Source organism: Sphingomonas sp. LC-1 (assembly GCF_025371035.1).
GTDB lineage: Bacteria > Pseudomonadota > Alphaproteobacteria > Sphingomonadales > Sphingomonadaceae > Sphingomonas > Sphingomonas sanguinis_E.
This window is the reverse complement of the sequence record NZ_JANZXB010000008.1, coordinates 55,643-113,313: the sequence shown is the minus strand read 5'-3', so window position 1 is coordinate 113,313 and position 57,671 is coordinate 55,643. Positions and strand designations below refer to the sequence as shown.

45 protein-coding genes, 1 tRNA gene and 1 pseudogene (2 of these 47 running past the window's edge) are annotated in these 57,671 nt (G+C 65.0%); 25 read left to right on the top strand and 22 right to left on the bottom strand.

Annotated features, from left to right (window positions below; translation table 11 throughout):
* Window positions 1–162: the 3' portion of a response regulator transcription factor gene (locus tag NZL82_RS12670; RefSeq protein WP_261270115.1), read on the top strand. It extends 522 nt beyond the left edge of the window; only the last 162 of its 684 coding nucleotides appear in the window; the start codon falls outside the window, past its left edge; it ends in the stop codon at window positions 160–162.
* A gap of 172 nt (window positions 163–334) precedes the next feature.
* Here NZL82_RS12670 and map read toward each other — a convergent pair whose 3' ends face one another.
* The 6 genes from map to NZL82_RS12640 all read right to left on the bottom strand — a co-directional run bounded on the left by map (window position 335) and on the right by NZL82_RS12640 (window position 6,248).
* The gene (gene map, locus NZL82_RS12665) at window positions 335–1,099 is read right to left on the bottom strand and encodes a type I methionyl aminopeptidase (RefSeq protein ID WP_261270114.1); all 765 of its coding nucleotides are present in this window, start codon (window positions 1,097–1,099) and stop codon (window positions 335–337) included.
* A 1-nt stretch (window position 1,100) separates the two neighbouring features.
* On the bottom strand, window positions 1,101–1,307 hold the full coding sequence (locus NZL82_RS12660; RefSeq protein ID WP_261270113.1) for a ParD-like family protein: 207 nt from the start codon (window positions 1,305–1,307) through the stop codon (window positions 1,101–1,103).
* 43 nt (window positions 1,308–1,350) lie between these two features.
* Window positions 1,351–1,716, bottom strand: coding sequence for a YbaN family protein (locus NZL82_RS12655; RefSeq protein WP_261270198.1), 366 nt, complete (start codon window positions 1,714–1,716; stop codon window positions 1,351–1,353).
* Between the two features lie 52 nt (window positions 1,717–1,768).
* A complete protein-coding gene (locus tag NZL82_RS12650; RefSeq protein WP_261270112.1) occupies window positions 1,769–3,877 on the bottom strand; it encodes a S9 family peptidase in 2,109 nt (702 codons plus the stop codon).
* A gap of 62 nt (window positions 3,878–3,939) precedes the next feature.
* A complete protein-coding gene (gene nhaA / locus NZL82_RS12645; RefSeq protein WP_261270111.1) occupies window positions 3,940–5,112 on the bottom strand; it encodes a Na+/H+ antiporter NhaA in 1,173 nt (390 codons plus the stop codon).
* 119 nt (window positions 5,113–5,231) lie between these two features.
* The gene (locus NZL82_RS12640) at window positions 5,232–6,248 is read right to left on the bottom strand and encodes an alpha/beta fold hydrolase (RefSeq protein ID WP_261270110.1); all 1,017 of its coding nucleotides are present in this window, start codon (window positions 6,246–6,248) and stop codon (window positions 5,232–5,234) included.
* Window positions 6,249–6,363: 115 nt separating this feature from the next.
* On the opposite strand from NZL82_RS12640, the gene NZL82_RS12635 reads away from it, so the two are divergent.
* Window positions 6,364–7,266 (top strand): LysR family transcriptional regulator, encoded by a 903-nt coding sequence (locus tag NZL82_RS12635; protein ID WP_261270109.1) that lies wholly within the window; start codon window positions 6,364–6,366, stop codon window positions 7,264–7,266.
* On the opposite strand, the gene NZL82_RS12630 is transcribed toward NZL82_RS12635, so the two are convergent.
* Window positions 7,237–8,505, bottom strand: a complete 1,269-nt coding sequence (locus tag NZL82_RS12630; protein ID WP_261270108.1) for a cation:dicarboxylate symporter family transporter — start codon at window positions 8,503–8,505, stop codon at window positions 7,237–7,239. The two genes, NZL82_RS12635 and NZL82_RS12630, sit on opposite strands and share 30 nt — an antisense overlap.
* Window positions 8,506–8,695: 190 nt before the next feature.
* Here NZL82_RS12630 and NZL82_RS12625 point away from each other — a divergent pair, with 190 nt between their 5' ends.
* From NZL82_RS12625 to NZL82_RS12565, 13 genes are all read left to right on the top strand, one after another.
* Entirely contained in the window at window positions 8,696–9,490 is a 795-nt protein-coding gene (locus tag NZL82_RS12625; protein ID WP_261270107.1) for a substrate-binding domain-containing protein, read from the top strand.
* Entirely contained in the window at window positions 9,487–10,812 is a 1,326-nt protein-coding gene (locus NZL82_RS12620) for an MFS transporter (protein WP_261270106.1), read from the top strand. The genes NZL82_RS12625 and NZL82_RS12620 overlap by 4 nt, the downstream gene beginning before the upstream one ends.
* A 99-nt stretch (window positions 10,813–10,911) precedes the next feature.
* Complete coding sequence (locus NZL82_RS12615; RefSeq protein WP_261270105.1) at window positions 10,912–12,411, top strand: OprO/OprP family phosphate-selective porin; 1,500 nt, start codon at window positions 10,912–10,914, stop codon at window positions 12,409–12,411.
* 60 nt (window positions 12,412–12,471) lie between these two features.
* The gene (locus tag NZL82_RS12610; RefSeq protein WP_261270104.1) at window positions 12,472–13,953 is read left to right on the top strand and encodes an MFS transporter; all 1,482 of its coding nucleotides are present in this window, start codon (window positions 12,472–12,474) and stop codon (window positions 13,951–13,953) included.
* A gap of 76 nt (window positions 13,954–14,029) precedes the next feature.
* Complete coding sequence (locus NZL82_RS12605; RefSeq protein WP_261270103.1) at window positions 14,030–14,803, top strand: SDR family oxidoreductase; 774 nt, start codon at window positions 14,030–14,032, stop codon at window positions 14,801–14,803.
* Window positions 14,800–15,762 (top strand): glycosidase, encoded by a 963-nt coding sequence (locus NZL82_RS12600; RefSeq protein ID WP_405051373.1) that lies wholly within the window; start codon window positions 14,800–14,802, stop codon window positions 15,760–15,762. Before NZL82_RS12605 ends, NZL82_RS12600 begins: the two co-directional genes overlap by 4 nt.
* Window positions 15,763–16,097: 335 nt before the next feature.
* Window positions 16,098–17,780, top strand: a complete 1,683-nt coding sequence (locus NZL82_RS12595) for an alpha-L-fucosidase (protein ID WP_261270102.1) — start codon at window positions 16,098–16,100, stop codon at window positions 17,778–17,780.
* Between the two features lie 274 nt (window positions 17,781–18,054).
* The gene (locus NZL82_RS12590) at window positions 18,055–19,170 is read left to right on the top strand and encodes an ROK family transcriptional regulator (protein ID WP_261270101.1); all 1,116 of its coding nucleotides are present in this window, start codon (window positions 18,055–18,057) and stop codon (window positions 19,168–19,170) included.
* A gap of 190 nt (window positions 19,171–19,360) precedes the next feature.
* Window positions 19,361–20,323 (top strand): ROK family protein, encoded by a 963-nt coding sequence (locus NZL82_RS12585; protein ID WP_261270100.1) that lies wholly within the window; start codon window positions 19,361–19,363, stop codon window positions 20,321–20,323.
* A complete protein-coding gene (locus NZL82_RS12580) occupies window positions 20,316–21,692 on the top strand; it encodes a sugar porter family MFS transporter (protein ID WP_261270099.1) in 1,377 nt (458 codons plus the stop codon). Before NZL82_RS12585 ends, NZL82_RS12580 begins: the two co-directional genes overlap by 8 nt.
* Window positions 21,689–23,188, top strand: coding sequence for a glycoside hydrolase family 32 protein (locus NZL82_RS12575; protein ID WP_261270098.1), 1,500 nt, complete (start codon window positions 21,689–21,691; stop codon window positions 23,186–23,188). The genes NZL82_RS12580 and NZL82_RS12575 overlap by 4 nt, the downstream gene beginning before the upstream one ends.
* A 107-nt stretch (window positions 23,189–23,295) precedes the next feature.
* A complete protein-coding gene (locus tag NZL82_RS12570) occupies window positions 23,296–26,100 on the top strand; it encodes a TonB-dependent receptor (protein ID WP_261270097.1) in 2,805 nt (934 codons plus the stop codon).
* Between the two features lie 126 nt (window positions 26,101–26,226).
* Window positions 26,227–27,855 carry a glycoside hydrolase family 32 protein gene (locus NZL82_RS12565; protein ID WP_261270096.1) on the top strand — a complete coding sequence of 543 codons (1,629 nt, stop codon included), beginning with the start codon at window positions 26,227–26,229 and terminating at the stop codon, window positions 27,853–27,855.
* 70 nt (window positions 27,856–27,925) lie between these two features.
* Here NZL82_RS12565 and NZL82_RS12560 read toward each other — a convergent pair whose 3' ends face one another.
* Entirely contained in the window at window positions 27,926–28,225 is a 300-nt protein-coding gene (locus NZL82_RS12560; RefSeq protein ID WP_261270095.1) for a putative quinol monooxygenase, read from the bottom strand.
* Between the two features lie 461 nt (window positions 28,226–28,686).
* On the opposite strand from NZL82_RS12560, the gene NZL82_RS12555 reads away from it, so the two are divergent.
* Window positions 28,687–30,531, top strand: coding sequence for a methyl-accepting chemotaxis protein (locus tag NZL82_RS12555; protein WP_261270094.1), 1,845 nt, complete (start codon window positions 28,687–28,689; stop codon window positions 30,529–30,531).
* Window positions 30,532–30,892: 361 nt separating this feature from the next.
* A complete protein-coding gene (locus tag NZL82_RS12550; RefSeq protein WP_261270093.1) occupies window positions 30,893–32,995 on the top strand; it encodes a TonB-dependent siderophore receptor in 2,103 nt (700 codons plus the stop codon).
* A gap of 285 nt (window positions 32,996–33,280) precedes the next feature.
* On the opposite strand, the gene NZL82_RS12545 is transcribed toward NZL82_RS12550, so the two are convergent.
* On the bottom strand, window positions 33,281–34,402 hold the full coding sequence (locus NZL82_RS12545) for a Gfo/Idh/MocA family protein (RefSeq protein ID WP_261270092.1): 1,122 nt from the start codon (window positions 34,400–34,402) through the stop codon (window positions 33,281–33,283).
* 31 nt (window positions 34,403–34,433) lie between these two features.
* Here NZL82_RS12545 and NZL82_RS12540 point away from each other — a divergent pair, with 31 nt between their 5' ends.
* The 6 genes and pseudogenes from NZL82_RS12540 to NZL82_RS12515 all read left to right on the top strand — a co-directional run.
* Complete coding sequence (locus tag NZL82_RS12540) at window positions 34,434–35,327, top strand: aldo/keto reductase family oxidoreductase (RefSeq protein WP_261270091.1); 894 nt, start codon at window positions 34,434–34,436, stop codon at window positions 35,325–35,327.
* Window positions 35,324–36,394 (top strand): LLM class flavin-dependent oxidoreductase, encoded by a 1,071-nt coding sequence (locus NZL82_RS12535; protein ID WP_261270090.1) that lies wholly within the window; start codon window positions 35,324–35,326, stop codon window positions 36,392–36,394. The genes NZL82_RS12540 and NZL82_RS12535 overlap by 4 nt, the downstream gene beginning before the upstream one ends.
* Before the next feature lie 66 nt (window positions 36,395–36,460).
* Window positions 36,461–37,693 carry an MFS transporter gene (locus NZL82_RS12530; RefSeq protein WP_261270089.1) on the top strand — a complete coding sequence of 411 codons (1,233 nt, stop codon included), beginning with the start codon at window positions 36,461–36,463 and terminating at the stop codon, window positions 37,691–37,693.
* 87 nt (window positions 37,694–37,780) lie between these two features.
* Complete coding sequence (locus NZL82_RS12525) at window positions 37,781–40,078, top strand: TonB-dependent receptor (protein WP_261270088.1); 2,298 nt, start codon at window positions 37,781–37,783, stop codon at window positions 40,076–40,078.
* The gene (locus NZL82_RS12520) at window positions 40,078–41,625 is read left to right on the top strand and encodes a sulfatase (RefSeq protein WP_261270087.1); all 1,548 of its coding nucleotides are present in this window, start codon (window positions 40,078–40,080) and stop codon (window positions 41,623–41,625) included. Before NZL82_RS12525 ends, NZL82_RS12520 begins: the two co-directional genes overlap by 1 nt.
* Window positions 41,626–41,823: 198 nt before the next feature.
* A pseudogene (locus tag NZL82_RS12515) lies at window positions 41,824–41,988 on the top strand (IS481 family transposase); the annotation flags it as partial.
* 23 nt (window positions 41,989–42,011) lie between these two features.
* On the opposite strand, the gene NZL82_RS12510 reads toward NZL82_RS12515, so the two are convergent.
* The 7 genes from NZL82_RS12510 to NZL82_RS12480 all read right to left on the bottom strand — a co-directional run bounded on the left by NZL82_RS12510 (window position 42,012) and on the right by NZL82_RS12480 (window position 51,156).
* Entirely contained in the window at window positions 42,012–44,078 is a 2,067-nt protein-coding gene (locus NZL82_RS12510; RefSeq protein ID WP_261270086.1) for a TonB-dependent siderophore receptor, read from the bottom strand.
* A complete protein-coding gene (locus NZL82_RS12505; protein ID WP_261270085.1) occupies window positions 44,075–44,887 on the bottom strand; it encodes an energy transducer TonB in 813 nt (270 codons plus the stop codon). Before NZL82_RS12505 ends, NZL82_RS12510 begins: the two co-directional genes overlap by 4 nt.
* Window positions 44,888–44,908: 21 nt before the next feature.
* The gene (locus NZL82_RS12500; RefSeq protein ID WP_261270084.1) at window positions 44,909–47,386 is read right to left on the bottom strand and encodes a TonB-dependent siderophore receptor; all 2,478 of its coding nucleotides are present in this window, start codon (window positions 47,384–47,386) and stop codon (window positions 44,909–44,911) included.
* A 108-nt stretch (window positions 47,387–47,494) separates the two neighbouring features.
* Window positions 47,495–48,472 (bottom strand): FecR family protein, encoded by a 978-nt coding sequence (locus NZL82_RS12495; protein WP_261270083.1) that lies wholly within the window; start codon window positions 48,470–48,472, stop codon window positions 47,495–47,497.
* A gap of 81 nt (window positions 48,473–48,553) precedes the next feature.
* On the bottom strand, window positions 48,554–49,069 hold the full coding sequence (locus tag NZL82_RS12490; RefSeq protein ID WP_261270082.1) for an RNA polymerase sigma factor: 516 nt from the start codon (window positions 49,067–49,069) through the stop codon (window positions 48,554–48,556).
* 451 nt (window positions 49,070–49,520) lie between these two features.
* Window positions 49,521–50,408, bottom strand: coding sequence for a class I SAM-dependent methyltransferase (locus tag NZL82_RS12485; RefSeq protein WP_261270081.1), 888 nt, complete (start codon window positions 50,406–50,408; stop codon window positions 49,521–49,523).
* A gap of 1 nt (window position 50,409) precedes the next feature.
* Window positions 50,410–51,156, bottom strand: a complete 747-nt coding sequence (locus tag NZL82_RS12480) for a MauE/DoxX family redox-associated membrane protein (protein WP_261270080.1) — start codon at window positions 51,154–51,156, stop codon at window positions 50,410–50,412.
* A gap of 67 nt (window positions 51,157–51,223) precedes the next feature.
* Here NZL82_RS12480 and NZL82_RS12475 point away from each other — a divergent pair, with 67 nt between their 5' ends.
* Window positions 51,224–51,619, top strand: coding sequence for a MerR family transcriptional regulator (locus NZL82_RS12475; protein WP_405051375.1), 396 nt, complete (start codon window positions 51,224–51,226; stop codon window positions 51,617–51,619).
* 207 nt (window positions 51,620–51,826) lie between these two features.
* Here the strand turns inward: NZL82_RS12475 and NZL82_RS12470 are convergent, their stop codons facing one another.
* The 3 genes from NZL82_RS12470 to NZL82_RS12460 all read right to left on the bottom strand — a co-directional run bounded on the left by NZL82_RS12470 (window position 51,827) and on the right by NZL82_RS12460 (window position 54,049).
* Complete coding sequence (locus NZL82_RS12470) at window positions 51,827–52,237, bottom strand: hypothetical protein (RefSeq protein ID WP_261270078.1); 411 nt, start codon at window positions 52,235–52,237, stop codon at window positions 51,827–51,829.
* Between the two features lie 5 nt (window positions 52,238–52,242).
* The gene (locus NZL82_RS12465; RefSeq protein ID WP_261270077.1) at window positions 52,243–52,698 is read right to left on the bottom strand and encodes a hypothetical protein; all 456 of its coding nucleotides are present in this window, start codon (window positions 52,696–52,698) and stop codon (window positions 52,243–52,245) included.
* Window positions 52,699–52,783: 85 nt separating this feature from the next.
* A complete protein-coding gene (locus NZL82_RS12460) occupies window positions 52,784–54,049 on the bottom strand; it encodes an MFS transporter (protein ID WP_261270076.1) in 1,266 nt (421 codons plus the stop codon).
* Between the two features lie 551 nt (window positions 54,050–54,600).
* Here NZL82_RS12460 and NZL82_RS12455 point away from each other — a divergent pair.
* The gene (locus tag NZL82_RS12455; RefSeq protein ID WP_261270075.1) at window positions 54,601–54,795 is read left to right on the top strand and encodes a hypothetical protein; all 195 of its coding nucleotides are present in this window, start codon (window positions 54,601–54,603) and stop codon (window positions 54,793–54,795) included.
* A 247-nt stretch (window positions 54,796–55,042) separates the two neighbouring features.
* Here the strand turns inward: NZL82_RS12455 and NZL82_RS12450 are convergent.
* From NZL82_RS12450 to NZL82_RS12440, 3 genes are all read right to left on the bottom strand, one after another.
* Window positions 55,043–55,117: transfer RNA gene (locus NZL82_RS12450), tRNA-Glu, on the bottom strand.
* A gap of 57 nt (window positions 55,118–55,174) precedes the next feature.
* Entirely contained in the window at window positions 55,175–56,929 is a 1,755-nt protein-coding gene (gene recJ / locus NZL82_RS12445; protein WP_261270074.1) for a single-stranded-DNA-specific exonuclease RecJ, read from the bottom strand.
* A gap of 87 nt (window positions 56,930–57,016) precedes the next feature.
* Window positions 57,017–57,671, bottom strand: partial view of a 2OG-Fe(II) oxygenase gene (locus NZL82_RS12440; protein ID WP_261270073.1) — the 3' portion only. It continues 38 nt past the right edge of the window; the window shows 655 of its 693 coding nt (coding positions 39–693); its start codon lies off the right edge, out of view; its stop codon occupies window positions 57,017–57,019.

Here is a 57,671-nt window from a genome sequence, read left to right as displayed (position 1 = left end):
CGGATCATCGACGCCGCCTGGGGCGGGGACGAGGACCCGCGTATCGATTACTTACGCATCGTCGTGCGCAACCTTCGCCAGAAACTGGAAGCGCCGCAACCGGTGGGGAGCGTCATCGCGAACGAACTCGGCGTGGGGTATCGGTTGCGGGTGGAGGGGTAGCTCCCTGTTCCCCGGCGAAGGCCGGGGCCCAGCTTCTACGAACAGCGTGGCGCGCCAGCCGATGCGGGGGAGGCTATAGCGACCACGTCGTTGATGCCTCCCCCGCATTGCCGTGCGCGCCACGGGCCGTGTCGTAACTGGGCCCCAGCCTCCGCCGGGGTACGAGCGTCAGTCAGCCGACCTTCTCGTCCGCCCGCAGCGTCAGCACTTCCACCCCGGTCTTCGTCACCGCGACCGTATGTTCGAACTGCGCCGACAGCTTTCCGTCGTCGGTCACCACCGTCCAGCCGTCATCCGCGGTCGAGACCTTGCGGGTGCCCTGGTTGATCATCGGCTCGATGGTGAAGGTCATCCCCTCGCGCAGCACCGCACCGGTTCCCGGCCGTCCGAAGTGCAGCACATTGGGTTCTTCGTGCATCTCGCGCCCGATGCCATGGCCGCAATAGTCGCGCACCACCGAATAGCCGTTCGCCTTGGCATGTTTCTCGATCGCCGCGCCGACATCGCCCAGCCGTGCGCCGGGGCGGACCTGCTTGATGCCCTTCCACATCGCCTCGCGCGTCACGCGGACCAGCCGCTTCGCGCCCGGCGCGACCTCGCCGACCATATAGGTCTTGCTGGAATCGGCGATGAAGCCGTTCTTCTCCAGCGTGATGTCGAGATTGACGATGTCGCCGTCGCGGATCACATCCTCTGCGCTCGGCACGCCGTGGCACACCACCTGGTTGATCGAGCTGTTGAGTACATAGGCAAAGCCATATTGCCCCTTGCTCGCGGGTCGCGCCGCCAGGTCGTGGGTGATGAAATGTTCCACACGGTCGTTGATCGCCAGCGTCGACATGCCCGCCAATGTCAGCCCGTCCAGCATCTCGAACACCCGCGCGAGCAACTGCCCGGAGACGCGCATCAGCGCCAGTTCTTCGGCCGTCTTGACCATGTCAGGCGACCAGCGGCTGGGGCAGGGACAGGTCGGCCGCGGCCATCTGTGCCTTCACGATCTCATGGAAGCTCAGCGTCGGGTTGGCCTCGGCCAACATGCCCATCTTCATCCAGAATTCGGCCTGCGCGTTGATCGAGCGGCACATGACCGTGCTGGCGCGGCGGACCTCTTCGTGAAGCTGGTCGTCAATTTTTACAATACCCATATACGGACCGTATATGGTCCATATATCGGTGGGGCAAGTATGATCATGATCGGGCGGTCGGCCTGGTCAGGACGAAGGCCGCGCATCCCCCCATTACGATCGCAACGAATAGCGCCAGCGGCCATCGCGGTGCGGCTGTCAGCAGGAACAGGCCATAGCCAAGCGTGATCCCGCCACACGCCATCGTCTTGCCCCGGACCCCGATCGCCCCGTCCCGGCGCCACGCGCGCAAGGTCGGGCCGAAGCGCGGATGGTCGAGCAGCCACGCCTCCAGCCGGGGCGAGGATCGCGCGAAGCAGCCCGCCGCCAGGATCAGGAAGATCGTCGTCGGCATCAGCGGCAGGATCGCCCCGATCACGCCGAGGACAACGAACAGGCATCCCAGGATGAGCCAGCCGAGCCGTATCATCACGAAAACCTGACGCCCGGCGGGGGCAGGGTCGGCGAAAGGCGGCGGCGGGTCAGTTCGTCGCGACCCCGAGCTGAGACAGCATGAACGCCTGCCACTCCGCATTCTGACGGATGCGTTCGAACCGGCCCGACTTGCCGCCATGGCCCGCCTCCATATTCACCCGGAACAGGAGCGGGTTGCCGTCGGTCTTCTTCGCCCGCAACCGGGCGACCCATTTGGCGGGTTCGTAATATTGCACCTGGCTGTCCCACAGGCCGGTGCCGACATAGAGCGCCGGATACGCCTTGGCCGCGACATTGTCGTAGGGGGAGTAGCCGAGCATATAGTCGTAATAGGGCTTGTTCGCCGGATTGCCCCATTCGTCATATTCGAAGGTCGTGAGCGGGATCGAGGCGTCGAGCATCGTGGTGACGACATCGACGAACGGGACCTGCGCGATGATGAGCTTGTAATCCTGCGGCGCCATGTTCGCGACGCCGCCCATCAACAGACCGCCCGCACTGCCGCCCATCGCCGCGACCCGGCCGGGCGCGGCATATTTCTGCGCGACCAGATAGCGGGTCACGTCGATGAAGTCGGTGAAGCTGTTCCTCTTGTTCAGGAGGTGCCCGTCGTCATACCAGCCACGGCCCATTTCCTGCCCGCCCCGGATATGCGCGATGGCATAGACCACCCCTCGGTCGAGCAATCCGATCCGCCCGGCATCGACCGACGGGTCGGTTGAAATGCCATAGCTGCCATAGGCATATTGAAAGAGGGGCGCGGTGCCGTCGCGCTTCACGCCCTTGCGATAGACGATCGACACGGGGATACGCGTCCCGTCCCGCGCGGGTGCCCAGACGCGTTCGGTGACGTAGAGCGAGGGGTCGTAGCCGGGGACCGGCGTTACCTTCAGCATGCGGCGCTCGCCGGTGCGGGCGTTGATCTCATAGGTCGTGGTCGGCGTGACCAGCGAGCCATAGGTATAGCGGACCCAGGGCGTATCGGGCTCCGCATTGGTCGACAGGCCCATACGATAGGCGGGTTCGTCCGCCTTGACGGGGATGGACTTGCCCGCATCGGTCAGCAGGCGGATCATCCGGTTGCCGCCTTCGCGCTGGTCGATTGCAACGAAGCCGTCGAACGGCTTGAAATCCTCGATGAACACCGTGTCGCTGGCCGGTACCAGATCGCGCCAGGCGGCGACGCCCTTCGGCGCATCCCCATCGGCCAGCGTCACCAGCTTATAATTCTTCGCACCCCGATTGGTGCGGATGATCCAGCGGCCGCCGAGATGGTCGGCGCTGTAGCGGAACTCGCGCTCGCGCGGGGCGACGACGGTGAAAGTGCTCGGCGCGTTGGCGGGGGCGCAGCGTTGCTCGTCGCTGACCGTGCTCTGCACGCTGATGCAGATATAGCGGTCGTCGGTCGTTCGCCCGACGCCCATATTGAACGTGTCGTCCTTCTCCTCGTACAGCATCCGGTCGTCGCTGCCCGGCGTGCCCAGGACATGCGCCATCACCCGGTATCCGCGCAATGTGGTGGGGTCCTTGGCGATGTAGAGGATCGTGCGGTTGTCGGCGGCCCAGACGATATTGGGCTCGACATTGGTGACCGTGTCGGCGTAGATGCGGCCGGTCGCGATGTCCTTGACCTTCAGGACATATTGCCGCCGCCCGACCGTATCTTCCGCCCAGGCGACCAGCCGATTGTCGAGGCTGACCGCCCAGTCGGACAGCGAGAAGAAGTTATGGCCCTTTGCCATGGCGGGCTGGTCGAAGAGCAGGACGGCGGGCGCGGACGGGCTGCCCTTGCGGCGTTCGATCAGCGGATAGTCGGCGCCCGTCGCGAAGCGTGACGAATACCAGTATCCGTCCTTGCGATAGGGAACGCTGCTATCGTCCTGTTTGATGTGCGCGACGGTCTCGTCATAGAGTTTCGCCTGAAGCGGCTTGAGCGACGCGAGTTGCGCATCGGCATAGGCATTCTCGGCATTCAGATAGGCGAGCATTTCCGGATTTTTGCGGGTGTCGTCGCGCAGCCAGTAATATTCGTCCTCGCGTGCGCCATTGGGGGAGGGGACCTGATAGGGCTTCTTGGCCGCGATCGGCGGAGTCGCCTGTTGCGCGAGCGCGGGCATCGCCAACGCCATCAATCCCGCCGTCGCCATCCACCGCATCGCCGTCCCCCGTGCATTCGTCGGGTCGCAGGATGACGTTCCGACCGGGTACAGGCAAGCGCTTATCGGGCGGCCCGGCGCAGGACGAGAAAGCCCAGTACGCCGGACAGCAGCGATCCCGCCACCACCCCCAGCTTGGCCTCGGCCTGGAGCAGCGGATCGCCGGGAAAGGCGAGCAGGGTGATGAAGATGCTCATGGTAAATCCGATGCCGCAGAGCAGGGCGGTGCCCAGTATCTGCGCGCCGCTCGCATGCGCCGGGGCATCGGCCAGCCCGGTGCGTATCGCCAGCATCGTCATGCCGAAGACTCCCGCCACTTTGCCGATCAACAGCCCCAGGCCGACCCCCAGCGTGACCGGCGAGACCCATGCTCCGGCGGGCAGACCCAGCACCGGCACTCCGGCATTGGCGAGGCCGAAGATCGGGACGATCAGAAAACCGACCGGGCGATGCAGGATATGCTCCAGCCGGTGAAGCGGGCTGTCCTTCGTATCCGTCTCGCCATCGGGGCGGGCAGGGGTACGGGCCATGGGAATGGTGAAGGCCAGCAGCACCCCCGCTATCGTCGCATGGATGCCCGATCGTACCATGAACACCCATAACAGGATACCGACCAGCAGATAGGGCGTCAGGCGCCGCACGCCGAAGCAATTGAACAGCGCCAGCACGCCCAGCATCGCAGCCGCCCCGCCCAGGTCGATGGGCGATAGCGACGTGGAGTAAAAGGCTGCGATCACCGCCACCGCGCCCAGATCGTCGATGATCGCCAGCGCCGCGAGGAAGACCCGGAGCGAAGCCGGCACCCGGTTGCCCACGAGCCGGATCACGGCCAGCGCAAAGGCGATGTCGGTCGCCGCCGGTATCGCCCAGCCGGATGCCGTACCGCCGCGATTGAAGCCGAGATAGACGATGGCGGGCACGACCATGCCGCCCAGTGCGGCCAGCCCAGGCAGGATGCGACGGGACCAGGTGGAAAGCTGTCCGTCCAAGACCTCGCGCTTGATCTCCAACCCGACCAGCAGGAAGAAGATCGCCATCAGTCCATCATTGATCCAATGGCTGAGCGAGAGCGGCCCTAGATGCCGGTGGAGCAGCGCCTCATATCCGGCCGCGACCGGCGAATTGGCGAGGATCAGCGCGAGTAGCGCCGCCGCCATCAGCACCAGCCCGGCAGCGGTCTGGGAATCGAGGAAGCGGCGGATCGCGCTAACGTGCGCGGCACGGGAACGGGGCATGGCTTGTGGCTCCGGCAGGATCGGAACTCGCTGGCGGCCCGACCAGCGATCATCCTGCCCGTGTCTGGTTCACGAACACCCTGCGGCCCGTCTCGCATGAGCAGGGGGCAGCCGCAACATCATTCCTGCGCTCGCACAGGGGGAGAAGCGGTTTCTGGTTCCTGTCCTTTGCGGCGCGTTTGGGCAAAGCCGATGGCCATTGCCAGCAGTCCTGCAGCGGCGACGCCCGCGGCGACCTTCCAATGTCCGCCATCGTCCTCGCGATCGACGAACAGGTCCAGAAGATGGCGTGTCACCGCTTCGGGATTCTCCCGTTGTGGAAAATGGCCGACGCCGGGCAGCTCGACCATCGTGAACGACCCGGTGAACTTGCCCGGCACCTCCCGCGCGGTGGAGGGCGGGTTCACCCCGTCTACTTCGCCGTGCAGATACAGGGCAGGCAGCGAGAGCGTCTTCGTCGCCTTCACCCGGTCGGCCAGCCAGGCCCCACGCGGATCCGGCTGTGCCTCGTCCCAGCGCGCGCGGTAGCTATGGATGGTGACGGCTGGCCAGTCGGGATTGTCGAAGGACTTGGCAACTCGCGCGAACGTCGCATCGACGAACCAGCCGGGTGGCGACCAGTCGACCCAATGGATATGGGCAAAGCCGAGCCGATCGTCGCGCACCGCCTGCGCGCCACGCCGGGTCGCCATGAACCAATGATACCATTGACGCTGGGCCTGGTCGAAGGACGGCGTCGCCATGCCGCCCAGGCGTGGCGGCGTGCTGAGCATCGCCAGCCGCTGGACGCGCTCGGGCCAACCCACCGCCAGCGCTTCGGCGATATTCGAGCCCCAGTCGTGCCCCGCGACCATGAATCGGCCGATGCGCAGCGCATCCATCAGCGCGATCGCATCCAGTGCCAGGATCGCGCTGTCGCCGGTGCGGGGCGTATGGTCATGACGGAACCGGGTTGCTCCGAACCCGCGCAAGGTCGGTACCACCACGCGCAAGCCCGCCTGGGCCAGACGCGGCGCGACCTTGTCCCAGGTCGTCGCATCGTCGGGCCACCCGTGCAGCAACAGGACGACCGGCGCGCCCTCCGGGCCGTACAGGTCATAGGCGATGGACAGATGGTCGGTGGAAATGCTCGGCATCCCCGGGTAACCCCCGCGTCTCACCGCCGTTCCGTCGGCAGGGCGATGATGCTGTCGAGCCGGGGTATCAGCACGATGGTCGTCAAGCGGCGTCGGCGGTGTTAGCCTTGCGGGCATGATCCCGCTGAACTGCGAACTTCTGGACCTGCGCGCGCTGGTCGCGATCGCCGATGGCAAGAGCTTCCTGCGCGCCGCCGAGCAGCTGAACCTGTCGCAGCCCGCGCTCAGCCGCCGGGTGCAGAAGCTGGAGGCGACGGTGGGAACGCCCCTATTGGAGCGGACCACGCGCAGCGTCCGGCTGACCCCGGCGGGACAGGAGGTCGTACCGCTGGTTCGTCGCCTGCTGGAGGAGATGGACGGATCGCTGCTCGGCATGATGGCGCTGGGTGAGCGACAGGCGGGGCGGCTGACGGTGGCCAGCATCCCCAGTGCCACGGTCCGCTTCCTGCCCGACGTGCTGGAGCAGTTCGCGCAGGAATATCGCAATGTCCGGGTCCGCGTGCTCGACCTGTCGGCGACCGAATGCGCCGAGGCGGTGCGGACCGGCGAGGCGGAGTTCGGCATCACCTTGCCCGTCACGTCGGACGGGGACCTGGTGTTCGAGCCGTTGACCGACGATCCCTATGGCCTGGTCTGCCGCAAGGACGATCCCCTGGCGGATATACCCGACCCGAGCTGGCAGGACCTGGTCGGCCTGCGGCTGGTGACGGTGCATATGGGTAGCGGCAACCGGACCGCGCTGGAGGCAGGGCTGGCGCGCGCGGGGGTGGAGCTTCGATGGTTCTATGAGGTGACGCGGCTCACCTCGGCGCTGGCGCTGGTGCAGGCGGGGTTGGGGCCGTCGGTGCTGCCGCAACTGGCCTGTCAGGGGCCGGACGCGCGCGATCTGGTCTGGCGGCCGCTGAAGGGGGCGGAGGTGACGCGGACGATCGGCGTATTGCGGCGCTCCTCGGCACCCTTGTCGCCCACCGCCTCGCGGCTGATGGCGCTACTCGTCGCGGCGTGGGTCACCGGTTAGCCGCCCGCCGCTCCAGCGGGTGACGAGCAGCGAGGCGGCGACATTGGCGGTGCCGCTGGTCAGTGCGCGGATTTCGGACAGGAAACGGTCGACCGCGATCAGCATCGCGGCGGCCCCGACCGGCACGTCGGGGAGCAGCGACAGGGTAAGCAGCAGCGCCGAAAAGCCGCTGCCCGTCACCCCTGCCGCCGCCTTGGACGTGATGAGCATGACGCCCAGATAGACCATGATCCGCTCGGGCGAGAGCGCGACGCCCAGCGCCTCGCCCAGGAACAGCGTGGCGACGATCAGATAGACCGCCGTCCCCGCCAGATTGAGCGAATAGCCCAGCGGCACGGTCAGCCCGACCACGCTGCGCGGACAGCCCAGCCCCTCCAGCTTTTCGATCAGCCGCGGCAGCACGACCTCGGTCGAGGAGGTGCCCAGCACGATCAGTATCTCGTCGCGGAAGGTACGGAGCAGCGTTCCGGCCCGCACGCCCGTGGTCAGGCGGATGGTCAGCACCAGCACCGCGATCAGCAGACCGCAGGCCAGCGCCAAGGTCGCGATCAGCAGGCCCAGCGAACCGATGAAGGCGATGCCATAGGTCCCGACCGTATAGGCGATCGCCCCGAACGCCCCGACCGGCGCAGCGCGGATCAGGAAGCCGAAGATGGCGAACTGCAACCGGGTCAGCGCCTCGATGGCGCGGACGATCGGCGCGCCCGCCTCCCCGATGCGCAGCAGGCCGAACCCGACCAGCCCCGCGACGAACAGCACCGGCAGGACGTCCCCCGCCGTAAAGGCGGAGAACAGCGTGTCGGGGACCATCCGCACCAGAAAGTCGCCCGGCCCGGTGATATGCCGCCCCGCCAGTTGCCGCTGCACTTCACCCGCTGCCTCAGCATAAGCGGGCAGGGGAAGCCCGCGTCCCGGCTGCATCAGCACCGTCACCCCCAGCCCGATGCCGAGCGCCGCGATGGTGATGCCCAGAAAGACGATCAGGCTGCGCAGCACCGTCGCCCCGGTCTCGCGCGCGGCGCCGTGGCGGACGATCCCCTCGACGATGGTGCAGAACAGGACGGGTGGCACCATCATCCGCATCGCCTTGACGAATGCGATGCCCAGCGCGCCTAAATCGCGGCCGAAGCCAGGTACCAGATAGCCGATCGCGGTCCCTGCGGCGATGCCGAGCAGCATCCGAACATACAGGTGACGGAACAGGCGCAGCTTGGTTCTCCAGTTATGCGTATCGCGCATAAAGCGGACCGATCATTGCATTTGATCGATTGGCCGCCCGTAGTGCTTATTGGCGCGTAAGGCGTGGCGGCTCAAGCCTCCGCCCGAAAGAGAACCCGCCGGAAGCGGGGCGGAAGAGAGGTTTCCGATGAAAGTTGAACCATTTGAGCCGAAGACCCGGCGACCGCGGCCATCCCCGCGGCGCGGCGCTTTGCGTGCCGTCCTGCTATTGGGGCTGGCATCGCTCGCCGGCCCGGCCTTTGCCCGCGATACCAAACCGGTTGCGGTCCGCGAGCTTCATGTCGTCACCTCGGGCGGCTTCACCGCCGCGTTCGAGGCGCTGGCCAAGCAATATGAACGCGACACCGGCGTTCATATCGTCACCGAACACGGCCCCTCGATGGGCGACACCCCGCAAGCCATTCCGAACCGCCTCGCCCGGCACGAGGATGCCGATGTGGTGATCCTGGCGCGCAGCGGGCTCGACAAGCTGGCGCAGGCGGGCACCGTCACGTCGGGCACCGTCACCGATCTGGGCCTGTCCAAGATCGCGGTCGCGGTGAAGGCGGGCGCGCCGACGCTGGACATCAGCACGCCCGATGCCGTGCGCGACACGCTGATCCACGCCAAATCGATCGCCTGGTCGGACAGCGCCTCGGGCGTGTATATCCAGTCGGCGATGCTCGACAGGCTGGGCATCGCCGATCAGGTCCGCCCGAAGGGCCGGATGATCCCCGCCACGCCCGTGGGCCAGATCGTCGCCAAAGGCGATGCCGAGATCGGCTTCCAGCAGTTGAGCGAGTTGAAGCCGGTTCAGGGCATCCGCATCATCGGCCTGCTCCCCGACGCGCTGCAAAAGGTCACGCCCTTTTCGGCGGGTGTCGTCGCCTATTCCCCGCATCAGGCCGAGGCGCGGGCGCTGATCGCCTATCTCGCCTCCCCCAAAGCCTATCCGATCATCCGCGACAGCGGATTGGAACCCGCTTCGCAAAAGGCCAAGCCATGACCCAGGCAACCGCATCCTTTGCCGCCGCCACCCCGGCGGCGGCACCCATTTCCGCCGAACGCCGCAAGTCCGCCTTCAAGTCGATCTTTATCGTTGCCAGCGGCAACTTCCTGGAGATGTTCGACTTCATGGTGTTCGGCTATTACGCCACCTACATCTCCAAGGCGTTCTTCCCCACCGGCAGCGACTTCGCCTCGCTGATGCTGACGCTGATGACCTTTGGCGCGGGGTTCCTGATGCGTCCGGTCGGCGCGCTGGTGCTGGGCGCCTATATCGACAAGCATGGGCGGCGGCAGGGCCTGCTGCTGACGCTGGGCCTGATGGCGCTGGGCACGCTCGCCATCGCGGTCACGCCCACTTATGCGCAGATCGGCGTCGCGGCCCCCATCATCATCCTGGTCGGGCGGCTGGTGCAGGGCCTGTCGGCGGGTGTCGAGGTCGGCGGCGTGTCGGTCTATCTCAACGAGATCGCGCCGCCCGACAAGAAGGGCTTCTTCTGCTCCTGGCAGTCGGCCAGCCAGCAGGCGGCGGTGGTCTTCGCCGCGCTGATCGGTCTGCTCGTGTCGACCAGCCTGGACGCCGAGACGATGCAGGCCTGGGGCTGGCGCATCCCGTTCATCATCGGCTGCGTGATGATCCCGTTCCTGTTCGTCATCCGTCGCCACATGGAGGAGACCGAGGTCTTTCTGAAGCGCAAGGAGCATCCGCAACTCTCGCAGATCATGCGGACCATCGGCGGCAATTGGGGCGTGGTGCTTCAGGGTGCGCTGATGGCGGTGATGACGACCGTCTTCTTCTACATGATCACCGCCTATACCCCGACCTTCGGCAACAAGGTGCTGTCGCTGACGCCGGGTTCGGCGCTGTTCGTCACGGCGTGCGTCGGCGTCACCAATTTCATCCTGCTGCCGGTCATGGGTGCGCTGTCCGACCGGATCGGGCGTCGCCCGCTGCTCATCACCGCGACGCTGCTGGGGCTGGTGCTGGCCTATCCGCTGATGAGCTGGCTGGTCGCCGCGCCGAGCTTCGGGCGGCTGCTGACGGTCGAGCTGCTGCTTGCCGCGATCTACGCCACCTATAATGGCGCGTTCATCGTCTATCTGACCGAGGTCATCCCGGCGCACGTCCGCACCGTCGGCTTCAGCCTGGCCTATAGCCTGGCGACCGCGATCTTCGGCGGGTTCACCCCGGCGATCAGTACCGCGCTGATCGGCGCGACCGGTGACAAGGCGATCCCCGGCGCCTGGTGCGCCGCCGCCGCCCTCCTGTCCCTGCTGGCGCTGGTCATCGGATCGCGACTGACCAAGCGCGAGGTCCGTTAAGGACCGCCTCGGTCGCCGCGTCCCGCAAGGTCGGGCGCGGCGACCCATGAAGAGGCGGCGGCGACGATCCGCCCGCCCACCCCTTGAGAGGATGCCGTCATGTATCGAGGAGCCATGCTTGCCATGGGCCTGTGTACCGCCATGCCCGTTGCCGCCGAAACAGGACAGGACGATGTCGCCCGGCTGACCCGCCTGGTCGAGCAGCAACAGGCGCAGATCGCCCGGCTGGAGGCACGGCTGGCGGCGGTCGAGGGGCAGAAGGTCGCGGCTATGACCGCGCCGCTTGGTCAGCCGCTCGCCTCCGAGGCCCATCCCGCGCCGCCGCCGCAGGTGGCGGGCCAGACCGTCGCCCCGCCGCGCATCCCCCTGCCGCTGGGACAGGCGCTCCCCTCCGACGCGCATCCGCCTTCGCTCGACGCACGGCTCGCACGGATCGAGAAGGCGCAGAAGGACGGCGTCCATGTCGACTGGTCGAAGGGGACGCCCGAGTTCACCAGCGCCGACGGCAGATTCTCGTTCCGGCCGCGCGGACGTATCCTGGTCGACCTGGGCACCACCATGGGCAGTGACGTCGCAGCGCGTAACATCACCGCAACCCAGGCCCGATCGCTCCGGCTGGGGTTCGAGGGATCGGTCGGGCAGCATCTCTCCTATCTGCTGGAGGGCGATTTCGCCGACAACGACATCGCGATCAAATCGGCCTATCTCGCCTGGACGACTGGGTTCATGGGCCAGCAGGCCGAGTTCGCGCTGGGCAACCGGCTGAACGATCGCGGGCTGGACGGGTCGAGCGGCACCATCTCGGTCCCCTTTCTCGAACGCAATTTCGTCGCGCAGGGCATCATCCCGGTGCGCGGCTTTTTCGGGCTGGGCGCGGCGGCGCGCATCTATGGCGGTCGCTGGCATGTCGGCGTGCAGGTGTCGGGCGACGACATCAACAATCCGGGCACGGCCGGCGACGGCCTGACCATCGCCGCGCGTGCGCACTGGAACCCAGTGAAGACCGCGGACTGGCTGCTGCATCTCGGCGTCTGGGGCTTTCACGAGGACCTCGCGACCGACGTGACCCGCCCGACCCGCGCCATCGCGGTCGGCGGCTTCTACAACGACAATCTGCGCATTTCGGCGGGCAGCTTCCCCAATGCCAAGTCGGGCGACGGCTATGGATTCGAGTTCGGCGCGTTCCACAAGTCGCTTTGGGCCTATGGCGAATATGGCACGCGGACGCTTCGCAATGTCGCCGGGGTCTCGACCGACCAGGCCGCCTGGGCGGTGCAGGGCGGCTGGTTCCTGACCGGCGAGACCCCGCCCTATCTGACGCGCGGCGGGGTGTGGAGCCGTCCGCGCGTGCTGCGCCCCTTCACCTCGGGCGGCAGCGGTGCGGTCGAGCTGGCCACACGCTATGAGGAACTGGATTATAGCGACAATCCGACGGCGGGGCGCGGGACCGCGCTGACGCTGGGCGTGAACTGGTATCTGAACAATTTCGTTCGCCTGCAATTGAACGCTATCGACTGGTCGGTGGCGAACCCCGTTGCGGGCGTTTGGACGAAAGATCACGGCCAGACCTTGATCGGTCGGGCGCAAATCGCGTTCTAGGGGGGGCACGCGGCAGACGAATGGAACGAGATGCGGTGGAGACGGCGTAATTTGGCCTCGATGAGTGCGGACGTGAATGACGGCCTGGCCCCCGGAGTCGAGGCGGTGACCAGCGGCGCGCCCAAGTCGGAGCCGGCGCAGACGCGTGGCTACCGTGTCATCGCGCTCGTCGTCGCCTCCGCACTGTTCATGCAGCAACTGGACGGCACGGTGCTGACCGTCGCACTGCCGACGATGGCGCGCGACCTGGCGACGCCCGCGACCAGCCTCAGCCTCGCCTTGACCAGCTATCTGCTCGCGCTCGCCTTGTTCATCCCGGCGAGTGGGACGCTGGCCGACAAATTCGGGTCGCGCACCGTCTTCTGCTCGGCGATCGGGGTGTTCCTGATCGGGTCGATCCTGTGCGCGCAGTCGGGATCGCTGCCGACGCTGGTCGCCGCACGGTTCCTGCAGGGGATTGGCGGCGCGATGATGGTGCCGGTCGGGCGGCTGGTCCTGCTGCGCAGCGTCGCGAAGGAGGATATGGTCCAGGCATTGTCCTGGCTGGTCATGCCCGCCTTGATCGGACCGATATTGGGGCCGCCGCTGGGTGGTTTCATCGTCACTTGGCTCGACTGGCGCTGGATCTTCTATCTCAACATTCCGATCGGCATCATCGGGGTGATCGGTGCCTGGATGCTGGTGCCCGAGGTGCGCGGCGATGCGCGGACGCGGTTCGATGTGTCGGGCTTCGTCATGTCGGGCATTTCGCTCGGCTGCCTGTTGTTCGGTTTCGAACTGGCGAGCCGACCGGGCACGGGCTGGGTCGCACTGGGGCTGCTCGTCATCGGGGCGGCGTTCGGGTGGATCTATATCCGTCATGCCCGGCACACCGACGACCCGATCCTGGACCCGACGCTGATGCGCGTGCCCACCTTCCGCCTGTCGGTGATCGGGGGTTCGCTGACCCGTATTACGCAAGGGGCGCAGCCCTTTCTGTTGCCGCTGATGTTCCAGCTCGGCTTTGGCCTGAGCGCGGCCAAGACGGGTACTATCACCATGGCGGGCGCGATCGGCGCGCTGGCGATGAAGGCGCTCGCTCCCCGCGTCCTGCGTCGATGGGGCTTTCGCCGCAGCCTGATCGTGTCGGGACTGGTCAGCAGCGCAGGCTATGCCACCTGCGCACTGTTCCGGCCCGACTGGCCGATCGCGGCGATCACCTTCGTCCTGGCGCTGTCGGGCTTCTTCACCTCCTTCCAGTTCACCGGGTACAACGCCATTGCCTATGCGGATGTCGACAAGGACCGGATGAGCGCGGCGACCAGCTTCTATGCGACGTTCCAGCAACTGACCCTGTCGCTGGGTATCTGCACCGCCGCGACCGTGCTGGAGCTGGGGACGCTGGTCGAAGGGAAGGGCGGACCGACGCTGGGCAGCTTCTCGGCGGCGTTCGTGGTGGTGGCCGCGATCTCCACATCGGCGATCGTCTGGAACCGCCGCTTCGCCCATGATGCGGGCGCGGAGATGAGCGGCCATCATGGACGCGACGGGCACGAAGAATGACGAATCGGTAATGTCGTTCTTGCCCAGCAACGATCCAGGTTAAGAACCGTTACCGGCATTCATCCATAACGGGAATATGCCGGTGGTATCGCAGACGGTGATCGTGACGGGGGCAGAGTCGGGAATCGGCGCGGCCTGTGCCGAGGCGTTCGGCGCGACGGGCGCAAGGGTCGCGGTGCTGTTCCACAGCGATCAGGCCGCCGCCGACGTGACGGCGCAGGCGGTTCGCAAGGCAGGCGGCGAAGCGATCGCTGTCCAGGCGGAGGTGAATAACGAAGACTCGGTGGAGAAGGCCTTCGCCGCTGTCGAGGCGCAATGGGGCGCGGCGGATGTGCTGGTCAATTCCGCCGGGCTCAACATGTCGGGCGTGACGGTCCGCGACATGACGCTGGCCCAGTGGCAGCGGCTGATCGACACCGACCTGACCGGCGCCTTCCTGACCTCTCGCCGCTTCCTGACCGGGCGGGGTGAGGCCAAGGGCGACGCGGCGATCCTGCATATCTCCTCGATCCACGCCTATGCGGTGCGCGCAGGGGGAGCCGATTATTGCGCCGCCAAGGGTGGGCTGTCCAACCTGGTCGAGACTCTGGCGATCGAGGAAGCCCCGCGTGGCATCCGCGTGAACGCGATCGAGCCGGGCATGATCCTGACCCCGATGAACGCCAAGGCGCAGGCCGATCCGGTCTATCGCCGCACGCTCGAACAGAATATCCCGATCGGCCGGGCCGGAAACGCCTCGGAGGTGGCGGATCTCGCCGTCTTCCTGGCCTCCGACAAGGCGCGCTATATCACCGGCGCGCGGATCGTCATCGATGGCGGTCTGTCGCTGATGCAGGCGCTGGGCGCATGATGACGCCCGACGCCAACGGCCCGGTCGCCGATCCGCATCGCAAGGACCAGGTCGCCGATGCGCCGCTCGACCTGGACTTCAACGTCAAGCGTATCGAGCAGGTCACGCTCGACGGGCCGCCCGCGCTGATGGCTCGCGACCTGATGAGCCCCTATGTCTGGCGCGAGGCCGATGGCCGCTGGGGCATGATGGTCCGCGCGGTGGTGCGGCCCGGCGAGGTGCTGACCGACACCGGCGTCATCTGGTCGGGATGGAGCGAGGACGGGCGGCATTTCACCATGATGGATCGCCCCTCCATCATGCCGGGGCCCGGCGATCACGACGCGGGCGGGGTCGAGGACCCGACCGTGGTCCGGTCCGAACAGGGCTACATCGTCTATTATTCGGGGGTGCTCGCCGATCACGCGCATGGCGAACTGTCCTATGCGACCGGCCCCTCGCTTGATCGGCTGGTGAAAAGCGGTGTCGCGCTGGCGTCTTCCAAGTCGGAGGGCAATACCAAGGAGGCGACCGTCGACCGGACGGCGGATGGGCGCTGGCGGCTATTCTATGAATATGCCGCCGATAATGCCTCGCGCATCGGGCTGGCGATCGGTGCGGATGTCGCAGGCCCCTGGACCGAGCAGCCTACGCCCTTCATGCCGCGCGAGGATAGCTGGGACGACTGGCATCTGTCGACCGGGCCGCTGCTGACCGACGACAAGACGTGCCCCGTCATGTTCTACAATGGTGCGACCCGCGATGCGCGCTGGCGGATCGGCTGGGTGGCGTTCGACGAGCATTACACCTGCGTCGTTGCGCGCGGGATCGAACCGCTGATCCTGCCGCCCCCCGCCGATGATCGTGGGGCGACCGACATCGCCTTTGCTGCCTCGGTGGTGGTCGCACCGGATGGCATCTGGCTGTACTATTCGCTCGAAGACCGTCGCTTGTCGCGGGCGCTGATCCGCCGCAGCTGATCCGCCCGGCCATTGTTCCGCCGCATGAGCATCCACACGGCATCCGGCGGGCGCCACGCGGGACGAAGTCGATCGCTCGTTCGACTTCGATCCGGGCGGAGCGAGGAACGCGTGACGCTCGCGTCGGTCGATTTCACGCCCCAAGCTCATCCGGCAGAGCGACACTTGCCAATTGCCCCAAGCCTCGCCTAGCTTCGCATACCGAATACGAAATTGTATGGGTGAGAACGAGATCGGCGCGCCCATGGCGTGACGCCGGCGAGATCGATGCAAGGGGAGGGGGCCGCGTCGGACGCATGTGGCCGCCAGAATATTGTTGGTCGAGAAGGGCGGATATGACGGCGAACAGACGCGAGATGATCGGCGGCAGCCTAGCGGCGGCGGCTATGGCACCGGCGATCGCGTCGGCGGCAACCCTTCCCCAGCAAATGGGGGCTGGGCGCGCGCTGAAGGTTCCGCCTCCGGCGCGCTTCACGGCGAATTGGGGATCGTTGACCGCCGGATACAGCGTGCCCGACTGGTTCCGCGACGCTAAGTTCGGGATGTGGGCCCACTGGACCGCGCAATGCGTGCCGGAGGCGGGCGACTGGTATGCGCGCAACATGTATCTGCCGGGCACCCGCGCCTATGATCATCATCTCAAGACCTATGGTCATCCGGCCGATGTCGGTTTCATGCAGATCCAGAATAGGTGGAAGGCCGACCGCTGGGACCCCGGCCGGTTGCTCGACCTCTACAAGAAGGCGGGCGCCAAATACTTCATGGCGCTGGCCAATCATCACGACAATCTTGATGCCTATGACTCGAAATATCATCCTTGGAACACGATGCGGGTCGGGCCGCGCAGGGATATCGTCGGCACCTGGGAAAAAGCGGTGCGCGAGCGGGGACTTCGCTTTGCGGTATCGAACCACTCGGCCCATGCCTGGCACTGGAACCAGCCCGCTTATGGCTATGACCCCACGGGCCCCCGCGCGGGCGAACGCTATGACGCATGGAAGCTGACGGCGGCGCAGGGGCGTGGCCAATGGTGGCAGGGACTGGACCCGCAACAGCTTTATGTCGGGCGGCACATGCCCATGCCCGACGGCATCCGCACGGTCGAGGAAGCCAATGCCTGGCACGACGCGACTGACCTGATGTGGAACGAGGGGGTTCCGGCGGGCACGAACTTCGCCAGCAACTGGTTGCTCCGCGCCAAGGACCTGGTCCAGAAATACCGGCCCGACATGGTCTATTTCGACAATTTCGATCTGCCGCTGGAAAATTACGGGCTGGAATTCACCTCTTGGTTCTACAACCAGTCGATGCAGTGGAACCGGGGCAAGCTCGACGCGGTGGTGACCGCCAAGGTCACTCCGGCGCAGCGGCGCATGGGCATCGTCGACGACGTGGAGCGCGGCGGCAAGAACTATATCGAGCGCTTCCCGTGGCAGACCGATACCTGCATCGGCGGCTGGCATTACGACATCGATACCTACCGGAATGATGGCTATAAATCGGCGGCCAATGTCCTCCATACGCTGTGCGACGTCGTGTCGAAGAACGGCAATCTGATGCTGTCGGTGCCGATGCGCGGCGACGGGACGATCGACGACAAGGAAGAGAAGATCGTCGAGGAGATCGCCGAGTGGATGGGACGCAATGGCGAGGCGATCTATGGCAGCCGTCCGTGGAAGATCCACGGCGAAGGCCCGACCAAGCCGAATGCGGGCAATTTCTCGGAAGGTGGGCCCAAATCGGCCTATGGCGCCAAGGATGTGCGTTATGTCACCCGCAACGGAAATCTCCATGCGCTGGTGCTGGGCTGGCCCGAGGACGGCGTCGCGCGGATGACGTTGCTGGGCAGCGACAATCCGACCATGCCGGGACAGATTCGCCGCGTGACGATGCAGGGGGACCATAGCCCGCTGCCCTTCAAGCGGACCGGCCAGGCTTTGGAGGTGACGCTGCCGGAGCGGGCCCGCCACCCGATCGGCGTCGCGCTGATCATCGCGGGCGAGGGCATCACCGCCTGAACTTGATGCCAGTGCAAAGGGAATAGAGAATGTCCGGGCCGAGCGGTCTTCCGTTCGGTCCGGTGACCGGATGGCGCAGCCCGTCCATCCGTTTCGTCATTTCTTGCCGCCGGTGGACCAGCCTGTCGGTACACCCCGGCGGCGGGGGGCGCGGGATCGTCGGCAGCACGGCAAAATACGAAGCCTATCCGTCCTTAGGAGGGTTTCTTCGCCCAATTCCGTGTAAGGCTCGCAGGAAACTACAAACTTCACGGGAGAGGCTTGCCATATGCACATGGCGCGCAAGGGCACCAATGCCAGCGGAATGCGGCGGTATAACGAGCGGCTGATCCTCTCGGCGATCCGGCGGATGAACGGCGCGTCAAAGGCGGAATTGGCGCGGGTCACCGGTCTGTCGCCGCAAGCGGTCGTGCGGATCATCGACGAACTCGATAGCGAGGGCCTGCTGTTCCAGGCGGAGAAGCGAACCGGCGGCATGGGACAGCCGGCGACGGTTTACCGCATCAACGGCGCTCGCGGCTATACGGTGGGCGTCGAGATCGGCCGCAATGCGATGACCTTCGTCCTGTTGGATTTCGATGGACAGCAACGGGCCATGCATTGCGATACGGGGGCCTTTCCCAGCATCGAACTGGCCGTGCAGCGCATCGATCGCTTTCTGCACGACCATTTGCCTGCTTCGCTTCAGGACGCGCGGACCTTTTTCGGCGTCGGTATCGCGATGCCGTGGTTCCTGGGCGAGTGGCGCGACGAACTGGGCATTTCGGAGCATCAGGCGGCGGAATGGCGACGGGCCGACGTCGCGGACCGCCTGCGCGCCGGGCTGAACTGGCCAAGCTTCTTCGACAATGACGGCAATGCCGCGACCCTGGCCCATCTTCTGGGCGGGGCCGGTGTCGATCTGCAGAATTTCATGCTCATCAACCTTGGCATCTTCGTCGGGGGCGGGCTGGTGCTGAACGGACAGGTCGTACAGGGGCGGCATGGCAATGCGGGCGCATTGGCGTCGATGCCGATCATTGCGGATGGCCGCCGCGACGCGCTGATCCATCACGCGTCCCTCTATGATCGTGATCGGGCCAAGACACCGCAAGCCCTGGCGGCATGGCAAAGCCGCTGCGCAGAGGCGCTGGCCTTTGCAATTTCGGGGGCGAACAGCCTGCTCGATCTGGAGGCGGTGATCTTCGATGGATCGCTAGACGCGCGGGAACTGGCCGACCTTGTCGAGGCGGTGCGCCTGCATTTGCAGAAGGACGCGCCGCCCGACTTTTTCCTGCCCGATCTGCGTACCGGCTCGCTCGGAAAAAATGCGGCTGCCATCGGCGCCGGGCTGCTGCCGCTTCACGCCCAATATGCCCCCGATCTGAGCAGCTTGTTCAAGCGAGAATGATCTTGGAAGGGAAATCGAACGTAATCCGACAAACGATTGCATGGCATGTCGTTGGAAGTCAAGGATTTTCCCGCTTGACCTATTAAATCACACCAGTAGATTTAGTCCCATCGACCGTGGTAAGCGGCGTTGATGGGAGATGGATTATGGGAATGGCTTTGCCTGTTTCCGCGGCCGCAGAATGCGCCGCATGAGCGAGCCGCTGCTGTTGGGCGGTATCGAGGCCGGGGGCACCAAGTTCCTGTGCGCGGTCGCCGACCGCGACGGATCGACGCTGACGGAAACCCGGATCGCAACGACCACGCCCGCCGAAACGCTCGGCGCTGCGAGTGCCTTTTTTAACGAAGCGCAGCGTGTTCATGGCCGCCTGTCGGCCCTGTCGATCGGCAGTTTCGGGCCGCTGTCGCTCAATCCGCTCGCCCCCGATCATGGCTGCATCACCTCGACGCCCAAGCCGCATTGGGAGAATGTCGATCTGCTCGGTCATTTCCGCCGGAGCATCGACGTGCCGATGACGCTCGACACCGACGTGAATTGCGCGGCGGTCGGGGAAAGACTGTTCGGTAGCGGCCAGGGGCTCGACAGCTTCGCCTATGTCACGGTCGGGACCGGCATTGGTGTGGGCCTGTTGATCGGCGGGGTGCCGCATGGCGGCGCGAACCACCCGGAGGCGGGGCATATCCAGGTGCCGCGCGCGGCGGGGGATCAGGACTTTGCCGGTATCTGCCCGTTCCATGGCGATTGCCTGGAGGGATTGGCGTGCGGTCCGGCGATGCGCGCCCGCTGGGGCGTTCCCGCCGAACAGCTTCCCGCCGATCACGCGGCCTGGACGATCGAGGCCGACTATATTGCGGCCCTGTGCGCGACGCTGACCTATGTCGTCCGTCCCGATCGGATCATCCTGGGCGGCGGCGTGATGCAGCCGGCCATGTATCCGCGGGTGCGCCAGGCGCTGGTGGCGAAGCTCGCCGGATATGACGCCAGCATGCGGGCGATCGACATGGACGACTATATCGCCGCACCGACGGCGGGGGCTTCGGCGGGGCTGACCGGCGCACTGGCGCTCGCCTATCGCACCGTCACCCGCCAATGGCCGATGCATTGGCGCACGGCCGAAGCCTTTCAAACACACAAGGAGACGGTCGATGCATAGCATCACCACGCCGGCAGGGCGGCAGGACGGGGACGATGCACGGGCGACGGTCGCCATCATATTGAGCGCGGCCGGGGCGGCGCTGGGCGGGTTACTGTTCGGCTTTGACACCGCCGTCATCTCGGGCGCGACGCAGGCGTTGCAGACGCGCTTCGCGCTGACCGATGCATCGCTGGGCTTCACCGTCGCGTCCGCCCTGATCGGCACCGTCATCGGATCGCTGGTCACCGGCGCGCCCGCCGACCGATACGGGCGCAAGGCGATCATGCTGTCGGTCGCGATCGCCTATGTCATCTCGTCGCTGGGCACTGGTCTTGCGCAAAGCTGGCCGATGCTGATCGCGTTCCGCTTTCTGGGCGGCCTTGCGATCGGTGCGGCGTCGGTGGTGACGCCGATCTATATCGCCGAAGTGTCGCCCGCGCGGTTTCGCGGACGGCTGGTCGCGATGAACCAGCTCAACATCGTGCTCGGCATCCTGATCGCGTTCCTGAGCAACTATCTGATCGCGCAGGCGCTGCCGCCCGAACAGGCCTGGCGATGGATGTTCGGAATCGTCGCGGTACCCTCCGCCCTGTTCCTGGCGGTGACCTTCGTCCTGCCCGAAAGTCCGCGCTGGCTGGCGATTCACAACGATCGCGCCAAGGCGGCGGCGGTGATGACCCGGCTGGGCTTTCTCGATCCGCAGGCCGAACTGGTGAAGATCGAGGCCGCCGAGCGCCGTGATGCGGGGCAGGGCGATGCCCGGCTGTTCCAGAGCGCGTACAGCTTCCCGGTCGCCTGCGCCATCGCCATCGCGATGTTCAACCAGCTCTCGGGCATCAACGCGCTGCTCTATTACGCGCCGCGCATCTTCGAACTGGCGGGGGCGGGGGCCGACAGCGCGCTGCTCCAGTCGATCGCGGTCGGGGGGACCAATCTGCTCTTCACCGTCGCCGCCCTGTTCTTCATCGATCGGTTCGGGCGCAAGCCGCTGCTGATCGTCGGGTCGATCGTGTGCGCCGCTGCGCTGCTGCTGGTCGGTTGGCAGCTCGAACGCAGCGTTCCGAACGGTACGCTGATCCTGGGCGGCCTGCTCGCCTTCATCGCCGCCTTCGCGATCAGCCAGGGGGCGGTGATCTGGGTCTTCATCTCCGAAGTCTTCCCCAGCGCGGTGCGCGGCAAGGGACAGGCGCTGGGGTCCACCACCCATTGGGTCGCGGCGGCGGCGATCACCTGGCTTTTCCCGATCGTGGCGAGCGCGGTCGGCGGCTGGGTCTTCGCATTCTTCGGCGCGATGATGCTGCTGCAACTGGTCTGGACGCTGCGCGTGATGCCGGAGACCAACGGCGTCGCACTCGAAGACATGAACCTGAAGGGGCAGGCGGCATGAAGACCATCGCCCTCCTCGCGATGACCGGGATCGCGCTGGCCTCCGCCGCGTCGGCGCAGCGTCCCGATCCGCGCCCGACCTATCATTTCGCGCCGCAGCGCAACTGGATGAACGATCCCAACGGGCTCGTCTATTATGACGGCGAGTATCACCTGTTTTTCCAGTATAATCCGCATGGCGATCGCTGGGGCCATATGAGTTGGGGCCATGCGGTCAGCCGCGATTTGGTCCATTGGCAGGAACTGCCGATCGCCATCCCCGAGACCGCCGATGTCATGGCCTTTTCGGGCAGCGCGGTGGTCGACTGGAACAACACCACCGGCTTCGGCCGGAACGGCAAGCCGCCGCTGGTCGCCATCTATACCGGGCATAATCCCAAGGCGAAGCTGCAATCGCAATATGTCGCCTATAGCAATGATCGCGGCCGGACCTGGACCGTGCATGGCGAGGTGCTGAGCGTCGGATCGCCCGAGTTCCGCGATCCCAAGGTGTTCTGGCACGCCCCCACGAAGCGTTGGGTGATGGTGGCGGTGATGGCGCTGGAGAACCGCGCGGTCCTGTTCACCTCGCCTGACCTGAAGCAATGGACCTTTGCCAGCAGCTTCGGTCCCGCTGGCGGGCGGGGCAAGAACTGGGAATGCCCCGATCTGTTCGAACTGCCGGTCGAAGGCGGCGCGCCGGGCGAGAAGCGCTGGGTGCTGGGCATCAATCTCGGCGACAATGCGGTCGGCGGCGGTTCGGGCGGGCAGTATTTCGTCGGCGATTTCGACGGCACGCGCTTCACCCCGGTGCCGGGCTGGCCCGGCGAGGCGCAGTGGATGGACTATGGCGCGGACTTTTACGCCGCCGTGTCGTGGAACGACCTGCCCAAGGATGACCCGCGCCGCATCTGGATCGGCTGGGCGAATGACTGGCGCTATGCCGAGGCCATACCGACTTGGCCCGCCCGCGGACTGATGACCGTCCCGCGCGAGGTGACGCTGAAGAAGACGCCCGCCGGTTATCGCATCGCCCAGGCGCCGGTGCGCGAGGTGGCGAGCCTGCGCGGGGAACGACGGGATTTCGCCGCCACGCTCGGCGAAACGCCGGTGGATCTGCCGATCGCGGGCGGCTCGGCCGACCTGACGCTCGATCTCGACACCGGTACGGCGGAGCAGGTGACGATCGCCCTGACCGATGAACAGGGTTACCAGACGCTGATCGGCGTCAACCCGACCGTCGACGAGGTGTTCGTCGACCGCACCCGCTCGGGCCCGCATTTTCATGACGGTTTCGCCACCCGCCATATCGCGCCGGTCGATCTGAAGGGAAAGCGGGTGCGGCTGCGCGTGCTAGCCGACCAGTCGATCCTGGAGGTGTTCGTCGGCGACGGCACGCGCACCATTACCGACCGCTTCTTTCGCGGTGGCGGCCCGCTTCGCTGGAGTGCAAGCGCAAGGGGCGGATCGGCGCGACTGACGATGCAGGCATGGCCGATGACCGGGGGCTCGCGCTGACATGGCCGACTTCGTCATGACGGTGGAAGCGGCCGCGCCGGGCTGACGCCCACCCCGTCGACCCTTTGAAAATCTGAAAAAAACATAACGGAAATCTGGGAGGATTTATGCCGAAGACCCTGCTCGCCTTGCTGACATCGAGTGCGCTGGTGCCACTCGCCGCCATTCCCGCCGTCGCGCAGCAGACGACCGCCCAGGCGGAGGCCGATGCCGCACCCGAAAACGACGCCAGCGCCGATATCGTCGTCACCGGCTATCGCGCCGCACTGGGGTCGGCGCAGGAGATCAAGCGCAACTCCGCATCGATCGTCGATGCGATCGTTTCGAACGACATCGGCAAGCTGCCCGATAACAATGCCGCCGAAGCGATTGCGCGCGTCACCGGCGTCACCGTGCAGCGCTATAATGACGAAGCCGGGGTTATCCTGGTGCGCGGCCTGCCCGATGTCGCGACCACCTTTAACGGCCGCGAATTCTTCTCAGCCGAGGACCGGGTGCTGCACCTTCAGGATTTTCCGGCGGGCGTCGCGGCGGGGATCGAGGTCTATAAATCCGGCACGTCCGACCTGATCGAACCGGGGCTTGCGGGCCTCGTCAATCTACGGTCGCGCCGTCCGTTCGACGTCAAGGATACCGAGATTGCGGGCGAATTGCGCGCGTCCTATAACGATCAGGCACGGGCGTTCGACCCGGCGGGCAATCTGCTGCTGACAAAGCGCTGGGACACGCCGATCGGGGAGGTCGGCGCGCTGATCAACGTCAGCTATGTGCGCACCACCTATCGCAACGCCGATCGCTATGCCGATTCCGCGATCATCTCTCCACGCGGTTTCGGGGCGAACGATGCCGCCGACGACCTGACCGTGACCACGCCGGGCGTCGGCATGGATTTCCGCTTTCCCGCCAATGCCGGCAATTTCTATGAAAAGGGCGTGCGCCACCGCCCGGCGGTCAACGGCACGATCCAATGGCGGCCGACGCCCAATCTCGAAGTCTTTGCCGAGGGGCTGTGGCAGGCCTATCGCGGCGAGGTGCTGCGCGATGCGTTCAACGTCAATTTCGAACGCCGCGATGCGAACGGCGTCGCCCCGACGCTGAGCAATGTCGTGCTGGTGCCGGGCGAGCCGGACAAGGCGGCCAGCTTTACCAAGACCGGCGGCTATGTCCCCGAATTCTATCGTTCGACCCAGAATGACCGTACCGATACGTGGCAGGCGGCGGCGGGTTTCAAATGGACCACCGGCCGCGCGACGCTGTCGGGCGACTTCGCCTATACCAACAGCAAATATCAGGCGTCGGAATACAGCCTCGACGCCCAGCTCGCCAGCGCGCCCGCCATCAATGTCGATTGGGACGTGCGCGGATCGGCGGTGTTCGATCTGGGCGGCTATGCCATCGACAATCCGGCCAATAGCCGTTGGCGCGGCTATTATCAGCGCGACTTCGTGACCAAGGGAGATGGCGTCCAGGGTCGCATCGATCTGGATCTCGAAACCGACTGGGGCTGGCTGCCGCGGCTGCAATTCGGCTTCCGCGCCAGCGATCGCAACGCCTATTCGCAGAACAACAATCGCTATGCCTATACCGCCGGGCTGAACATCCCGCTCGACAGCCTGCCGACGGGGGCGCTCGAGCTGATCACCGACGGGTTTCGCGATGATCCGCAACGCTTCAAGAACTGGCTCGCCCCCAGTCGCGATGCGATCCGCGACAATGGCGAGGCCCTGCGCCTGCTGGCGCTGCAATCGGTCCAGCGCGCGACCCTATTATTCCCCTCGGACAATGGCATTCGCGAGGCGGTGACCAAGTTCGCGACCGCCGAAATTCCGTTCGATCCGCTGGGCGGCTTCACCGCCAGCGAGGCAAGCTATGCGGCCTATGGCCAGGGGAAGTTCGATTTCGACCTGGGCGGGGTGCGGATCGACGGCACGGTCGGCGCGCGCATCGTCAACACCGACGGCACCTATCGCGGGTTCAGCCGGGTGCAGGCCGCCGATGGTACGGTCGGCATCGTCCCCAGCGTCACGCGCCAGAGTTACGTCGATGTGCTGCCCTCCGCGATCGCGCGGATCCGCTTCTCGAGCGAATGGCAGATACGGCTGGGCTATACCCAGACGCGGACCCGGCCGGGCTTCGGGCAGCTCAATCCGTCGATCAACATCACCCGCAACAGCCCAGGGCCCGACGGCACGCCACCGGTGTTCGACGCCAGCGGTTCGGGCGGCAATCCCGATCTGCGGCCGCTGACGTCGAAGAATTACGATGCCTCGCTCGAATGGTATTTCTCGAAGAACGGATCGGCGTCGGTCGCCGCCTTCTATCGCGACCTGAACGGCTTCATCGGCTATTATACCCAGGTCGTGAACGATCCCATCTATGGCCGCGTCCAGCTCAACCGGCCGGAAAATGCCGGCGACGGGCGGATCAAGGGGATTGAGGCGTCGCTCCAGACCTTTTTCGACTTCCTGCCCGGTGCGCTGTCGGGCTTCGGCGTCCAGGGCAATGTCACCTATCTCGATGGCACCAATCAGTTGCCGCAGGTGCTGGGCGAGGGTGATCGCCAGGTGGAGATTACCGGTCTGTCGAAATGGGCGTATAACCTGACCGGCTTCTACGAAAAGAACGGCATTTCGGCCCGCCTGTCGTATAATTGGCGCTCGCGCTCAACCAGCAGCTACAACCGCAACATCAACGAAGAGCAATATGCGGGTGAGTTGGTGCGGCCGATCTCCCGGCTTGATTTCTCGGCCAGCTATGATGCGTTCCGCAATATCTCGCTGGTTGCGAACGTCAGCAATATTCTGGCGCAACCGTTCAAGAATTATCGCTTCTACAACGAAACGCAGTTCTTCGGCCGCGATCTGCGGGTGGAGGGGCGCTATTTCAGCCTGGGCGTCCGCTTCAAGATGTAGTCAGGGCGGCGGACGCGCAGTGCCGCGTCCGCCGGGCCGTCCCGATGCGAATATCGCGCGATCGCTCGAAGAAGCGATGCGCGGAGGATGACGTGCGGCGGCTCGTCGCACGCGGAGAGGAAGCAGATGGCATCGATATTTTCGCGTCGTCAGACGCTCGGCTTCATCACGACCCTGCCCATGCTGTCCGCCTGTGGCGGATCGGGCGACGGGGGAGGGGGCAGCGCCTCGGCCGCCGGACTCGCCCCGGTCCCGACGCCGATCCCCAGCCCGACCCAAAGTCCCGCCCCGGCGGCGGTCGGCGGCCGTCCGCGTTATCATATCGCCGCGCCCGATGGTGGTTGGATCAACGATCCGCAGCGCCCGGTGCGGATCGGCGATAGCTGGACGATGTGGGCGCTCTACAATCCCACATGGCCGAATGGCGGCACCGAATGGCGCCGCTGGACCTCGACCGATCTCGTCACCTGGACCGATCGCGGCGTGTCGATCCCGCGTCGGACGACCGCGTTCGGCGATGTGTGGAGCGGCAGCGCGGTGATCGACACCGACGACACCGCCGGTTTTGGGGCGGGGACGCTGATCGCGCTGGCGACCATGCCCGCCGACAATGCCGCCGGACAGAACCAGTCGACCGCGCTGTGGTATTCGCGCGACGGCGGCGCGACCTTTGCCTTTAACACGATCGTCCACCCCAATTTCCCGGGCAACAAGCCGTTCCGCGACCCCACCGTCTTCTGGCACGCGCCGACCGCGCGCTGGGTGATGACTTTGTCCGAAGAGGGCAAGATCGGTTTCTACACCTCACCCGACCTGAAGCAGTGGAGCTATGCCAGCGGCTTCCTGTCCGACCTCGTCGGCGGGGTGATGGAATGTTCGCATCTCTTCCCCCTGCATCTCTACGAAGCCGACGGAACGACTTCGGCCGACAAATGGGTGCTGCTGGTCGGCGGCGACGGGACGGCGAGCGGCTTTACCGGCGGTACCTATTACTGGGTCGGCGCGTTCGACGGCATCGCTTTCTCCGCCGACAGCACGGCCGGCCAGTGGCTGGACGGCGGGGCCGATTATTATGCCGCCGTGGTGTGGCGCGATCCGCGAGCGCCCGATCCGCTTGCCTCCGCCTGGACGATCGGCTGGATGAACAACTGGGCCTATGCGAACACCCTGCCGGCGCCGCATGGGTATCGCGGGCAGTTGAGTATCGTCCGACAACTCCGTCTGGAACGGACCGGCGGCACCCCACGCCTGCGCATGGCACCGATCGCGGCGCAGAATGCGGCGTTCGCCCGGACGGTGAATGGGGCGGACCAGATGATCATGGAGGGGACGGATTATGTCTGGCCTGCCGATGCAGAGGTCATTGCGGGGCGTATCGACCTGACGTTGAGGCGGACGGGGGCCGAATGGCCCGGCGGCGCATGGCTGTCGGCTCGCGGTGGCGACGGATATTTCACGCAAGTCGGCTTCGAATTGCGGGACAACCGCGTGTTCGTGAAGCGCGATACCAGCGGCCCCAATCCGCCCGACAATGCGGCCTGGCGCCAGAACCGCTATATTGCCTGCGACTTCACCGCAGGTATCGCAAAGGTCAGCGTGTTCCTCGATGCCGGGTCGATCGAAGTGTTCGTAAACGACGGTCAGGCCGTCCTGTCCGAGCTGATCAACGCCCCGCTGACGGGCGGTGGCGTTCACCTGAACGCCGCCGGTGCCGGTGTCCGTGTGTCCGGTGTCAGGATATGGTCGACGACCTAGGTGCTCGCCGCATAGGGTATCGCTTCGGTCCTCTGGAATGGCGTTCCGCGGCTGTCCCTGACGGGAGTCCTCAGCCGAGCCGTCGGAGCCGCTCGACCGCGGGTGGCTCGGCGAGCAACGCGTCGAAGCGCGCGGCGAGGCGGGTGAGGGCAGGCGCGCGCCCATGGGCATCGAGCGCGGCTTGGTCTGCCCAGGCCTCCACCATCACGATCACGCCCGGCGTGTCGCGGCTCTCATGCGCGTCGTAGAGCAGGCAACCCGGCTCAGCCCGCACTTCGTCGAGCATCTCGAGCAACGCGCCGGCCAATTCCTCGGCTTTGTCGGGGCGTGGCACGAGGCGGGCGATGACGTGGACGATCGGATCAGTCATGCGAGGTCTTCCATCCTTCCAGAACGATCTTGCCGCACCTGGCGGCGCTTTCGATGCGGCGGTGTGCCTCCATCAGCGAGCGGGTGAATATCACCTCCCAATGGACCTACCATCTTTATGGCGCGATTGCGCTCGGCCGGCTTATAGATCGGCCCCAATGCCAGCGATCATCCTCGTTAGATGGAGTAAGATCCTGAGCCACATGACATGGCTGGTCCGCTCCGGCCCGTGCTGACCAATTCGGTAGTGACAACGCTCGATCGGGTCGCCGCAACCGGGGGACTTTGCCACTTGTGCAGGTCTGACGCTACACGGTCAGGCAGTGGCAATCTGGAGCATTGCTCCATGATAATGTCCTTATAACAAGGGCTTAATCCTGTATTTACGCTCCAGGCCTAGGTCGGTTTTGCAACGTCGTTGATGCGAGAAGGCGCACGGCGATGGTATCATCCGGGGGCCGTATGAAAAACCTGTCCTTACTGAACAAGCTGCTGCTGGCGTTCGGCTGCTGCATGCTGATCGTGCTGGGCCTGAGCGGCGTCGCCGTGTCCAAGCTGTCGACAATGAATGACAGCGTAAGCGCATTCGCAGACAATCGCTTGCCCAAGGCGATCGCACTGGGGCAACTAGAAGGGAAGTTCGCCGCCTATCGAACCTCGATGTATCGCCATATCGCGGCGGGGGCGGATCAGATGCAGGGGGCCGACGACGCCGTAAAGCAAGCGCGTCGCAGCACCGAAGTGGCGCAACGACGCCTCGCTCAACTCGTAACGGCGCCCGAAGCCAAAGCGGCCGTAGCGCGGATCACAGACATCCTCCCGGAAATCACTCGGCGCGATGAAGCAGCGTTGGCATTGTCCCGCCAAGGCGATGATGTCGCCGCTTTAAGCGCGTTGCTTAGCGTGCGCGGCGAGAGCAACAAACTCGCCCGGGAAGTAGAGCGGCTCCGGTCCATCTTCGAACGGCAAGACGCTGAGGCAAAGGAAGCTGCCGCCGCGAATTACGCCAGTTCCAAGCTGATGATCGCCGCTGCGGTCCTTGCCGCCTTTTGCGTCATCTTGGCGACCCTGTTCGCGATGGTGAAGCTTGTGTCGCGGCCGCTGCACGATCTCAACGCTGCCATCGGCGATATGGCCGGAGGGAGGTTGGACATCGTCCTCGACCAGAAGGATCGCCGGGACGAGGTCGGCATGCTGGCCCGTGCGGTGACTTCCCTGCGCGACCAATTAATCGCCGCCGAGCGTGCAAAGCAGCAACAGGCCACGCTGATCGTCGAAAGCGTCGGCACTGGTCTGTCCGCGCTTGCGCAAGGGGATCTTAGGTCCCGCATCACCGCCGACCTGGCAGAGCCGTTCGCCAAGCTAAAGGAAGATTTCAATGCCGCCATGGCGTCGGTCTCGGCGACGCTGTCGGCAGTGAACATCAGCGCGGGCGAAATCACCAATGGCGCGGGCGATATCCGGCAGGCGTCCGACGACCTGTCACGACGCACCGAACAGCAGGCGGCGAGCCTTGAGGAGACGGCTGCCGCGATGCATGAAATCACGATGACCGTGCAAAAGACGGCGGCCAACGCCATGCGTGCGAATGGCGTGGTTGAGGACGCACGCATCGATGCTGTGCAATCGGCGGATGTGGTCGATCGCGCCGTCGCCGCGATGACCGGTATCGAACGATCATCGAACGAGATCAGTGACATCATCGCCGTCATCGATGGCATCGCCTTTCAAACGAACCTGCTGGCGCTGAACGCCGGAGTCGAAGCCGCACGGGCAGGCGATGCGGGCAAGGGTTTCGCCGTCGTCGCCAGCGAAGTCCGCGCGCTTGCGCAGCGTTCGGCGGAGGCGGCAAAGGACGTCAAGAACAAGATCACCGCATCGACGGAACAGGTTGATGTCGGCGTGACGCTGGTCGGGGAAACCGGGGCGGCGTTGACCCGGATCACGGGGCGTATCGGCGAGATCAGCACCCTGGTATCCGAAATCGCCTCGGCGGCCGAGCGTCAGTCCATCGGCTTGCAGCAGGTGAATATTGCCGTTTCCGAGATGGACGGCGTCACACAGCAGAACGCCGCGATGGTCGAAGAGGCTACTGCCGCCGCACGGAGCTTGGCCGACCAGACCGCGAACATGGCTCGACAGGTCGGTCGCTTCCGACTGACGGACGAAGACGGAATGAAGCGTACGGCATCGGTGTACGAGCTTCAGGACCTTGTGGCGAAGGCCGGTGCGCGGGTCGCGGCGGGCGCGCGCGTTCGTACTGCCCCGGCAGTTGCCGTGGCGCAGGACGACTGGTCGAGCTTTTAAGAAGCCCCGAAACTCCTCGGCGTGCCGATCTGCCCGATCGTGCTTGTCGGCACATGAGCCCATGGCTGACGTTTCATCACAGCACGGGTCAATGATCTGCTGCGGGCCTCCCTCTCGTCCTGCGCGCATATACTGACCGTGGACGCACCACGGATCGTGCGGGATGCTGTCCGTGACCGGTTATGCTTCCTCCGAGGCGATCGGCCAGCCGGTCGGCACCGTCATCCTGGCTCGGTTCCAAACCAAATATGCATCGGCGTGAGGGCGGCTGGCGGAAACCGGTACCACATTTACCAATTTGCTCTTGCGAGTCACTGTCAATAGCACTAGTGCGCCCCTTGTTTATAAGGGGGACGGTTTCATGAAGCTCATCATCACGGCCGGCGTCGCGCTGGCAGCGCTTTGCAGTACGTCGGCGGTGGCGGCCGGGCCCGAGGATTCCGATCGCCGCACCCCGGCCGAGGTAGCGGCGGACAAGGAACGTGAGATTTTGGTCGAAGGGCGCCGCGATCAGGCGATTGCCGGAACGAAGACTGAAACACCGCTGATCCAGGTGCCGCAGCCGATTACGGCTATTCCTGACGATGTCTATCTGGCCCAGGGTGCTATCAACATTGCTGATACCGTCCGCTATGCCGCTGGCGTCAATTCCGACGCTTATGGCCGCGACACTCGGGTCGACAGCTTTACCATTCGCGGTGTCGATGCTCTGCAGTTCCGCGATGGCATGCGCGACATCTTCAGCTATTATGCCAGCATCACGTCCGACCCCTATAATTTCTCACGGGTGGAGGTGGTGCGTGGCCCCGCCTCGGTCCTTTTCGGGCAGGGCTCGATCGGCGGGATCGTCAACCTCGTGTCCAAAACGCCGCTGTTCACCAACAGCGCAGACCTGAACCTCGTCTATGGCAGCTATGACCGCAAGGAAGTGCTGGCCGATATCAATGGCGTAGTCAGCGATACGCTGGCAGCCCGGATCGTCACGCGGGTGCGCGATGCCGATACCTATGTCGATCATGTTCCGGACGACCGGGTCATGGTCGCGCCGTCCGTCACCTGGCGGCCGAGCTTGCAAACCGACGTGACGTTGCTGGGCCTCTATCAGAAGGACCAGACCGGCTCGACCGCGAACTTCCTGCCGATCATCGGCACGTTGCGCGACAATCCCGGCAACCCGCGCCTGCCGCGTTATCTTTTCATCGGCAAGCCCGGGTACGACCGGTATGATGGCAGGTTGCTCCAAGGATCCGGCATCATCACGCACCGCTTTACCAATGACCTGAAGTTGAGCCTGAAGGCGCGCTACATCGATAGCGACCTCGACTATTTCACCCATTATCCCGACAGCTACAGCAACCCGACCGATCCTTATATATCGGGCAGCGCGGGACGACGCATCGGCCTGTATGCGGGTTCCTCGGTCGCGCGGCTCAACGTCTTTTCGACCGACAACAACGTCCAGTGGCGTTTCCAGACCGGCGCAGCGGTGGAGCACACGCTACTCGCAGGCGTCGACTATAGCTGGAACCGCGTTCGCAAGAGCGACAATTACGACTACCAAGTCATTGATCTCTACGACATCGACTATGCCTCGATCGTCGAGCCGCCGCTGCTCAAACCCTTCACGCGCGACACTCAGAAGCAGCTCGGCCTTTATGTGCAGGACCAGATCCGCTTATGGGACCGGGTCTCGGTCGTGCTAGGCGCGCGACGTGATCGGGTGCGCACCGCCAGCCTGAACACCACGACCGGCGTGACCAGCCGTGCCACGGATACGGCCACCACCTTCCGCGCCGGTATCATCGGGGAGGTAGGGGCAGGCCTGTCGCCCTTCTTCAGCTATACCGAGAGCTTCCAGCCGGTTGCCGGCCAGACGACGGCCGGCACCCCCTTTCGCCCGCAGACGGGCAGGCAGTTCGAAACCGGCGTGAAGTGGCAGCCGGACCGGGCCACGCTCGTTACCGTGACGGGCTTCGATATCAAGGAACGGAACCGCCCCGTTCCCGATCCTACCAATCCGCTGGGTCAGATCCAGGCGGGGGAACTGACGACCCAGGGCTTCGAGTTGGAGGCCACCCGTACCCTGCCGGGCAATTACGATCTTTCGCTTGCCTATGGCTTTAATGACGTGGACGGCGATACGGGGGGGATTGGCTATCTGTCGCGTCACACCGCGTCCGCCTGGGGGACCAAAACGATCGAGGGCGACTGGGCGACCCTGAGATTGGGAGCGGGCGTGCGCTATCTGGGCCAACAGGTTTCGGGCAATAGCGCCTGGACGATCGTGACACCCGCACGCACGATGGTCGACGCGTTGGTCGAGCTGGAGCGTGACCGCTGGCGCATCCGCGTCAATGCCACCAACCTTCTCGACAATCGCGCCTATGCGTCTTGTCTCGCCCGCGGCGACTGTTTCGTGTCCGCACCGCGCAATGTGATGCTTTCGCTGGGCTATCAGCTATAGCCGCTCACAGCGGTTCTGACGGCGGTCGGGTAAGTCGCCATCGCGATCATACGGGCCGCAATGGGCCCACAGATGTCGAGGGTGTGAGGACGGGTAGAGACACGCGATACGGCGACCGCCATCGCAGCGTGGTTTTTACGAAAGCGGAGCGATCTCTACCCCTTCCGCGCCATTGTCCGTGATGATCCAGACCATCGCGGGCGGCAAAGTTCACGATGAACGAATGCCACAGGGCAGGTAATGGCGGGGAAGGGGTAAGCGACCTCTTCTAAGCGCCCAATGGTGTCACGGTAAGCGGCCAAGGACGCCGGGGCCACGACACTCCTCGACCTCACGCATCTCGACCACGCGGTGTTCGCGGGCGCTGATTTCCGCTGCGACACCCATCGCCACCGCCCGAAGACCGTCCTCGGCGGACACCTGGACGGGGCCGTCGCCACGCACCGCGTCGGCAAAGGCGAGATGCTGGTAATAGGTCGCGCCCTCATGGCTGCCCGCCGCATGGGCCATCGGGTCGATCGCGATGCGGGTGCGCTCGACGCGCTTCTCTCCGCCGAAGCCGACGCGCGGGCTGTAGACAAGTTCGCCGGGCGGGATCAGGGCGTCGAGGCGAGCGATGTCGCCGGTCGCGCTCATTTCCTCCTGGTGCTCGGCCCCGTCCGCGAACATCGACAGGTCGAGCATGGCGCGCACGCCATTGGCGAAATCGATGGTGGTGAAGCTGTTGTCGATGATGTCGGGCGTGCGGCCGTCATAGCGTTCGTCGAGATGGTTCACGTCCATCGCGCCCGAGCAATAGACGCGCACCGGCTCCGCCTGGACGATCAGCCGCATCAGATCGAAGAAGTGGCAGCATTTCTCGACCATCGTGCCGCCCGTATTCGCCGCGAACCGGTTCCAGTCGCCGACCTTGGGCAGGAAGGGGAAGCGGTGCTCGCGGATCGACAGCATCTGCAACCGGCCGACACGCCCGCCATGGACAGCATCGATAAAGGCGGCGGCGGGGGGCATGAAGCGATATTCCATGCCGGTCCAGAAGGGCCGGGCATGATCGGCAGCGCGCTCGACGATCCAGCGCGCGTCGGCGATGGTGGTGGCAAGCGGCTTTTCGCACAGGATCGCCGCATCCATGCCGAACAGAGGCTCTAGGACTGTGCGGTGGGTGTGATTGGGTGAGGCCACCACGACTGCGTCGACACGAGCGTCGCGGGCAAAGGCCTCGACGCTGTCATAGACGGTGACACCCGCCGCTGCCGTCCCCAGCGCGTCGCGTGCCCAGTCGAGCGATTGCGGCACCGGGTCGGCGATTGCCACGATCTGTGCGCCCGGGACCAGCGCGATGTTGCGCAGATGCTCGACGCCCATCATGCCCGTCCCGACGATCCCGTATCGAATTGCGGCTACCATTGCCCGTGTCCCTATGCCATTCCGACGCCCGATGACGACCATCCGCCTTTCCCGCGAAGCACGGCCGCTCGGCAAGAGTGCAATCCTTGTGTCCCCAATAGCTTGGGGCATGTGGCGTTTTACCGGCGACGACGTCTCGGCGGCGCGTGCCCGTGTCGAGGCGGCGCTGGATGCCGGGATCACCCTTTTCGACACCGCTGATATCTACGGCGTCGACGATGGCGGGTTCGGATCGTCCGAGGCACTGCTGGGTCGCGTGCTTGCCGACGCGCCTGCGCTGCGCGAGCGGATGGTGATCGCCACCAAGGGCGGCATCTGGCCGGGCTTTCCCTATGATTCGAGTGCCACCTATCTGGCGGGAGCTCTCGACGCGTCGCTGGCGCGCATGGGTGTCGAGCGGGTCGAGCTGTACCAGATCCACCGCCGTGATTTCCTGAGCCATCCGCAGGAGGTCGCCGCCGCGCTGACCTGCATGGTCGAGACGGGCAAGGTCGCCGGGATCGGCGTGTCGAACCATAGTCCGGCCGAGGTCGATGCACTGGCGGCGTTCCTGGGACTGCCCATCCTGTCCACCCAGCCCGAATTCTCGCCGCTGCATCCTGCGTCGCTGTTCGACGGCACGTTGGACCAGGCGATGGCGCGCGACATGGCGGTGCTCGCCTGGTCGCCGCTGGCGGGCGGGCGGCTGGTCGCGGGGGATCATCCGGCGGGGGTGTTGCTGGCTGAGCATGGCCAGCGCTGGGGCGTCGATGCTGCTACGGCCGCGCTGGCCTGGGTCATGGCGCATCCGGCGCGGATCATCCCGATCATCGGATCGCAAAATCCCGACCGCATCCGTGCGGCGGCGGACGTGTACCGCGTCGAATGGACCCGCGCCGAATGGTATGCCGTGCTTCAGGCCGGAATGGGGGAGCGCCTGCCATGACCGATACGCTTGGCCCTTGCGAGATCAGCTGGTTCTCCGCGTTGTGCGACGACGATTACGAGTTTCTGGGCGTACCCGACCCGGCCTTGCGTTCGAGCTGGGAGCATTGCCGCGACATCGTGTTGCAGGCGGAAACCGCAGGTTACGACAATTGCCTGCTGCCGTCGGGCTATGCGCTGGGCATCGACACCACCGCCTTTGCCGCCGGGATTGCACCGCTGCTCCGGCGGATGCGGTTGTTGATGGCGGTGCGGATCGGCGAGAGCTGGCCGCCGCAACTGGCGCGCCAGATCGCGACGATCGACCGGATGCTGGGTGGGCGGTTGACCGTCAACATCATCTCCAGCGACCTGCCCGGCGAAACGCTGGACAGCGCGCCCCGCTACGCCCGCACGGTCGAGGCGATGCACATCCTGCGTACCCTGCTGGACGGCAAGCCGCTCGATCATGACGGCGAGTTCTGGAAGCTGAAGCTCGATCCGCCGCGCGTGACGACCGTCTCGGGGCGGTGCCCGCCCTTCTATTTTGGCGGCCTGTCGGAGGCTGCGCGCGAGGCGGCGGCCGAGGGCGCGGACGTCTATCTGATGTGGCCCGACACGATGGAGGGGGTGCGCGGCATCGTCGCCGACCTGCGCGCGCGGGCCGCGCGGCGCGGCCGGAGCTTGCGCTTCGGCTACCGCGTCCATGTCGTGGTTCGCGAAACCGAGGCGCAGGCGCGCGCCGCCGCCGACCGGCTGCTGTCCAAGCTGGACGACGCCACCGGCGCGGCGATCCGGTCGCGGTCGCTGGACTCGCAATCGGCGGGTGTCCGGCGACAGGCCGAACTGCGCGAGGGGAGCGACGACGGCTATGTCGAGGCGAATCTGTGGACCGGCATCGGTCGGGCGCGTTCGGGATGTGGCGCGGCGATCGTCGGCGATCCCGATCAGGTTCTCGCCAAGCTGCAGGCCTATCGCGAAGCGGGCATCGATGCGTTCATCCTCTCGGGTTATCCGCATGCGGCCGAGGCCGACCTGTTCGCGCGCCATGTCCTCCCACGGATCGATCATGCCCCGCTGACATTGTAAGTGGCTTGGCGGCGCGATAGAGAAACTGTCTCGCCGCTATGCCCGGCGCCTCGCCATGATGCGGGCATGAGACATGTCGGGGAATTGAGCGCGCGCCATCGCGGGCTGTTATTTGCTTTGGTCATCACGGCCGGTGTTCTGAACCTCGTCGATCGACAGGTCATCGCGGTGCTGAAGCCGGTGATCGCCGCCGATCTCGGCTGGAGCGATGACGATTACGGCACGCTGGCCGCCTGGTTTCAGGGCGGCGCGGCGGTCGGTTTCCTGTTCAGCGGATGGATCGTCGACCGGCTGGGTGTGCGCTGGGCCAATCCGATCGGGGTGGCGGCATGGAGCGTTGCGGCCTTGCTTCACGGCTGGGCGCGGTCGATGGGCGCGTTCATTGCAGTGCGCGTGGCCTTGGGCGCGACCGAGTCGATGGGGACGCCCACGGGCATCAAGACGGTCGCCGCCGTTCTGCCGCCGCGCTGGCGGTCCGCAGGCTTTGGTGCGGGCAATGCCGCCAATAGCTTGGGCGCGATCCTGGCGCCGCTCGCCATTCCATTATTGGGCCTGACATTCGGCTGGCGGGGCACGTTCATCGTGGTCGGGATGGTCGGGCTAGGCTGGGCCCTGACCTGGCTGATAGTGGCGCGGGCAATCGTCTTTGCCGCGCCCAAGCTGGCCGACGCCGCGCCGCCGTTGCCCGACGCGCCGCTGCTGCGCGACCGGCGGACCTGGGCGGTGGCGGGGGCCAAGCTGTTGTCCGATGCGACCTGGTGGCTATTGCTCTTCTGGCTGCCCGACTTTTTCCACCGACAATTCGGCTTGTCGGGCGTCGCGCTCGGCGTGCCGCTGGCGCTGGCCTATGGCGGTGCGGCGATCGGCTCGCTGGTCGGCGGAGCGGTGCCGACCCGGCTGCTCGGGCGTGGCTGGTCGGTGAATGCGGCGCGCAAGGTCGTGCTGCTTGCCGGCGCACTGGCCGTCGTCCCGATCCCGCTGGCGCTGCTGACGCATAGCTATCCGGTCGCGGTGTCGCTGATGGCGTTGGCGCTTGCCGGACATCAGGCCTTTTCCACCAACATCTTCGCGATGATCGCCGATATCGTGCCGCAGCACCGGGTCGGTCGGGTGACGGCGTTCGGGTCGTTTTGCGGCAATATGGGGGGCGTCGCGATCGCGAAGATTGCCGGGCTGACCCTGGCGGCGGGGCTTGGCTATCTGCCGCTGCTGTTGTTCGCGGCGGTGGCCTATCTCGCGGCGCTCGGCTGGGTGCAATTGCTGTTGCCCCGGCTCAGGCCGATCGAGGCCGGGGGCTAAAGCCGCGCTGCTAACGGGCGAGGTGCTTCTTTATATCCTATGCAATTGATGGGTATTAGCTTCCGCGTCGATCTGAAAGGGGACCAGATGATCGATCGACGCCTGTCCGTGCTGCTTGTCGGCACCGCTTTTACCCTGATTGCCACGTCCGCCGCCGCACAGGACGCGCCCACCGCTCAAACTGACACCAAACCCGCCGACGGCGAGGTGGTCGTGACCGCGCGCTTTCGCAACGAGACGCTGCAACAGGTGCCGATCGCGATCACGGCCCTGGAGGGCGGTGCGCTGGCGGAGCGGCAGCTCAACAATCTCGAACGGATCGCTGCCTCGATCCCATCTGTGGGCTTCCGCAGCGGCGCGTCCAATAAGGATCGCACCGTCTTTATCCGCGGGATCGGCACGATCACGACCTCGCCTGGGGTCGAGCCATCGGTATCGACCGTACTCGACGGTGTGGTGCTGACCCGCCCGGGCCAGTCGACGCTCGACCTGGGCGAGGTCGAGCGGATCGAGGTGCTGCGCGGGCCGCAGGGCACCCTGTTCGGCAAGAACGCGTCGGCGGGCGTGGTCAATATCGTCACGCGCAACCCGACCGACGAATTCCATGCCTTTGGCGAGGCCGGGGCGACGACCGATCAGGAGTATCGCATCAAGGCGGGCGTGTCGGGTGCGATCGTGCCGGGCAAGGTCCAGGCGCTGATCGGGGGCCTCTATAGCGATTTCGACGGCAATCTTCGCAATGTCGCGACCGGCCATGATGCCAATGGCTCGCGCCGCTACGGGGCGCGCGGCAAACTGGTGGTGGCGCCTTTCGACGCGCTTAAGATCACCGCGATCGGCGACTATCTGAACACGCGCGAGACGGTGGCGGCGGTCTATAGCTCGACCCGGCAGATCGCCTATCCAACGAATGCGATCACGGACTCTACCGCCCTGGCCGCCGCGCTGGCCGGGCAGGGGATCGTCGCGTCGCCGTCGAACCGGCGGCTGGCGACCGATATCGACACCCATGTCCGTGACGAGAACTACGGCGGATCGCTGACCGGCGAACTGGCGCTGGGCGACTATCACGTCACGTCGATCACCGCCTGGCGGCAATGGCTGAACCACCAACGGCAGGATTATGACGGCCTTGCCCAGCTGACGGCGGCCTTCCCCTCGGGCGCGGACGACGGGAGCGTCAACAGCCGCCAATTCTCGCAGGAGCTTCGGCTGACCTCGCCCAAGGGTGGACTGATCGACTATGTCCTGGGGGCCTATTATCTGCGCGCGCGGACCGACGAGCAATATCAACGCGCGCTGACCACCCTGTCTGGCACGACGCGGACCAGCACCACCGGCGTCGCCAATTACGGCATCACCAACCACAATTATGCGCTGTTCGGCGAGGCGAACATCAACTTCACCCCGCATTTCCGGGGGATCGCGGGCTATCGTTCGACCTGGGATACACTCGACTTCTATCATGTCCGCACGTCGACCAACGACCCGACGAACAGCGGCGCGGCGTCGCTCGACCGACCCGGCATTCGCGCCTATCACAATGCGACGGGCCGCACCGATGCGCGTGGCGACAGCTACCGCCTCGGGCTTCAACTCGATCTGGGCGACCATGCTCAGACCTATTTCACCTATTCGCGCGGTTACAAGGGCCCGGCCTACAACGTTTACTTCAACATGCGCTCGCTCAATGCGACGACCCTACTCGACGAAGTGCCGCTGAACCCGGAAACGTCCAACTCCTATGAGGGCGGGATCAAGGGCAGCACCGCCGACCGCGCGCTCAGCTATGCACTGGCGGTCTATACGACCGATTTCGATGGCTATCAGGCGAACTTCACCGACTCGGTTGGCGGCGCGCCCGTCACGCGGCTGATCAACGCCGGATCGGTCCGGTCGCGCGGAATCGAAGCGGACGTGACCTTACGTCCGACCAGGGGCTTCACTGTCGATCTGTCGGGTGCATTCACCGACGCCACCGTCCGCAACTTCAATTGCCCGGTCGGCGCACCGGTTAGCTGCAACATCAATGGCCAGCCGCTGCCCTTTGCGCCGCGCATTCGCCTGTTTGAGAATGGGGCCTATCGCTTTGCGCTGTCGGACGCGCTTTCGATGGAAATTCAAAGCGACGTGTCGTTCAGCAGCAAGGTGCAATATTCGCTGGCCGAGACGCCCAACACCGTCCAGCCCGCCTTTGCCGTCTGGAACGCCAGCGTCGCGCTGATCCGTCCCGGCGACGGGTGGCAGTTGCGCGCCTATGTGAAGAATATTGCCAACACGCCCGATGCCAGCTTCCTGAGCAACGGCACATTTGGCGGGACCGTCCGCTTCGTGCCGCGCGACGACCGGCGTTACGCGGGGCTTCTGCTGCGGAAGGACTTTTGATGAACGGCGACACGACGCGGCGCGGGGTGCTGCTCGCCGGGACCGGCGGTGCGTTCGGCCTCTATTCGATGGCGGCGGGCGCCGCGCCAGAGCCGCGCCGGTCGCGCCGCCTGCCGCGTCTGCCGGGCATCAGGCCGCGCAACATCCTGGTCGTGCTGACCGACGACCATCGCTACGACGCCATGGGTTTCATGAAGGCGCAGGATTTCGGCGACACGCCCACGCTCGACCGGCTGGCGCGCGAGGGAACGCATTTCCGCAATGCGTTCGTCACCACCGCGCTCTGTTCGCCCAGCCGGGCGTCTATCTTCACCGGGCTCTACGCGCATCAGCACAAGGTGGTCGACAACAACCATCCGATCCCGCCGGGCCTCATATTCTATCCCGAATATCTCCAGGCCGCCGGGTACGACACGGCCTTCATCGGCAAATGGCATATGGGCGACGACGGCGACGGGCCGCAGCCCGGTTTTGACCATTGGGTCAGCTTCAAGGGGCAGGGGAGCTATTTGCCCAGTGCCGACGGGTTGAACGTCAATGGCCGCCACGTACCGCAAAAGGGCTATATCACCGACGAGCTGACCGATTACGCGATCGACTGGATCGGCAAGCGGCCCAAGGGCCGCCCCTGGATGATGCATCTGGCGCACAAGGCGGTGCATTCCGAGTTCATCCCGGCCGAGCGCCACAAGGGCCGCTACGACAAGGAGACGTTCTGCTCTCCCGCCTCGATGGCACCGAACGCGCCGGGTCGGCCGATGTGGGTGGAGAACCAGCGCAACAGCTGGCACGGCGTCGGCTATCCCTATCACGGCACGCTCGACATCGGCGACTATTACAAACGTTACATGGAAACGCTGCTCGCGGTCGATGAGGGGCTGGCGCGGATCATGGACCTGCTCGAACAGCGCGGCGAGCTGGACGACACGCTGATCCTGTATCTGGGCGACAATGGCTTCATGTTCGGCGAGCATGGGTTGATCGACAAGCGCACCGCATATGAGGAATCGATGCGCATCCCGATGCTGGCGCGCTGCCCGGCGCTGTTCCCGGCCGGCAGCGTGGTGGAACAGGTGGTCGCCAATATCGACATCGCCCCCACGCTGCTCGCCGCTGCTGGACTTCGCGCGCCGGACGGCATGGCTGGGGCCAACGCGCTGCCGCTGGTGCGCGATGCGAACGCGCCGTGGCGAGACGAACTCCTGTATGAATATTATTGGGAGCGGAATTTCCCCCAGACTCCGACCGTCCACGCCCTGCGCGAGGACCGGTACAAATATATGCATTTCCACGGCATCTGGGACATCGACGAACTATACGATCTCGCTGAGGATCCGCACGAGACGAATAATCTGGTGGCCAGCCCCGGTCATGAGGATCTCGCCGCGCGAATGAGCGGCAAGCTCTTCGCGCTACTTGAGCAAAGCCACGGCATGGCCATCCCACTAAGTGCCGATGCGGGGCAGCGAAACGAACTTTGCGATCCGAAGGGGGCATCACAGGCCCCGTTCCCGCCACGATTTTATCAATCGGGCAGGCCGGCATGAACGTGAACCGGGACCTGCTATGCCGTATGGCCCACTTCGATTGTCGGACAAGTTGCCACGAGATGCATATCTCGACACCGTGATTTCCAGGTGTTTGATCCCAGGGTTTGGTGGTGCGATCCTTTCGTTTGAAAGGAAGCCGTATGGGACAGGTACGTCATGGGTGCGCCACGACCACGCACGCTCCGGCGAAGGTCGGTCGAGCGGCTGAACCGAACCATCAAGGAGGCGACCGCCAAACGCTTCCACCCTGAAACCCATGATCAACTTCGGACACACCCCGCCGACTTCATGGCCGCATGGAATTTCGCCCGTCGGCGCAAGACGCTCAGCGGTTTCACGCCCTGCGAGTACATCGCCGAGCATAGAATTTCTGCACATTGGGATCAGAACTGTCGCGAGACATTCATGCTGATATAGACCCCCCGCGTCCGCGTCCGCTGCTCGACACGAACCAACTCGCCTGCGCGATCCGGTGCGTAGAACATCCGCAACCGATGTTCCCGTTCGCCCGTAATGCCAGAGGCGGTCAGCGTCGTCTTATAGCCTGGTACCATCGCCGTCTCGACATAGGCGACCAGATAGGGGCGGTAGCGCGACTGTTCATATTGGCCGACATACCATTCGCGCTCCGACGAGGTGATCTCTGCGCTGATGCCGTACGCCGAGCGCAGCCGGACGATGTCGTGCCGGAAGGACGCTTCGAGAAAGTCGAAGTCGCGGCGGTCTGCGCGGCGTCCGCCGAACGGATCGGGACGGCGTGCCTGCGTCATGCTGCCCTTGGCGGTAAGCCGCGCGCCCGCCATCCAGCGATCGAGAGGCAGGGTAGCTTCGCCGGCAAGGCTCCACAGGTTCACGGTGCCGAAATTCAATAGTGCCTCGCCCCCCGACGACAGCGGGACATAGGTCAGGGCGTCCTTGATCGTCTCTTGCGACAGGGTGAGCGATAGCGCCCCGCCGTTCTTGCCGAAGCGGTGATCGAGTTTGAGTGACGCGCTTTCGGTAACTTCCGGCCGCAGCCGCGCATTGCCGGCGATCGGCCGATCGTCGATCAGATTCCCGGTTGCGGCAAAGCCGGTAAGATCGAGCTGCCCGACCGTTCGCCGCCATCCCAGCCGCAACTGTGTTTTCGCACCCGCATCCCAGATCAGGGCGGCCGATGGTTTCCAGAAGGATAGCGTTCGCCGCTCCGCCTGTTGACCGCCGACTTCGAGACCCGCGCGTTCATATGCCAGTCCGGCTTCCGTCCGCAGGACCGGCGTCAACCGTGCCGACAGGTTCGCGGTGACATCGGCGCGTAGTTCACCGACCCGCACATCCGATCCGGGAAGATCGAGCGCCACGCCGTCCTCCATCTGACCAAAGCGTCCGTTCAGCCGGTTCCATGCCAGTTCCGCGATCAGTTCGGGCAGGAGCCAATGCGGGCCCTCCCGGTGCAGCGACGTGCGTGCCACCAACTCGGTCGTTCGGTTCCGTGAGGTGAAGCCACTTTCTGTCGCGGTTCCGGCGGAGGCTTCGAAAAACGTGTTCGTCGCGGTGCGCGCCAGACCTACGAATTTGAGGCCCCAACCCCGCGACAGGGAGCGTATCCAGTCGATGCCGAACTCGCCGTCATGATCGCCCTCCCGACCGAAGATACGGGACCCCGGCTCGCCGGACATGTCCGACGTCAGTGTCTGGCGGTAGCGTTCGCGTTCCCAGGCGTAACGGACGTTCGCGTTCAACTGACCGCCCAGCACAGCGCGCGACGCGGTGGCGTTGGCGGCGATCTTCGTTTCGTTCTGGGGCAGCCTTTCGTTCTGCACGGCAGTCATGCGACCCGCCTGATCGAAGTGATCGTAGCGCCCGGTATAGCGGTTCCGTTCATAAGACGCGGTCAGTCCGGTGGAAAGTTGCCAGTTGCCTGCGGCAAAGGCGTAATTCGCCTCCATGCCAGGTGTGACCCCGTCGCTCGGCGCGCCGCGAAGCTGGACGTTGGCATTGCCCGATGCGTCCGCGCCCTCGACCAGCACCAGATTGGCAACCAGCGTTTGCCCCTGCGCCTCGCCCGTCATCGCACCACGGATCAACTCGACCCGTGCCACGCGCGCGGCACTTATCCGCCCCAGAAACGCCTTCAACCCGCCCGACTTGAAGGTCGGACGCTGGCCATCGACCAGAACGTTGCCCGCATTGGCCGCGAAACCGCGCACCATGTCATCGGTGTCCGGCGCGACGAGCGTAAAGCCTGGGGTGCGCCGCAGCAGGTCGAGCGCGGTCTGCGGTTCGAACTGGGTATAAAAGGATGCGGGATAGGCGATGCTGTTGCCCGCCCTCGGAACGGTATCGTCGCTGTCCTGGCTGGGCGCGAGTACCGCGCCGGCCGGTTGCTGAGCCGCGATCAGGCCGGCGGGAAACGAGAGCACCACGAGAACCAGTAGCGAGCGGGCAGAATAGTTGACCGCCCGTTTCACCGGATCACGAACTCGACCGGGACGACCAGTTCGATCGTATCGCCCTGCACCTCGGCCGGTGGTTTGGGCAGTGGTTGCGCACGTTTGGGAAGCGCGATCGCCGCGCTGTCGAGCGCGGCGACGCCCGACGAACGTTCGAGGCGCGCCGACAATACCCGGCCGTCACGATCCATGACGAAGCGGATATAGGGTACGCCCTGCTGACGGCGAAAGCTCGCCTCGCGTGGGTAACGCCGCACCTTGTTCAGCGCGGCGAGCACCTGACCCTGCCATGTCGGCGCAGCGTTGGACGGTTGCGGAGCAGGGGGCATGGGTCGCGGTTCGGGGGCGCTGGTCTGTTCGACCGGCGGCACCGGATCGGGCGCCGGCTTTGTCGGCGAAACACTGACCGGATTTGTGGTGGGCATCGGCACCAGTGGCGGCTCGACGATCGTCTGTTCGCGCGGCTGCTCGGGGCTCACCTTGGGCGTCTGTTCGGGGCTGGGGGGCAGTTCGCGCAACGGAACGGGCGGTGCCGCCGGCGGGGCGACGTCGAACACCGCCATCGGAGGAGCGGGCGCGACGGGCCGATAGCTGGTCCATGTCACCAATGCGCCACCGAGCGTGACGAGCGACAGAGCTAACACGCCGCCCGCCCCGGTCAACCGGGCGCGCAGGCTGGGCGGTCGATCAGCATAGCGCAACGGTGGCGGCCCCGTCACCACGCTGGCCTGCCGTGATGTCGTGGCGCCCGTCGGGCTGGCATCGACGCCGGCCGGCGGATCGGCGACCGCCGTCAACGACCCGTCCGAAACAAGGATTGTGGCCATGGTCATCGCTCCATCCGTCGATCAGAAGCGCGCTCGAAGCGTGCCGACGATCCGCCGGGCCTCACCGAACGTCGCGAACCAGTCCATGTTCGAGTAATAGCGTTTGTCGAACAGATTGCTGGCGTTGACCGAGAGCGATAGCTGGGGTGTGAGCGCATAGCGGACAAAGGCGTCGACGACCGCATAGGCCGGCTGGGTCGCACGGGTCTGGCCCGACACCCATCCGCTGATGTCGGTGTAGCTGCTGCTGTTCCACAACAGATTGCCGCCGACGTTCAGCCCGTGGATGCCTGCTTTGCCGGCATCATAGCTCGTCAAAAGCTTGACGCTGTCGCTCGGGAGGTTCGCGTTCAGCCGCACGCCGTCGCGATCCTTCGGCTCGACGTGACTGTATCCCCCCGAAACCTGCCAGCCGGGCAATATTTCGCCGGACGCCTCCAACTCGACACCTTGCGAACGGGTACCGTTGAGCGCCTTGTATACATAGTCACCGGTCGGTCCGACCACGCCCGGAACATAGACGGCGAAGTTCGATTGCTGGATACGGAACCATGCGGCCGACAGGTTCAGCTTGCCGTCGTTCAGCGCGGCTTTCGCCCCTAGTTCGTATCCCTTGCCGACCAGCGGATCCAGGAAACGGCCCTGGACGTCGCGATAATCCTGCGGCTGGAATATGTCGGTATAGCTTGCATATAGCGAGACCTGTCGCGTGACGTCGAGGACCAAGCCGGCATAGGGCGTGAATTGTCCCTTCTCCTCGATGCGTGAGGTCGTGCGCGTACCCGTGACCCGAGCGTTCCATGTGTCTCGAAGCCAATTGGTAACGCGTCCGCCGGCGATCAACGACAATGGTGACACGGGTTTCAAGCGCAGGTTACCGAAGGCTGCGGTCTGCCGTTCCTTATTGCCCGTCTCACCCCGATAGACCCAGTCCGGCTCGGCTGGGCCCTTGCCTTGCCATGTGTAATAGTTGGCGATCGCGGTGTCGGGATAATCCCAGTTCTTATAGGCCGGACCGTCCTCCTTGGTCTGGTAATGGGTCGCGCCCACCATCAGTAGATCATCGTCGCTGAAAATCTTCAGGGGGCCGGAGGCCGTGCCGATCACGGTGGCCATGCGCTGGGTGGCGGCCCAGCGGCCTGGATAGATTCCGATGCCGCTGCCATCGGGATTTAGCGCGCCGTCCAGCGCATAGCCGAATACCATGTCGTAATTTTTCTGCGTACGATCGACGTCGAGGCGTAGCGACCAAGCGCCGACCCGTTGTTCAAGCGAGGCGAAGGCGCTGAGCGAGTCGCGATCATACCGGGTCCAGTCGGTCACGGTATTGCGCGACCGGGCAAATCGCGTCGGTTTCCCGTCGGTGGTGATGATCGGCACGCCGTTCATGTTGGACTGATCGGCCTGCCGTCGCAGGTAATCGATACCGACGCGCAGCATCGTCGTATCGGTCAGTTCGGTCTCCGCCGTCGCATACAAGACGTTGCGATGGGTGGTGGCGCGGTCGATGTTCAGCCCGCCGCCCTGATAGGCTCCGACGAAGCGCGCGCGTACCCGGCCGTCGCCATCCACCGGTCCGCCGATATCGATCTGGCCGCGACCGTAAGACCATGACCCGCCTTGGCCCTCCAGCAGGATCTGCGTCTGCGCCGTGGCGCGTTTGCGCACGAGGTTTACGGTCGCCGCCGGGTTCCCCGAGCCATTGAGCAGGCCCGACGCGCCCCGGATCAGTTCGGCACGGTCGTAGATGGCTAGGTCGGCATAGGAGTCGCCAAAGCCATAGGCGGTGGGACGGGCAATGCCGTCGACCTGCCAGTTGCTGACCGCGAAACCGCGTGAATAGAGGACGCTTGAGTCCGAATCCGGCGAACCGCTGGCATTGAACGTCACGCCGACCGTCTGTGCCAGCGCCTGGGTGATTTCGGTCAGGTTCTGGTCTTCGATCCGTTGCCGGGTGATGATCGTCACCGATTGCGGCGTCTCTTTCAGCGTCGTCGGCATTCGCAGCGCGGTTGTGGTGACGGAAGAGGCGTAGGAGCGGGACGCCTCCGTCGTGCCCGGATCGCTGGTGGTGGAGCCAAGGGGGATCGATGCGCTTTCTCCGCGTCCTTCCACCTGTACCGGGCCAAGCTGGATCGTACCGTTCGCGACTTGCGGTGCAGCCTCCAGTGTGAAGGCCCGCTCACCGGTCTGGCGGAAGCTGAGACCGCTGCCGGTGAGGATATGCGACAACCCCTCGGCGAGAGCGAAGCTGCCTTTCAGGCCCGGACTCGTTCGGCCGGTGGTCAGTTCCGCAGGATAGGCCAACTCGACACCGGCCTGCTGGGCATAGCGGTTCAGGACATCGGCCAGATTGCCAGCGGGAATGTCGTACCTGCGCGTGGTCTGCGCTGCGGCGGCGCTTGCTATGACCATTGCCACCGCGCCCGTTGTAGCCAGCAGCAATGTCTGCGGCAGCGCCACACGCATGCCGCTGCGCAGCATCCCCGAAACCTTCATGTTCAAACCCCCGAATTTATCCTGCCAGCAACTGCTAATGCGAGCTGCTTGCATTATGGACGATTGGCCGATGGAAAACGAGAGGTCGGGAAATGCAATTTTTGTGGTTCAGGCCGAAATCAGTATCAGTCGTTCGGTCAGATGGATGCTCTTAAGCCCCAGAGAGCGTTGCAACTGATCAAGCGTTGCCACGGGGCGGTCGGTGCGGAATACGCCGCTGACACGCAGTCGGCGTGCCGTGCCGATCACACGAACATAGCCGACATGATAGCGGCCGATCTCGGCCACGACCTGTTCGAGGGGCGCATTGTTGAAGGTCAGGACCCCATCGGTCCACGCCATTGCGGTAATCGTATCGACATCGGCAACGGCGGACAGGCCGTCCGGGCCATAGCTGACACTCTGCCCCTGGCGAACCAGCCGCACGCCGCCCCCCGGCGCCGGATAGGTGACACGGACGGTGTGTTCGGTGACGGTCACGTTTGCGCCTATGTCGCTTCGGGACACCAGGAAACGGGTGCCGAGCGCGGTGGCGGAGCCCTCGGCCGTTTCCACGATAAAGACACGCTTCGCATCGCGCGCCACGGAAAAGGCCGCCTTGCCGGCCAATAGCCGAACCACCCGCCGGTTGGCGTTGAAATCCACGGCGATGGCGCTCTGGGTATCGAGCTGGACCAACGATCCGTCTGCCAACGTAATTGTTCGTCGCTCCCCGGTCGCGGTCCGCTCGTCCGCGCGTAGCCATGTGGGCCAGTCCTGCACGGTGCCGATCGCAACCAATGCCAGGCTCGCCGCCACCGCAATCGCTGTCAACGGACGCCGCCGGTTGTGCGGGCCACGGCCGTGCGGGGCGGCGTGCGCGGGAATGCCAGCACGTAACACGGGGGTATCCCGGACCGCACCCATTCGCTGCCAGACATCCTCCATTTCCGCAAAGGTCTGGCGGTTTCGCGGATCGGTCGCCAGCCAGCGTTCGAAGGCCGACTGTTCATTGGGGGTCAATGGGCCGGTATTGACCAGCGTTACCCAATACGCCGCCACATCGGCGGTATCGGTCGGCGGCCCGCCCCGTTCGGGATCGTTCATCGACGTTCCAGTTCCGCCATCGACCTTATCCTTATGCAAAACGCCCGAGCCACGATAGGGGATAGGTCGCCCATCACTCGCCTATATGGTTTCGTCGTCCGCGATCGCGCGTTGGCATAGTTGCAAACCGTGTCGCAGGTGCTTGCGAACCATGTCGTGGCTGATGCCGAGACGATTCGCCGTGTCGGCCACGCTCAATCCATCCAGCCGTACCAAGACGAAAACCTGACGACAGCGTGCTGGCATATGGTCCACCGTCGCGGCGATGCAGCGCAGCTTCTCGCGATCGAGCAGATGGGCTTCGATATCGGGTGTGGCGTCGGCCATGTGCGACACGTCATCGGCGGCGGCGAACAGCCTGTCATGCCGGCGCATCGAGCGGAGTTGGTCGAGTGCCAGATTCGAAGCCAGTCGAAACAGGAACGACCGCTTATTGCGGATCGGTGGAACGTCCTTGACTGTCTGAACCCGAAAATACAGCGCCTGGGTGATGTCTTCCGCTGTCGGTTCGTTGCCGATGATTCGACTGATCCACCGTATCAGCGTGGCACGCTCGGTCACTAGCAGGCGGGACAGGACGATCGCGTTCGTCGACATGGCGGCGTGCCTATTAGAGTTGCGATAGATTCGCAACATTGCTCCATTCAGGGGTGGGAGTGGCCGATGTCGGCAAAAAACCGCCTTATGATCTGACCGGCAATTTCTGTCACTGCTTTGCGATCCGGCACTGGTTCTACTACCTCAAAGCTGAAGAGCCGAGGACTCCGTGGCCGTTGCGGAACACCCCGCGTCGGCGAGCGCGCGGACGTTCCGCAACGGGCGAAGAGTTGCCCTTGCCTGCGACGAACTGCCCAAGACCTTCGTCACCGTCGCAGGAAGCTTGTGATCGGCCGGTGCGGATAGAGCAAATTGGCGGCAGTGCTGGTTTGAAGAGGCATATGCCGGGGGGAGGGGAATGGCGGCATCGGCTATCTCCATTGACACGCTGGCTTATGCGGGTCTCACGGGCCGGATATGCCGCTGCCGGCCAATGAGGCGCGCACCAACATCAAAACGAGCGACCCGAATTTCCCGCCGTCACGATCCACGCCGTGCCACGGATCAGATTGGCGCGCCGGCCAGGCAGGGCGGCCAGGGCTGCACGCACGGCATCGGCCGCTCGTGTCCGAACCTCTTCGGGTTGATCCTGCAATGCGCGTGCGAGCGGACCGACATCGAATGCAAGCGCGAGCCCATCGTCCACCGCCTGCGCACGTGTTTCACCCCGGCCAAAGGGAATGATCCGGTCGAATGGCGTCAGCGTGATGGCTGTGAAGCCTGCCTGTCGGAGAATACGCGTCACCCTTGCCGGGTCACCGAACGAGAAGGGGCCGGGCGCTTCCGGATCCGGCGGGGGAGGGGACGGTACAATATCAGCAATGGCGCGCAGTGGCAGGCGGACCCAGTCATTCTCCGACGCCTGACGCCAGCAGACGAATGCCAGCCTTCCATCCCGACGCAAAGCGGTCCGCAATCGGGCAAAGGCGGACACCGGATCGTCGAAGAACATGACGCCGAGGCGGGAGAACAGGAGATCATAGGCACCATTTCCAAGATCGGCGGTCGCCGCATCCGCAAGTTGGAACTCAAGCGGCAGTCCGTGCGGCGCCACAGCGCAAGCGCGAGCGATAAGGAGTTCGGAAATGTCGATACCCCGCACATGTCCGGTCGGCCCGACATATCTGGCGAGCGCGATACTGGTCGCACCCGCGCCACAACCGATGTCGAGGATATGCTCGCCTACCGCCGGTGCCGCCGCCTCGATCGCTGCCGTGCCGAACGATCGCAACATCCGGTCGAGCCGGACCTGATGCATAACCCAGTGCTCGCCGTTGCGGCCGTTCCAGTCGGCGGCCTGCCCAGCATTCGGTGATGAAACACCGACCTCGTGTGACATGTCAGTGCCCCCCGCCGGTCACCATCCAGATCGCCATGGCGATCATCAGGACATTTTCGGTCAACGACAGAAAGCCGAGCGGCACTTTGGTGCTGCCACCGACGCACGCGCATTTCAGGGTGCGACGTTCGATATACACTGCTTTCAGCACCGACACCGCGCCGATCGACCCGATCGTCAGAGCGACGGGCACGGAAACCCATCTCAAAATTCCGGCCGCCATCAGTACGCCGGCCAGGCCTTCGGCATAAGGATAGATATAGGCATAGGGCACCCAGCGTCGCGCGAGCAGGTCATAGTTCAGGAACATCGACGAGAAGCGCTCGACATCCTGCAGCTTCAGCATCGCCAGCACGCACATCGAGAAGGCGACGAACCACTCGGCCACGCGGATCGACAAGGGCGTACCATCGACGGCGATACCGGCCGACATCGCCATCAACGCCGTCATCGCGAAAACGGCGATGACAGGACGATAGCTCGTCGCGTCCGGATCCGCGACGCGCTTGCCCAGAAAGCGACGCAGGTCGGAATAGCCGCCGATACGCTGTCCATCGATGAAGACTTGCGGCGTCGTCGACACCCCGTGTTCGGCCTTGAACGCATCGACTTCCGCGCGGGACGACAACAGATGATCGTCGACCGCGTAGCCCCCCCGCCGCAAGACGTCGCGGGCCTTCAGCCCAAACGGGCACATATGTCCGGGTAGCGCCATACGGTACAGCGCGGCGCTTTTGGTAGAGTTCATTATTGCTTCTCCGTCATCGCCGGGGAGTATAGCTTCCGTACCGTGGTACGGAGTCAAGCATGTGAATATGACGATCGCAGGTTTAGCTCGCGCAGGTGGCGTCGGTGTGGAGACCGTTCGATTCTACCAACGGCGGGGGCTGCTCGACATCCCCCGGCGCGGTGAAGGGACGGGAAGGTCGGGCGGTATCCGTCGCTATGGCGATGCGGAGCTTGGTCGGTTGCGTTTCATCCGGGCCGCGCAACGGGCCGGATTTACCCTTGATGAGGTCGGCCAGCTGCTCAGGCTGGATGCGATAGATGACAAATCGCGTATACGTGCGATGGCCGATGCCCGGTTGGCCGCGCTTGATGTTCGCATTGCCGAGATGCAGGCCGCGCGTGCCGCGCTTTCCCATCTATCGTCGGCATGTGATGCATCAGGTTTGGATCCATGCCCGATCATTACCGCATTCGAGCACTGACTGCCCAGGTCCTGCCGATCGAACACCGGACATCTAACCCAGCGGGCTGAGTTGGCCGATCAACCAATCGTCCAGTATCCTCGCCTGCAGGGCCGCTTCAGTGACCAGTTCGCCATGTATCCTGCGAACGACGGGGTGCTTGAGCGCAAGCGGGGAGACTTGGGAACGCGGCACGGGATCATGCCTCATGATGCTTCCCTTTCATGATCAGGTGCGTATGCGCAGCGCGGAACCGAATTTGGTGGCAGCGCCGGCGAGTTGGGATGCCATGTCGTCCGAGACGAGGCTGGTTGCGATGCGCATCAGGCTCGCGCCCTCGACGCGGGCAACGGAGAACAGGGTCAATATCCTGGCTTCGTCATCGCCGACGCCGTGATAATATGGCGGCGCGAACCGCATCGTGCCATGGCCATGTCGATCCACCAAGGTCATCGCGCATTGAAAGGCGAGCAGGGCGGCATCGATCTGCCTCGCGACAAATCGGCCGCGCAACGTCACCTGTGCGCAGCGCCCGGAACGGATGGCCGCGACCCAATCACGGATGGCGTACAGCGTGAAAGCATCGTCCTGCGGAAGTTCTTCCACCAGCCGATCGAGATAGCGGTAGAGCTGGAGCATGGCGATCAGGCCAAAGCAGGGGTTGCGAAGGGAGACTTGTCTCCGTCAACTCTCGTCGCGTGCGACGTGGCCGTGACGACCTCGCCGCATAGCTGGCGTACGCTCAGCACCGCGCAGTGCAATGCCCCGTGCAACCCATGCGGCGCTTCGGTATCGCAATTGCAGAAAGACGCTTTTCCCGGGCTGGACAAAAGGCGAATGACCGCGCGCTCGTCACAACTCAGGCAGCGTGAAGAGCAGGATTCCGTCACAAGCTTCCGCTTGAGCACCGCCTCCGCCAGTTGGAACACACTCGCCAAGGCGATGCTTCCGGCCGGCAACAGGGTCAGACTTTGCCCGAACATGACCAGCCGTGACAGGTTCATACCGTCACCGTTTCTGTCCCGCACCGCGCAATAGTAGCGCAGTAATCGGACGACCGTCAGTTCGCCGTCTCTGATAGGTGCGATGATGCGTTCCATCAAAACCATTGCGCTTCTCCCAGATAAGGTTTGTTCTTGGCATCGTGCTTCAGCGCCAGATCATTCTCGCCACGGAACGGGGCACTCACGCGCCGAAACTCGTCATCAGCGGCGACCGGCGCAGATTGCCGAGCGATACGCATGCCAACCCGATAGCGATCGACGCGAAGGGTGCGCGCGGATCGATGGTGTACAAGGCGGTGCCGAGCAGGGGAGCTACGACCACGGCCATGCCCTGCACGGCGGAAACGGTGCCCGCCGCTACGCCTTGTTCGTGGGCCGCCACCGCGCTCGTCGCCAGCGCGAGCACCGAGGGGAAGACAAAGCCCATGCCAAAGGCAATGACTGCATAGGCCGCACAGAGCTGTACGGCAGACGTCGCCAATCCTGCACCGCCAAAGCCTGCCGCACCGACCAACATTCCAACACGGATCAGATGCTTAGCTGTCCAGCCGACCCGGCGAACCAGGAGTTGCGCCGCGATCAACGCAACCCCGACACAGCCAAGCGCAATCCCCGCGATGCGGGCGCCCTCCATCGGCATCAGTTTCAGCCGGTCGATCGCGTAGAAGCCGACGAGAACCTGCGCGATCGTGACGCTACCCATCGCCAGGAAGGCGCTGGTCATGGCGTGCCGCAACCGGGGATCGAACAGACGGAGTGTCGACGGCGCGGGTGGCAGCTGACGTTCGTAACGGGGCAGCATGCGCCATAATACGACCCAACCAATCATGGGCAGGATGCCAATCAGGATCAGCGGCAAAACCAGCCCTGCTGTGGCAAGTAAACCAACGGTGGCCGGACCGATGACGATGCCGAAAGCGCCTGCAGCGCCGAGCGTCGCCATCGCCTTCGCGCGATCCTCGACCGGCAGGTGATCGGCGACGAGAGCCGCGCTCGTCGCCGGAACGGCGGCGTAGAAACCGCCGGCGAGCCCGCGTGTTGCCAAAAGGCCGATGAAGACGATGGCCGGCGACAATGGCATTGCGATGGCGACATGTACCAAGGCGGCCATCGCAACGTAGCAGGCGGCGAACCCTGCGACCCCTATCAGTATAACCGGCCGCCGTCCTAGCTTATCGCTCATCCTCCCCCATGGCCGTGCCATGAGCATCCATCCGATCCCCGCTACAGTGATGACAATTCCGATCTGCCACGAAGCGACACCGGTCATCCGCGCGATCGAACCGGCCAATGCCGCGAAAGCCATCATCGCCATGGAACAGACGAACGTTTCGAACATCAGCGGTCGAAGGTTGAAGGGCGGTGGGCATCGGGTAGGCAGCATCACAACGACAATCCATGTATGCGACTCACTCGCATTAGCATATAGTGGATTGACTGCCAACATGGTGCGCGTTCGAGTTTTGGCCGCGTTGCCATGCTCACCTGTCGTTCAAGGCGGCCGGATCCTTTTGTCGAAATGGAAGGAACTCATATGGCCGTACGTCAATCGTCGACGAGTTACAGCCGCGTAACTCGAACATCGCTCAATCCTCGAAGACCGTGGCGATGGTCGGTGTAGGAAGCGTCGAGGCGCCTGCCCCGGCGCGAGCATGCACTGCGAAGTTGATGCCGTTCTGACGGGAGTGCGGATGGCAGGATGCGCAGGCGGCCCGGATCGGTCCTCAGCGCGCAAGCGCCGCAAAGTCTGTCGAGAGAGGCGCGACCGATCGCGTCGTAGAGTGCCTGCTCGATCGGGCGGGCGACACCGCTGTCGAACGCAGCCGATGGCGTAATCGATGGGATCGAAGGTGGACAGGGCGGCCATGAGCTGCAGCGTTTCGAGCCAGGGCAGGAGGCTGAACCCGGGATCGCCTCGAGTATGGCCCTGCGGTCGCCGAAGTTCTGGAGCCTGTTCCGGTCGGGTGGGCTGCCAAAATGATAGCGCGCACCGGGGTCATGATCGACGAGATTGTGCGCATACCAGAACGCGTCCAGTTCGAGTGCGGCACGCTTCTGCGCCGTGACCTGTCGCTGTTGCTCGCTGACGCCGTTCAGACAGGCATCGACCATGGTCTGAGCCGAGCGAAGCTGCTTGCTGGCAAGGCTGCGTCGTCCCGCTTCGAGCTTCTGCTAATAAACGACGGCAGATAGGCGTAGATTTGTCGCGCCTGAGCAGCATGTCGCGTGTTGGGCGTTCGCTTATACTCGCTCGACGGGCCGTCGAAGAACGGCCGGTGCGCGGCGGTGATGATCCGTCGGAACTAGACGATGCCAGTGCGAAAATCTTTGAAGGGACTGGCCATACGGATCACTTTGTACGCATCCTTTGTACACAAGGATGGGTAAAGCGTCCATGAAGACCGCCTAAACCGCGCAAATCCGCCATTCTGGCGGGTGCTGGTGACCCCTACGGGAATCGAACCCGTGTTTCAGCCGTGAAAGGGCCGCGTCCTAACCGCTAGACGAAGGGGCCGCCGGGTGGCGTGGAGGGGCCTCTAAGGGAGGGTGGGGATTGGGTCAAGGGCTTTTTTTAGTCCGCCCATGCCGCGTCCTCGACATGGAGTTCGGCGACGTCGCGGCCCGACCAGTCGTCCACCTTGGCGCGGCCAGCGAGCCATAGGCGACGACTGCTCCCCGCGCCCAGCAGCGCCTGGCCCAGTGCGGTATCGGCTTGGCGGAAGGCCATGGCCTTCAGGCTGCGTCCGTCGGGTCCGGCCACGATCGCGCGGACGTGATGGGTGCCGACCAGATCCGCGCGGATGACGCGGAACGGGCCCGCCGCCACGCGTGGGGCGGGCCAGCCCATGCCATAAGGCCCGCCGGCATCCATCGCCCCGACCAGCGCCGGATTGACGCCGCCGGGGGCCAGCACGGCATCGACCAGCAGCGCGCGTCCGGCGCTGGCACGAACCACCGCCTCCGCCAGTCGCTGTTCCAGAAAATCGGCGAGTTCGGCGATACGGGCCGCTTCGACTGTCAAGCCTGCCGCCATCGCATGACCGCCGCCCGCAATCAGCAGGCCATGTTCCTTGGCCGCCAGGATCGCCGCGCCGAGATCGACGCCGCTGATCGAGCGGCCCGAGCCCTTGCCGATGCCGTTCTCGTCCACCGCGATGACAATGGCGGGGCGATCGAGCTTTTCCTTGAGCCGCCCCGCGACGATGCCGATGACGCCGGGATGCCAGCCTTCGCCGGAAACCACCGCCACCTGCCGGTTCCGGTCGACGCCGTTTTCGGCCACCGCCTGGACTCCCGCCTCGATCGCGCGGCGTTCGTCGTTGAAATGGTTGAGTTCCTCCGCGATCGCGCGCGCCTCGGCGGGGTCGTCGGTCGTGAGCAGCCGAACGCCCAGATCGGCCCGGCCGACGCGCCCGCCCGCATTGATGCGCGGGCCCAGTGCAAAGCCCAGATCGGTGCAGGTCGGGGTGCGGGTAAGTCGCGCCGCCTCGGTCAGCGCGACCAGGCCGATATTGCGACGCTGCGCCATGACCTTCAGTCCCTGCGCTACGAACGCGCGATTGAGACCGCGAAGCGGAGCGACATCGGCAACCGTCCCCAGCGCCACCAGATCGAGCAGGTCGAGCAAGCGCGGTTCGGGGCGATCGGCGAAAAAGCCCCGCGCCCGCAAGGTGCGGATCAGCGCCGCCCCCAGGAGGAAGCACACGCCCACCGCCGCAAGATGGCCGTGCGCCGCGCCTTCGGTCTCGTCCAGCCGGTTCGGGTTCACCACGGCATGGGCACGGGGCAGTTCGGTCGCGCATTTGTGGTGATCGACGACCATGACTTCGATCCCGGCGGCGTGCGCGGCGGCGAGCGGCTCAAACGCCTGCGCGCCGCAATCGACCGTGACGATCAGCGTCGCCCCCTCCGCTTGAAGTCGGAGCAGCGCCGCCTCGGTCGGACCATAGCCCTCGGTCATCCGGTCGGGGATATAGGCGCGCGGGGTCAGCCCCAGGTCGCGAAGCAGCCGCACCATCACCGCCGCCGAGGTCGCGCCGTCGACGTCGTAATCGCCGAAAATCGCCACCGCTTCATTTGCGATCACCGCATCGGCGAGGCGATCGGCGGCGCGGTCCATGTCGCGAAAGATCGAGGGGTCGGGCATGAACCCCCGGATCGAGGGCAGGCGATGCGCCTCCACGGCGTCGGGGGGACAGCCGCGCGCGAGCAGCAACTGCGCGACCAGATCGTCATGCGCCATGCCGTCCCGCGCGTCGGCGGCCAAGGCACGCCAGCGCCAGGGTTGTCCCAGGATCGACTGGGCGATGCCGAGAACCTCGGTCATGAACGGAATATCGGAAGGGAGAACGTCACGCGAACGCCATGCCATGCGCGGCAGAGTCGGGACAAGGGGGCGACGCTGCGCCCGCCCTTAGTCGGCGGGGACCCAATTGCCTTCGCGAAACCATTTGGTGATGACGTATTTGGTGCCCTCGACCACCGGCATCCCTTCGTGAAGGGTCATTTCATTGGGGCTGCCGTCCCGTTTCATATTGTTCCAGGCGAGCAGCAGGCCGCGGCGCGGGGCGACGCGGATGCCCGCCTGCGGAAACCAGGTCGCGCCGCCTTCCGGCACGTCGTTGAGGTAGATCATCGCGGTCCAGGTCCGCTGTCCGCCATGGACGCGGACTTTTTCCCAATAGCTTTCGCTCTCGTGGAAATAATCGTGATGCGCGCGGAATTGCTGGCCGGGGGCGTAACGCTGGCCCTGCATCGTCTCCCCCTGTTCGGGCGAGATGCCGAGCAGCGCCGCGATCGATTCGTCGATCGGCTGCACATCGGGCGACCAGCGTGCCATGTCGCAGCTTTCCGACGTGCGAAAGCCGTAATCGGGCCGGTCGGAGAGTAGGGTGGATGGCCGCCGATTGGAATCGATCATCGCCATCAGCTTGTCGCACTGATCGGGCGTCAGAAAATCGGGATGATAGTAGATCTGCGCCAGATCGCTCGTCACGCGGGTGACCGCCGGATGGGCGTCGAGATGCTCGGCGACGCTCACCGCGAATTGCGCACGGAGGGGAGAGGCG

Excerpts from the sequence above, each read along its gene's own strand:
- NZL82_RS12465 (WP_261270077.1), bottom strand. The coding sequence starts at position 52,698 with ATGGAACGCATCATCGCACCTATCAGAGACGGCGAACTGACGGTCGTC.
- NZL82_RS12650 (WP_261270112.1), bottom strand. The coding sequence starts at position 3,877 with ATGCGGTGGATGGCGACGGCGGGATTGATGGCGTTGGCGATGCCCGCG.
- NZL82_RS12520 (WP_261270087.1), top strand. The coding sequence starts at position 40,078 with ATGAACGGCGACACGACGCGGCGCGGGGTGCTGCTCGCCGGGACCGGC.
- nhaA (WP_261270111.1), bottom strand. The coding sequence starts at position 5,112 with ATGCCCCGTTCCCGTGCCGCGCACGTTAGCGCGATCCGCCGCTTCCTC.
- NZL82_RS12610 (WP_261270104.1), top strand. The coding sequence starts at position 12,472 with ATGAGTGCGGACGTGAATGACGGCCTGGCCCCCGGAGTCGAGGCGGTG.
- NZL82_RS12590 (WP_261270101.1), top strand. The coding sequence starts at position 18,055 with ATGGCGCGCAAGGGCACCAATGCCAGCGGAATGCGGCGGTATAACGAG.
- NZL82_RS12555 (WP_261270094.1), top strand. The coding sequence starts at position 28,687 with ATGAAAAACCTGTCCTTACTGAACAAGCTGCTGCTGGCGTTCGGCTGC.
- NZL82_RS12580 (WP_261270099.1), top strand. The coding sequence starts at position 20,316 with ATGCATAGCATCACCACGCCGGCAGGGCGGCAGGACGGGGACGATGCA.
- NZL82_RS12615 (WP_261270105.1), top strand. The coding sequence starts at position 10,912 with ATGTATCGAGGAGCCATGCTTGCCATGGGCCTGTGTACCGCCATGCCC.
- map (WP_261270114.1), bottom strand. The coding sequence starts at position 1,099 with ATGGTCAAGACGGCCGAAGAACTGGCGCTGATGCGCGTCTCCGGGCAG.
- NZL82_RS12500 (WP_261270084.1), bottom strand. The coding sequence starts at position 47,386 with ATGAAGGTTTCGGGGATGCTGCGCAGCGGCATGCGTGTGGCGCTGCCG.
- NZL82_RS12605 (WP_261270103.1), top strand. The coding sequence starts at position 14,030 with ATGCCGGTGGTATCGCAGACGGTGATCGTGACGGGGGCAGAGTCGGGA.
- recJ (WP_261270074.1), bottom strand. The coding sequence starts at position 56,929 with ATGACCGAGGTTCTCGGCATCGCCCAGTCGATCCTGGGACAACCCTGG.
- NZL82_RS12540 (WP_261270091.1), top strand. The coding sequence starts at position 34,434 with ATGACGACCATCCGCCTTTCCCGCGAAGCACGGCCGCTCGGCAAGAGT.
- NZL82_RS12560 (WP_261270095.1), bottom strand. The coding sequence starts at position 28,225 with ATGACTGATCCGATCGTCCACGTCATCGCCCGCCTCGTGCCACGCCCC.
- NZL82_RS12490 (WP_261270082.1), bottom strand. The coding sequence starts at position 49,069 with ATGTCGACGAACGCGATCGTCCTGTCCCGCCTGCTAGTGACCGAGCGT.
- NZL82_RS12470 (WP_261270078.1), bottom strand. The coding sequence starts at position 52,237 with ATGCTCCAGCTCTACCGCTATCTCGATCGGCTGGTGGAAGAACTTCCG.
- NZL82_RS12595 (WP_261270102.1), top strand. The coding sequence starts at position 16,098 with ATGACGGCGAACAGACGCGAGATGATCGGCGGCAGCCTAGCGGCGGCG.
- NZL82_RS12495 (WP_261270083.1), bottom strand. The coding sequence starts at position 48,472 with ATGAACGATCCCGAACGGGGCGGGCCGCCGACCGATACCGCCGATGTG.
- NZL82_RS12530 (WP_261270089.1), top strand. The coding sequence starts at position 36,461 with ATGAGACATGTCGGGGAATTGAGCGCGCGCCATCGCGGGCTGTTATTT.
- NZL82_RS12535 (WP_261270090.1), top strand. The coding sequence starts at position 35,324 with ATGACCGATACGCTTGGCCCTTGCGAGATCAGCTGGTTCTCCGCGTTG.
- NZL82_RS12570 (WP_261270097.1), top strand. The coding sequence starts at position 23,296 with ATGCCGAAGACCCTGCTCGCCTTGCTGACATCGAGTGCGCTGGTGCCA.
- NZL82_RS12455 (WP_261270075.1), top strand. The coding sequence starts at position 54,601 with ATGATCGACGAGATTGTGCGCATACCAGAACGCGTCCAGTTCGAGTGC.
- NZL82_RS12585 (WP_261270100.1), top strand. The coding sequence starts at position 19,361 with ATGAGCGAGCCGCTGCTGTTGGGCGGTATCGAGGCCGGGGGCACCAAG.
- NZL82_RS12600 (WP_405051373.1), top strand. The coding sequence starts at position 14,800 with ATGATGACGCCCGACGCCAACGGCCCGGTCGCCGATCCGCATCGCAAG.
- NZL82_RS12660 (WP_261270113.1), bottom strand. The coding sequence starts at position 1,307 with ATGGGTATTGTAAAAATTGACGACCAGCTTCACGAAGAGGTCCGCCGC.
- NZL82_RS12475 (WP_405051375.1), top strand. The coding sequence starts at position 51,224 with ATGACGATCGCAGGTTTAGCTCGCGCAGGTGGCGTCGGTGTGGAGACC.
- NZL82_RS12460 (WP_261270076.1), bottom strand. The coding sequence starts at position 54,049 with ATGTTGGCAGTCAATCCACTATATGCTAATGCGAGTGAGTCGCATACA.
- NZL82_RS12480 (WP_261270080.1), bottom strand. The coding sequence starts at position 51,156 with ATGAACTCTACCAAAAGCGCCGCGCTGTACCGTATGGCGCTACCCGGA.
- NZL82_RS12635 (WP_261270109.1), top strand. The coding sequence starts at position 6,364 with ATGATCCCGCTGAACTGCGAACTTCTGGACCTGCGCGCGCTGGTCGCG.
- NZL82_RS12505 (WP_261270085.1), bottom strand. The coding sequence starts at position 44,887 with ATGGCCACAATCCTTGTTTCGGACGGGTCGTTGACGGCGGTCGCCGAT.
- NZL82_RS12545 (WP_261270092.1), bottom strand. The coding sequence starts at position 34,402 with ATGGTAGCCGCAATTCGATACGGGATCGTCGGGACGGGCATGATGGGC.
- NZL82_RS12485 (WP_261270081.1), bottom strand. The coding sequence starts at position 50,408 with ATGTCACACGAGGTCGGTGTTTCATCACCGAATGCTGGGCAGGCCGCC.
- NZL82_RS12525 (WP_261270088.1), top strand. The coding sequence starts at position 37,781 with ATGATCGATCGACGCCTGTCCGTGCTGCTTGTCGGCACCGCTTTTACC.
- NZL82_RS12550 (WP_261270093.1), top strand. The coding sequence starts at position 30,893 with ATGAAGCTCATCATCACGGCCGGCGTCGCGCTGGCAGCGCTTTGCAGT.
- NZL82_RS12630 (WP_261270108.1), bottom strand. The coding sequence starts at position 8,505 with ATGCGCGATACGCATAACTGGAGAACCAAGCTGCGCCTGTTCCGTCAC.
- NZL82_RS12575 (WP_261270098.1), top strand. The coding sequence starts at position 21,689 with ATGAAGACCATCGCCCTCCTCGCGATGACCGGGATCGCGCTGGCCTCC.
- NZL82_RS12655 (WP_261270198.1), bottom strand. The coding sequence starts at position 1,716 with ATGATACGGCTCGGCTGGCTCATCCTGGGATGCCTGTTCGTTGTCCTC.
- NZL82_RS12620 (WP_261270106.1), top strand. The coding sequence starts at position 9,487 with ATGACCCAGGCAACCGCATCCTTTGCCGCCGCCACCCCGGCGGCGGCA.
- NZL82_RS12565 (WP_261270096.1), top strand. The coding sequence starts at position 26,227 with ATGGCATCGATATTTTCGCGTCGTCAGACGCTCGGCTTCATCACGACC.
- NZL82_RS12640 (WP_261270110.1), bottom strand. The coding sequence starts at position 6,248 with ATGCCGAGCATTTCCACCGACCATCTGTCCATCGCCTATGACCTGTAC.